Source organism: Streptomyces sp. NPDC046805 (genome assembly GCF_040645355.1).
Classification (GTDB): domain Bacteria; phylum Actinomycetota; class Actinomycetes; order Streptomycetales; family Streptomycetaceae; genus Streptomyces.
This window is the reverse complement of sequence record NZ_JBEYYC010000015.1, coordinates 110,558-166,133: the sequence shown is the minus strand read 5'-3', so window position 1 is coordinate 166,133 and position 55,576 is coordinate 110,558. Positions and strand designations below refer to the sequence as shown.

The following is a 55,576-nucleotide window of genomic DNA, read 5'->3' as shown; positions in this document are numbered from 1 at the left end:
CTCCGCGCCGAGCGCGTCGGCGACACCGGCGGGAATCTCCAGCGGGGTCAGCGGCGCCGTCGGGAAGTCCAGGGTGATCGAGCCGTCCTCGCCGGGAGTCGCGACGAGCACACCGCTGCGCGTGGCGAACCGCACCGGTCCCTCGTGGGTGCCGGTGGTGTGCAGGACGTGGGCCGTGGCCAGCGTGGCGTGCCCGCACATCGCGACCTCCGTGGCGGGCGTGAACCAGCGCAACGCCCAGTCGGCGCCGCCGTCCGGCAGCCGGTGCGCGAACGCGGTCTCGGCGTGGTTGACCTCCATGGCCACGTTCTGCAGCCAGTCGTCGTCCGGGAAGGCGTCGAGGAGCAAAACTCCGGCCGGGTTGCCGGAGAAGGGGCGGTCGGTGAAGGCGTCGACGATTCGCATGCGCATGCCGCTCACGCTAGGGGGCGACGGAAGCGGCCGACCAAGTCCAATTCACGACTCCTGGCCCGACTTCGGGAGCCGCCGGGGAGCTTCCCTCACCGGGCGCGGTGTGTGCCGGAGTCCGTCTGGTCCAGGTGGGAGGCGAGGACCGCGGCCTGGACCCGTCGCTGCACGCCCAGCTTGGCCAGCAGCCGCGAGATGTGGTTCTTGACGGTCTTCTCCGACAGGTACAGCTTCTTGCCGATCTCGCGATTGGTCAGCCCGTCCCCGATCAGGGCGAGGATGTCCCGCTCGCGGGGCGACAGGCTCGTCAGCTCGGGCGGCACGGCCGGGGACTCCGCCGGGTCGGCGCGCAGCGAGCGCATGAGGCGGGCCGTGGTGGCGGGGTCCAGCATCGACTGGCCCGAGGCGACGGTGCGCACCGCCGTGACCAGGTCGGAGCCCTTGATCTGCTTGAGGACGTAGCCGGCGGCCCCGGCCATGATCGCGTCGAGCAGGGCGTCCTCGTCGTCGAACGAGGTCAGCATCAGACAGGCCAGCTCCGGCATCCGGCTGCGCAGCTCCCGGCAGACGGTGATGCCGTCGCCGTCCGGCAGCCGTACGTCGAGCACGGCGACGTGGGGGCGCAGCGCCGGGCCGCGTGCGAGCGCGTGCTCGACCGTGTCCGCCTCGCCGACCACCGAGATGTCCGGTTCGGCGTCGAGCAGGTCCGCCAGGCCGCGCCGGACGACCTCGTGGTCGTCGAGGAGGAACACGCGGATGGGGCTGCGCTCGGTGAAGGTCTCCACCTCGGTCATGATGCCCTCTCGTATCAGGGTGCGCCCACGAGCGGCTCGACGTCGCGGGGTCGCCGTCGATGCCGCTCACGGAGGCGCCCGGACGGGAGTGGTCGCCCCGGCGCCGGGCTCCGTACACCCCGTCGGGAGACATGCCATGACCGCTTCCGCGCCCGGTCCGCTGATGTCAGCGTGATCGGGTTTCCCGTGGCGGCCCATGGGCCACTCGGCCCATGGGCGAGGCCACTCGGCACCGTCGCATCGAGCGGGTCGTTCGGTCCCCGCCAGGGACCACCGGCCTCTGCACGCGAGATGTCCGCAGCCCGACGCTGGAACCAGATCCGCCGCCCCAGAACGAGTCCAGGGTACCGGCGCCCTTGCTCGGCGCCCGTGACCTGTGCCGATGCCTTCCGGAGTCGCCGATGCCCACGGTCGAACACCAGGACACCACCGTGCTTTCCGACCAGGAGCTGCGCACCCTGGTCGCCCACTGGCGGGCCGCCAACTACCTGGCGGCCGGCCAGATCTACCTGCTCGCGAACCCGCTCCTGACCGAGCGCCTCAAGCCCGAGCACATCAAGCCGCGCCTGCTGGGCCACTGGGGCACCACCCCCGGGCTCAACCTCGTGTACACGCACCTCAACCGTGTGATCAAGGCACGCGGGCTGAACGCGCTGTGCGTGTGGGGCCCGGGGCACGGGGGACCGGCGGTACTCGCCAACTCCTGGCTGGAGGGCAGCTACAGCGAGACCTATCCGGACGTGCCGCGTGACGGGCGCGGGATGGAGCGGCTGTTTCGGCAGTTCTCGTTCCCGGGGGGCGTGCCCAGCCATGTGGCCCCCGAGACGCCCGGCTCGATCCACGAGGGCGGGGAACTCGGCTACTCGCTGGCCCATGCCTACGGAGCCGCCTTCGACAACCCGGACCTGCTGGTCGCCTGCGTGATCGGCGACGGCGAGGCGGAGACCGGCCCGCTGGCCGCCTCCTGGCACTCCACCAAGTTCCTCGACCCGGTGCGCGACGGGGCCGTCCTGCCGATCCTGCACCTCAACGGCTACAAGATCGCCAACCCGACGGTGCTCTCCCGGATCTCGGAGCAGGAGCTCGACGCGCTGCTGCGCGGATACGGCCACGCGCCCCTCCACGTGACCGGCGACGACCCGGCCGAGGTGCACCGCGCCATGGCCGCGGCCTTCGACGAGGCGCTGGACCGCATCGCCCTGATGCAGCGCACCGCACGCGACGAAAGCATCACCGAGCGGGTGCACTGGCCGGTCATCGTGCTGCGCACACCCAAGGGCTGGACCGGCCCGGCCGAGGTGGACGGCAAGCCCGTCGAGGGCACCTGGCGGGCCCACCAGGTCCCGCTCGCCGGTGTGCGGGAAAACCCGGCGCACCTAGAGCAGTTGGAGACCTGGCTCAAGTCGTACCGGCCCGAGGAGCTCTTCGACGCCGAGGGCCGGCCCGTCGCCGACGTCCTCGCCTGCGTCCCCGACGGCCCCAGGCGGCTCGGCGCCACTCCGCACGCCAACGGCGGCCTCCTCGTACGGGACCTGCCGATCCCGGCGCTCGACGACCTCGCGGTGCCCGTCGACAAGCCGGGCACGACGCTGCACGAACCCACCCGGGTCCTGGGCGGCCTCCTCGAACGGATCATGGCGGACACGGCCGCCCGGCGTGACTTCCGCCTGGTCGGCCCCGACGAGACGGCCTCCAACCGACTTGAGGCCGTCTACGGCGCCACCGGCAAGGCCTGGCAGGCCGAGACGCTCCAGGGGGACGAGTACCTCGACCGGCACGGCCGCGTGATGGAGATCCTCTCCGAACACCTCTGCCAGGGCTGGCTGGAGGGCTATCTCCTCACCGGACGCCACGGGCTGTTCTCCTGCTACGAGGCGTTCGTCCACATCGTCGACTCGATGGTCAACCAGCACATCAAATGGCTGAAGACATCCAGGCAGCTGCCCTGGCGCGCGCCGCTCGCCTCCCTCAACTACCTGCTGACCTCGCACGTGTGGCGGCAGGACCACAACGGCTTCTCGCACCAGGACCCCGGCTTCGTCGACCACGTCCTCAACAAGAGCCCGGAGGTCGTGCGGGTCTACCTGCCGCCGGACGCCAACACGCTGCTGTGCGTGGCCGACCACGTGTTGCGCAGCCGGGACTACGTCAACGTGGTCGTGGCGGGCAAGCAGCCCTGCTTCGACTGGCTGTCGATCGACCAGGCCCGTGTCCACTGCGCACGCGGCGCCGGGATCTGGGAGTGGGCCGGCACGGAGAACGGTGGCGAGCCGGACGTGGTGCTGGCCTGCGCCGGTGACGTCCCCACCCAAGAGGTGCTGGCCGCCGCGCAGTTGCTGCGCCGGCACCTGCCCGAGCTCGCCGTACGCGTCGTCAACGTCGTCGACATGACGAAGCTCCTGCCGCGCGACGAACACCCGCACGGCATGACCGACTTCGAGTACGACGGCCTCTTCACCGCCGACAAGCCGGTGATCTTCGCGTACCACGGCTACCCGTGGCTGGTTCACCGGCTCGCCTACCGCCGCGCCGGCCACGACAACCTGCACGTGCGCGGCTACCGGGAGTCCGGCACCACGACCACGCCGTTCGACATGGTCGTCCGCAACGGCCTCGACCGCTACCGGCTGGTCATGGACGTCATCGACCGCGTGCCCGGCCTGGCCGTGCGCGCCGCCGCCGTACGCCAGCAGATGGCGGACGTCCGGACCCGCCACCATGCCTGGATCCGCGAGCACGGCACCGACCTGCCCGAGGTCGCCGACTGGAGCTGGGACGCCTGAGGGCCGTGCGGCCCGTGCGAAGCCGCCGGCTGTCGGACAAGCTGGAGGGAGGAGGCAGTCCCAAAATCGCCCGGAGCGAACGACCGCCATCGCCCGGAGGGAACATCGCCATGAAGGGCTTCGTCTTCCACGGCCCCGGAGAATCCGCCTGGGAGGAGGTCCCGGACCCCGACATCAGGGAAGCCACCGACGCCATCGTGCGCGTCGACCTCACCACCATCTGCGGGACGGATCTGCACATCCTGGGCGGCGACGTGCCCGAGGTGCGCCCCGGCACCGTGCTCGGGCACGAGGCGGTCGGCGAGGTCGTCGAGACCGGCCGTGACGTGCTCACCGTGCAGCCCGGTGACCGCGTCCTGATCTCGTGCATCACCGCCTGCGGCCGGTGCGGCTACTGCCGGGAGCAGGCGTACGGCCAGTGCCGCGGCGGCGGGGGCTGGATCCTCGGCCACCTGATCGACGGCACGCAGGCCGAATACGTCCGGGTCCCCTTCGCCGACCTGTCCGTGCACGCGCTGCTCGGCGGGCTCGACAGCAGGGCCGCCGTGCTGCTCGCGGACATCTTCCCCACGGCCTACGAGGTCGGCGTGCTCAACGGGCACGTACGGCCCGGTGACACCGTGGCCGTCGTCGGCGCGGGCCCCATCGGGCTCGCCGCGATCGCCACGGCCCGGTTCTTCGCCCCCGAGCGCATCCTCGCCGTGGACCTGGCGCCGTCCCGGCTGGAAGCGGCCAAGCGGCTCGGCGCCGACGCCCTGGCCGACGCGCGCGAAGGCCCCGAACAACTGGTGGCCGACCTCACCGACGGGCTGGGCGCCGACGTGGTCGTCGAGGCGGTGGGCGTTCCGGAGAGCTTCGAGCTGTGCACCCGCATGGTGCGGCCGGGCGGGCACGTGGCCAACATCGGCGTGCACGGCAAGCCCGCGACGCTGCACCTCGAAGACCTGTGGATCAAGGACGTGACCATCACCACCGGCCTGGTCGACACCTACTCCACACCGACGCTGCTCAGGATGGCGGCCGCCGGTCAACTGCCCACGGCTGCGCTGGTCACGCACATCTTCCCGCTGGACCACATGGAGGAGGCGTACGACGTCTTCGGGCGGGCCGCCGACACCGGTGCCCTCAAGGTGGTGCTGGGCGGCGAGCAGCACGAGGTCGTCGCCGTCCGGGAGGCGTGACGAGCGGACGCGGACGGGCTGGGAGGGGCATTGTCATGGGGAGTTCTCCGATATATCGTCGAGGTATCGCGACAGATCGACGGTGGATCGGAGTGAGAGCGATGCACGGCCATGGATTCGAGCGTGGACATCGACAGGACGGACCCCACCGGCACGGCCGGCACGGGTTCGACGAGCGGCGGGCGGCGTTCGGGCCCTTCGGTCCGGGATTCGGTCCCGGTGGACCCGGTTTCGGGCCGGGACCCTGGGGGCCGCGCGGACGGGGTGGCCCGAGGGGGAGGGCCCGGCGCGGCGACGTGCGGGCCTCGATCCTGGCCCTGCTGAAGGACCGGCCGATGCACGGCTACGAGATGATCCAGGAGATCGCCGAGCGCAGCGGCGGGGCGTGGAAGCCCAGCCCCGGCTCGGTCTACCCGAACCTCCAACTGCTGGAGGACGAAGGGCTGATCATCAGTGAGAGCGAAGGCGGCAAGAAGCTGTTCTCGCTCACGGAGAGCGGTCGCGCCGCGGCCGACGCGGGGCCCGACGCCCCCTGGGAGGAGGCGTCCCGCGGGGTCGACTGGGAGGCCCTCAGTGAGATCCGCCAGGCGGGTTTCGGTCTGATGGAGGCCTTCGGCCAGGTCTGGAAGACGGGCAGTGAGGAGCAGCGCGCGAAGGCCATGACCGTCATCAACGACGCCCGCAAGAAGCTGTATCTGATCCTCGCCGACGAGGACTGACGACGGGCCGACGGGGAAACCGAGACGCGATCTTCCTCTGATCTCCTCCGTAAGGAGGAGATTCCCGTCGTCGATATCCACTCCCCGCGGCACGCGAAGATGCTTCCCTTCGGTGATGACACGCGCGGGAGGGACTGATGGGGTGGGGATGTGCACCCCCGTATCCCCCGCCAGCCCGCTCCTGACTTCGCTCTTGACCAGGACACGCGCCGCGCGGACGACGATGCCGGGCTCGGCGCCGAGCTCGCGGCGGTGGTCGCATGTGCCCGCCGGAGGGCCGTGCGGGACGCGGACCGGCAGGTCGACACCGCCCATCTGCTGCACTCGCTCCTGGAGTTCGACCCCGACGTGTGCGCCGTCGTCGGACCCGCCCCGCAGATCGCCCGCCTGCTCGGCTATCTCGTGCAGCGCAGCATCGGCTACGGACTGCGCTGGCAGCGCGCGGTGGAGGACTCGGCGGACGCCAAGTCCGTGGTGCGGGACGGCGAACCGAAGAGCGCGGACGGATGCTCGCCGCTGGTCGCGGCCGCCCTGGAGCACGCGCGCGAACGCGCCGGGCGACGCGGTGGCGACCGGGCCGACGGCATCGATCTGCTCGCGGCGATCGTCGCCGATCCCGAGGCCCGGGCCGTCGAGGTGCTCGGCCGCGCCGGGATCGAGGCGGCCGTCCTGCTCGCCCGGATCGAGAAACGCGACAGCGGCGCCCCTTGCTGAGGAACGCGGGTCGGCCGGGGCCGGTCCCGTCCAGCCGGTGAGACAGGTGTCAACGGAGGTGACGCTCATGTCATCCCCTGTCATCATGTGCCGGTGCATACGTCTGAGAGCAGTCAGGGCGGCCGCGGAAGGGGCGTCGGGCTCGGCCTCGCGCTCGTGTCGGCACTCGCCTTCGGGGGGTCCGGTGTCGCGGCGAAGCCACTGATCGAGGCGGGCCTCGCCCCGCTGCACGTGGTGTGGCTGAGGGCGGCCGGTGCCGCCGTGCTGATGCTGCCGCTCGCCGTGCGCCACCGCGCCCTGCTGCACCGGCGCCCCGCCCTGCTCGCCGGGTTCGGGCTGCTCGCCGTGGCCGGCGTCCAGGCCTGCTACTTCGCCGCGCTCTCGCGCATCCCCGTCGGCGTCGCCCTGCTCGTCGAGTACCTGGCCCCCGCGCTGGTGCTGGGCTGGGTGCGGTTCGTGCAGCGGCGGCCGGTGACACGGGCCGCCGCGCTCGGCGTGGTGCTCGCGGCCGGCGGCCTGGCCTGTGTGGTCGAGGTGTGGTCGGGCCTGCGCTTCGACGCGCTCGGGCTGCTGCTGGCGCTCGGCGCGGCCTGCTGCCAGGTCGGCTACTTCGTCCTGTCCGACCAGGGCAGCGAGTCGGGCACCGAGGCCCCGGACCCGCTCGGCGTCATCGCGTACGGCCTGCTCATCGGCGCCGTGGTGCTGACCGCCGTCGCCCGCCCCTGGACCATGGACTGGGGCGTGCTCTCCGGCACCGCGCACCTGAACGGCACTCCGGTCCCGGCCGCCCTGCTGCTGGCCTGGATCGTCCTGGTCGCCACGGTCGTCGCGTACGTCACCGGCGTGCTGTCGGTGCGGCGGCTCTCGCCGCAGGTCGCGGGAGTCGTGGCCTGCCTCGAGGCGGTCGTCGCGACCGTGCTCGCCTGGGTGCTCCTCGGCGAGCACCTCTCGCTGCCCCAGGTCGTGGGCGGCGCGGTCGTGCTGGTGGGCGCGTTCATCGCGCAGTCCTCCACGCCCGCCAAGGGCTCCGCCGAGCCGGTGTTGAGTGGCGGCGCCGAGCGGGAGTTGTCGGCTCCGAGAACCGCGGCTTAAAGTGGTGATCATGCCGACCGCACTCGTCCTTCCGCCCCCGGCCGCCTGACGCGGGCCTCCGGGAATCACGCCTGGCGCATTGCCGGGCGGGACGGTGCTGCCCGCAGATGAAGTCCGTGCGCCCCGCCGAACGGGGTCGCTTCCCGTACTTCTGCACATCTGCGGAGACAACTCGTGTCGAAAGCTGCTATGGGCCTGCCCCTTGGGCGTGGCCTTCTCTACCTGATCGTCGCCGGTGCCGCGTGGGGCACCGCGGGCGCCGCCGCGTCGCTGGTCTACCGGGCCAGTGACATGGGCGCCGTCACCCTCTCCTTCTGGCGCTGCGCGGTCGGGCTCGTCCTGCTGCTGGCCGGGCGGCTGCTGCGCCCGAGCACCTCTCGCTCCCCTCGACCGGCCCGCCGCGAACCGCTGCCCCGCCGGGCCGTGAAGGCCGTCGCCATCGGCCTCGGCCTGGCCGTCTTCCAGACCGGCTACTTCGCGGCCGTGTCGGCCACCGGCCTCGCCGTGGCGACCGTCGTCACCCTCGGCGCCGGCCCCGTCCTCATCGCCCTCGGCGCCCGCCTCACGCTGGGGGAGCGGCTCGGGCGCGGAGGAGTCGCCGCCGTCGCCGGGGCGCTCGCCGGGCTGGCCGTGCTGACACTGGGCGGTTCGAGTGCGACCGTACGTCCGTGGGGCGTGCTGCTCGCGCTGGTCTCGGCGGCCGGCTACTGCGCCATGACGCTGCTCACCCGGTGGTGGGGGCGCGACAGCGACACGGACGGTTCCGACACGACCGTGTGGGCGTTCGCGGTCACCAGCCTGTGCCTGCTGCCGTTCGCCCTCGCCGCCGGGCTGGTGCCGCACACCGCCGAGGCGGCCCGGGTGCTGTGGCTGCTGATCTACATCGCGGCCGTGCCGACCGCCCTCGCGTACGCCCTCTACTTCGCGGGCGCCGCCGTCGTACGGTCCGCCACCGTCTCCGTGATCATGCTCCTGGAGCCGGTGAGCGCGGCCGTGCTCGCCGTCGCCCTGCTCGGCGAGCACCTGACGGCGTCCACGGTGGCCGGCACCCTGCTGATGCTGGGCTCGGTCGGGGGGCTCGCGGTGGCGGAGGCACGCGGGGCACGTGAGGCACGGCGGACGGAGGAGCAGCCGGCCCTGGTGTGACACGGCCCGGGGGCGCCTCCTCACCGGGCGCCCCCTTCGGCCGACCGAGCCCATCCACAACTCCGGCCCCTCTCCGGCAACTCCGGCCTCCGTCGGCTGCTCAGGCCGCTCGTCGGCCGGTCACGTCCCCTGTCGCCGTACCAGATGGTCCCGGGCCGCCCGGTCACCCGGGCCGTCCCGCCGCGCCAGTTGCGCTCCGATCCGGTTCCGGATCTCCTCCGGCTTCTTTCCCGCGTACTTGAACTTGGCCCGCACCTCGGTCACTTCGAGGCGCAGCCCGCGGATGCCGGACAGCAGCCGCCCGTACGGCGCCTCGCCCGGCGCCGCCCGGGACGAGCCGCCGTCCGGCTGGAAATGGCCGAGTTGGCGGTTGAGGAGGTCGGCCTTCTCGGCCGGGTCGTCCACGACATGGGCCGTGCAGCGGAGTTGGACGGCCGCGTAGAAGCTGGTGGGGACGCCGTTCTCGGACGGGCAGGTCGGTGCGGCCTGCCAGGGGCCGGGGACGTACACGTAGTCGTCGACCACGCTCAGCAGGACCCGCGGGTCGGCTTCGAGGGCGGGCCAGAGCGGGTTGGGGCGGGCGAGATGGGTGACGGCCTCGCCGCGGTCGGCGTCATAGGCGAAGTGGAGGGGCTGGACGAAGGGCGGTTCGCCGGGCAGGCCGTTGACCGCGAGCTGGCCGAAGTCGTGGGCGGCCAGCCAGGTCTGCCACTCGGTGTCGTCGAGAGGTGCGTCCCAGGGGTGGATCAGCATCACAACGCCTTGAGGTAGTCGGGGAGTTCGACACCGGGGGACAGATCGGCGTCGGCGACCGGGCTGTCGTACCCCTTGCGCAGCGGGACGACGCCGGCCCAGTGGGGAAGGGCGAGGTCCTCCGGCTCGTCGTTCACGCCGCCCGTGCGCAGCTTGGCGGAGACCTCGTCCAGGTCGAGGCGGATCACCGTCGTGGCGGCCAGCTCCTTCTTGTTCGCGGGCCGGGAGTCGGCGGAGCGGCCGGGTACGACGTGGTCGACCAGGGCGTCAAGGGCCACCCGGCGCTCCTCGGGGTCGGTGACCTCGTGGGCGGTGCCGTGCACCACGACCGAGCGGTAGTTGATCGAGTGGTGGAAGGCGGACCGGGCCAGGACCAGGCCGTCGACATGCGTGACCGTCAGGCACACCGGCAGACCCGGATCGGCCTCGCCCGTCATCCGCAGCGGGCGCGACCCCGTGGACCCGTGGACGTACAGGCGCCGGCCGACCCGGCCGTACAGCGTCGGCAGCACCACCGGGGCGCCGTCGCGGACGAAGCCGAGGTGGCAGACGTAGCCCTCGTCGAGTATCGCGTGCACCAGGTCCTTGTCGTACGACGCCCGGTCCGCGGCGCGCGTGGGGACGGTGCGGTCCGTCGGCTCGTAGGCCGCGGGCGGTATCGACGGCGACGGCGACGATGGCGAGGACTGCTGAGCGCTGTGCATGGCGCCCTCCATTGCACTAGTGCATAATTTGTTTTGTGCTAGGAGAGTATCGGATCGAAGGCCGGGGCGCAGCAGAGATCGCGGCGAGCGTCGAACGCGCGGTGGGCGCCGGCGCGCTGGAACCAGGGCAGCTACTGCCGCCCATGCGGGAGTTGGCGACCCGCCTGGGCGTCAATCCCCATACGGTCGCGGCCGCGTACCGCACCCTGCGCGAGCGCGGGGTCATCGAGACCGCCGGCCGTCGCGGCAGCCGCATCCGGCCCAAACCGGCCACAACGGCCCGTGATCTGCTCGCCGTCGACGTGCCCGCCGGGGTGCGGGACCTGGCCGACGGCAACCCCGATCCCGCGCTGCTCCCGCTCCTCGCCCCGGCCCTCGCGGCGGTGGCGGCGGAGGCCGACCGGCAGCCGGTCCTGTACGGCGGCGACCCCGTGGAGCCGGAGCTCGCCCGGATCGCGCGGGCCGCACTAGACGCCGACGGTGTGCCCGCCGGGCCGCTCGCCGTGGTGTCCGGAGCCCTGGATGCCATCGAGCGTGTGCTCGCGGCGCACCTCAGACCGGGGGACGTCGTGGCCGTCGAGGACCCCGGCTGGGGCCGGATCTCCGACCTCGCACCGGCCTTGGGGCTGCGCACGGCCCCGGTGGGCGTCGACGACGAGGGGCCCCTCGCCGACGACCTGCGCAACGCCCTGGAGTCGGGGGCGCGCGCCGTCGTCGTCACCAGCCGCGCGCAGAACCCCACCGGAGCCGCGGTGAGCGCCCCGCGCGCGAGGGCCCTGAGCGACGTCCTGCGCGGGCATCCGCGAACCCTCCTGATCGAGGACGACCACGGCCACGGCATCGTCGACCTCCCGCTGCACCCCCTCGCGGGCGCCACGCACCATTGGGCCTTCGTCCGCTCGGTCGCCAAGGCCTACGGCCCCGACCTGCGGCTGGCCGTCCTCGCCGGTGACCCCGTCACCGTCGACCGGGTGCGGGGGCGGCAGCGACTCGGGCCGGGCTGGGTGAGCCTGCTGCTCCAGCGCACCGTGGTACGGCTGTGGGCCGACGGCGCGGTGGACGGCGCCGCGGTGGCGGCGGCGTACCGCTCCCGCCGTGAGCTCCTCGCCGCCGCCCTCGCCGAGCGCGGTGTCCCGTCCCATGGCCGCAGCGGCATGAACCTCTGGGTGCCCGTCCCCGACGAGACCGGCGCGGTCGCGCGCCTGCTGCACGCGGGCTGGGCGGTCGCACCCGGCGCCCGCTTCCGGCTGAGCGCCCCGCCCGGCATCCGGATCACGGTCTCGACGCTGACGCCGGAGGAGACCGCTCCGCTGGCGGACGCCGTGGCCGCGGCGCTCCTGCCGCGGCGACCCGGGAGTTACGTCTAGATCCTGCTCCGTCGGCCGCTCTCCACCTGCGTGAGCGCCGCTCCCGCCAGCACGATCAGCGCCCCGACGGGCGTCGTCCAGGCCAGCGACTCGTTCAGGATCGCGACGCCGGCGGCCGTGGCGATGACGGGGATGAAGTACGTGACCATCTGGGCGGTCGTCGGGCCGACCTCGGCGACCAGGCCGTACTGGATGAGGACGGCCAGGCCGGTGCCGAGGGCGCCCAGTGCGGCGACGGCGAGCAGCGGCAGGAGGGAGAAGTGCGTCGGGAACGACGTGAACAAGGGAGTGATGACGGCCAGTTGGAGCGTGGCCAGCAGAAGCTGGGCGCCCGTCATCGACAGGTGCGAGTGGCTCGACCCGGCCAGCGTGCGGCGGACGTAGATCCAGCCGATCGGGTAGCTGAGCGAGGCCAGCAGGGCCATCGCCGTGCCCGTCGCGTCGAGGCCGTGGAAGCCCTGCCAGGCGCCGAGGACCGTGAGGACACCGAGGAAGCCGAGGCCGAGCCCCGCGACCCGAAGCCGCGTCGGGCGGTCCTCGGAGAGGGCGACCAGGGACAGCGCCATGCCCCACAGCGGTGAGGTGGCGTTGCAGATGCCGGCCAGGGTGGACGGGATCGTGAGCTCAGCGTAGGCGAACAGGGAGAACGGCAGGGCGTTCAGCAGGAACGCGGCGACCGCCAGATGGCCCCACGTCCGCGCCCCGCGCGGGAGCCGCTCCCGCTTCACGGCCATCGCCGCCACGAGCACGGCCGTACCGAACGCCAGTCGTCCCAGGGTGACTTGGAAGGGCGCGTAGCCGTGCGTGCCCACCTTGATGAGGAGGAAGCTGAAGCCCCAGATCAGGGACAGCACGCCGAAGCGGAGGCGCCAGCCGAGGCGGGCGCGGGGGCGGCGAGGAGTGCGGACCCGGGTGCGGGTGGCGGCGGTCATGGTGCTCATGACGTCAACGATGCGGCCAGCAATCTCGTAGCACAATCGAGATTTCTCGCCTGGTACCTCTTAGAATCCCTTACATGTTGAACCTCGAGCGCCTGCGCACCCTCGATGCCCTCGCCCGGTACGGCTCGGTCAGCGGCGCGGCCGAGGCGCTGCACGTCACGACGTCCGCGGTCTCGCAGCAGATGGGCAAGCTGGAGCGGGAGGCGGGGCAGCGGCTCCTCGCCAAGAACGGGCGGGGCGTGCGGCTCACGGACGCCGGGCGCCTGCTGTCCGAGCACGCGGCGCGGATCCTCTCCCAGGTGGAGCTCGCCCAGTCCGACCTGGAGGCGCACCGGGGGCAGGTCGTGGGCGAGCTGCGGCTGTCCGCGTTCCCGACGGCCGCGCGCGGCCTGTTTCCCACCGCGCTCGCGACCCTGCGCGCCGAGCACCCGGCGCTGCGCCTGCGCTCCAGCGAGCTGGAGCCGGAGAGCGGCGTCGCCGGAGTCGTCCGCGGCGACCTCGATCTCGCCGTCGTCCTCGACTGGTACAACAAGCCGATGGCCGTCCCGGACGGCCTGGTGAAGGCGCCCCTGCTGGACGACCCCGCCGACGTCGCCCTGCCCGTCGGACACCGGCTCGCGGGCCGGGACGAGGTGGACCTCGGGGAGTTCGCCGAGGACGAGTGGATCACCTGGGGCGACGGCGAGTTCTGCCACGAGTGGCTGATCTTCACGTTGCGCTCGCGGGGCATCGAGCCGATCGTCGGCCATCGCGCCGCCGAGACCCACACCCAACTGGCCCTGGTCGCGGCGGGGTTGGGCGTGTGCATCGCACCACTGCTGGGCCGGCAGCCGGTGCCCCCGGGCGTCGTCACGGTCCCGTTCAAGCAGCGCGTACGCCGCCATGTCTACGCCGTCTGGCGGGCCGACGCCGACCGCCGCCCGTCGATCCGCGCGGCGGTGCAGGCGCTGCGGGCGGCGGCCGCGATCATCGGCTGAACCGCCGCACCCGCCCTCACGCGTCCCCTCGGCCCAACCGCCTTACAGCGGGCCCAGCTTGCGGAAGTCCCAGGAGACGATTTTCGCCGGCGTCAGCCGGATCCAGGCGTGGCGACCGTCGTACGGCATCTCCTCCAGACCGAAGTACTTGCGCGCGAACTGGGTCTCCGGAGCGTCGAGTTCCGCGCACAGCAGGCCGGTCCGCGGGATCTCGCCGACGAACTCCGCGGTGCCGGACAGCTCGACGCCGCGCAACTGGTCGTACTCCTCACCGGAGTCGACCACGATCGCCACGCGCGGATCCCTGCGCAGCTCCGCCCAGCGCCTGCTGCGCACCACCGAGTACAGCCACAGCGAGGTGCCGTCCCACGCGAACCACAGGGCGCTCACGTGCGGCCCGCCGTCCGCGGACACGGTGGCGACCCGGCAGGTGCGCTGGGCGGTGAGGAACGCGTCGAGCTCGCCGGGCGTCATCATGATCTTCCGGCCCCGCCGCTGCGGGACGGTGTCGCTCACGCGAGTTCGATCTTGTCCCCGGACACCTTGATCTTCTGGGTCGGCAGCGGCGAGGTCGCCGGACCCTTCTTCACGCTGCCGTCCGCGACGGAGAACGCGCTGTGGTGGCACGGGCAGGTGATCACGCCGTTGGAGATGCCGCTCACCTGGCACCCCTGGTGGGTGCACTTCGACGAGAAGGCCTTGTACGTGCCCGCCGTCGGCTGCGTGACCACCACCCCGTGGTCCGCGAGGATCTTGCCGCCGCCCTCCGGGATCTCGGAGGTCTTGGCGAGCGCGGTGCCGCTGGCGCCGGCGGCGCCGGACGACTTGTCGTCCGAGTTCGAACCGCAGGCGGTGAGCGCGGCGGCGATGCCCGCCGCTCCGGCCGCGGCCACGACGGTACGGCGGGCCGGTCCCGTTGCGGGGCTGGGCGATGCGCTGGTCATGAGGGGGTTCCCTTCCACGAGCCGTTCGTGCACGAGCTGTTCGTGATCCGTCCAGGGGTACGGCCCGCGGGCGAGACCTGTTCACACGGTGGCGAGATCTTGACGTCTTCGAGATCGAACGGCGACACACCTCAGGCCGTCGGCCGTCGCCCCGACGACGGCGCACCGCGCCACCCTCCCGCCGACTCCCCAGTAACCTGGGGCGATGCTCAAGGAAGTCATCGCGACCCGCTACATCACGCCCCTGCGCGAGGGCGGCTCGCTGCCGGGGCTCGTCGAGGCCGACGACTTCGGGACGTACGTCATGAAATTCACCGGCGCCGGACAGGGCCGCAAGACCCTGGTGGCCGAGGTCGTGTGCGGGGAACTGGCCCGGCGGCTCGGCTTCCGGGTGCCCCGGCTGGTGACGATCGAGCTCGACTCCGTGCTGGGGCTCGGCGAGCCCGACCGGGAGGTGCAGGAGCTGCTGCGGTCCAGCGGGGGCACCAACCTCGGCATGGACTTCCTCTCCGGCGCCCTCGGCTTCGACCCGCTCGCCTTCGCGGTGGACCCCGCGGAGGCCGGCCGGATCGTCTGGTTCGACGCGCTGGTGAACAACGTCGACCGCTCCTGGCGCAACCCCAACCTGCTGATGCACCGGGGCGCGCTGTGGCTCATCGACCACGGCGCGACCATGATCTGGCAGCACAACTGGCCCGGCGCCGAGGCCTCCGCGGGCCGCCCCTACGACGCCTCGGACCATGCCCTGAGCCGCTTCGCCCCCGATGTCGCCGCCGCTGCGGCCGAGTTGGCGCCCCTGGTCACCGCGGAACTCCTCACCGAGGTGACCGCCGAGATCCCCGACGCCTGGCTGACCGACGAGCCCGGCTTCGACACCCCGGACGACCTCCGGCGGGCCTACGCGCGGCCGCTGCTCGCGCGGGCCGCCGTCATCCACGAGCGCATCGACGGCGTCGAGAGCGCCAAGTGACCGAGATCAGCGGCATCGAGGAGGCCGAGTGACCGAGCGCCACATCATCAGGGCGGGCCAGGGGGGCGGCCGCGACATCTTCGAGTACGCCCTGCTGCGCGTCGTCCCCCGCGTCGAGCGCGGCGAGTGCATCAACGCGGGCGTGGTCGTCTACTGCCGCGGCCAGGCTTACATCGGTGCGCGCACCCACCTCGACGAGGCCAGGCTGCTGGCCCTCGACCCGGACGCGGACGTGGCCGGCGTGCGGGCCGCGCTCGGTGCGGTGGAGGGCGTGTGCGCGGGGGGACCGGCGGCCGGGCAGGCGGCCCACGACGACGCCGGGCGGCGCTTCCGCTGGCTGATCGCGCCCCGCTCGACGGTCGTGCAGCCCGGTCCCGTGCACACCGGGCTCACCACCGATCCGGCGGCCGAGACGGAGCGGTTGCTGGATCTCCTGGTGAGGTAATGGATCACACGCACCCGGTGGGCCGTTGACACCGGGTGCCAGGGCTTCTAGCGTCACGTCTGCTGAAGGTACTAAGCGGTCGCTCACCGCGGCCCGGGATTCTCAAGGGCGAGGAGAAGCAGCAATGTCCACCACTGATCAGCGGGTCGCCGTCGTCACCGGCGGAGCGCGCGGTATCGGCGCCGCCACCGCCGTACGACTGGCCGCCGAGGGACGCGCGGTCGCGGTCGTCGATCTCGACGAGGCCGCCTGCAAGGACACCGTGGAGAAGATCACCGCGGCCGGCGGCAAGGCCATCGCGGTCGGCGCCGACGTCTCCGACGAGGCGCAGGTCGAGGCGGCCGTCGCGCGCGTCGTCGAGGAGCTCGGCGCGCCGACCATCCTCGTCAACAACGCGGGTGTGCTGCGCGACAACCTGCTGTTCAAGATGTCGGCGTCCGACTGGGACACCGTCATGAACGTGCACCTGCGCGGCTCGTTCCTGATGACCAAGACCGTCCAGAAGCACATGGTGGACGCGGGCTTCGGGCGGATCGTCAACCTGTCCTCGTCCTCCGCGCTGGGCAACCGCGGCCAGGCCAACTACTCGGCCGCCAAGGCCGGTCTGCAGGGCCTCACCAAGACGCTGGCCATCGAGCTCGGCAAGTTCGGCATCACGGCGAACGCGGTCGCCCCCGGCTTCATCGCCACCGAGATGACCAAGGCCACCGCCGAGCGCGTCGGTATGGGCTTCGACGACTTCAAGGCCGCGGCCGCCACGCAGATCCCCGTGCAGCGGGTCGGCGAGCCCGAGGACATCGCGAACACCATCGCCTTCTTCACCGGCGAGGGCGCCGGCTTCGTCTCGGGTCAGGTGCTGTACGTCGCCGGCGGACCGCTCGACTAGCTGAAACACAGGGATCACGAACATGACTGAACTGCCCGCACTCTCCGGCAGGGCCGCCCTCGTCACGGGCGGCAGCCGCGGCATCGGATACGGCATCGCCGAGGCGCTCGTCGCGCGCGGCGACCGCGTCTGCATCACCGGCCGAGGCGAGGAGGCCCTCAAGGAGGCCGTCGAGAAGCTCGGCTCCGACCGGGTCATCGCCGTCGCCGGCAAGGCGCACGACCTGGACCACCAGGCCGAGGCCGTCGAGCGCACCATGGAGGCCTTCGGCCGCGTCGACTTCCTGGTCAACAACGCCGGTACGAACCCGGTGTTCGGGCCCATGGCCGACCTTGACCTGAGCGTCGCCCGCAAGGTGTTCGAGACCAACGTGATCTCGGCGCTCGGCTTCGCCCAGAAGACCTGGCACGCCTGGCAGAAGGACAACGGCGGCGCGATCGTCAACATCGCCTCGGTCGCGGGCCTCGCGCCCTCGCCCTTCATCGGCGCGTACGGCGTCAGCAAGGCCGCGATGATCAACCTGACCCAGCAGCTGGCGCACGAGTTCGCGCCCCGGGTGCGGGTCAACGCGATCGCCCCGGCCGTGGTGAAGACCAAGTTCGCGCAGGCGCTGTACGAGGGCAGGGAGGCGGAGGCCGCCGCTGCCTACCCGCTCGGCCGGCTCGGTGTGCCGTCCGACATCGGCGGCGCCGCCGCGTTCCTCACCTCGGAGCAGTCCGACTGGGTCACCGGGCAGACGCTCGTCGTCGACGGCGGCATCTTCCTGAACGCCGGCGTCGCCTGACCGCCCGGTGTGATCGCCTGGTCCGGCCGTCCGGCCCGACCGCCTCGGGCGCCGTTCCCCGCACGGGGGTCGGCGCCCGAGGCGTTGTCCGGGAAAAGTTCTGTCGGACAAGGGGTGCGCCGGACAAAACAGGAGCAGTTTCGCGACAGGCGATCCGAGCGGCGGGTGACAACGTCGTCATGCCGAAATTGATCAACAACCCCTGTTTCCGGGGAGGTTCAGCCGCCGGAGCCCTGCGGTATCGTCTGCCGACCCTTGGTATGGCAGATCGAGGAGCGTGCGCGTGTTCAACCGGAACCGAAGCCTCAAGCGACTGGCGGCGGTCGCCTCCATATCCCTGGTGGCCGGATGCGGCGTCTTTTCCGACGATGACCCGGACAGCAAGGTGCCCATCGTCGTCGGAACCACCAGCGCCCCCAGCACGCTGGACCCCGCCGCCTCCTGGGACGGCTCGTGGGAGCTGTTCCGGAACATCTACCAGACCCTCCTCGCCTACCCCAACGGCGCGACCTCACCCCAGCCCGACGCCGCCGCCAGCTGCGGCTTCATCGACAACGCGAACCGCACCTACCGGTGCGAGCTGCGCTCGGGCATGACGTTCGCCGACGGGCACGCGCTGAACGCGCAGGCCGTCAAGTACTCGATCGACCGCATCAGGAGCATCAACGCCCCCGGCGGCCCCGCCGGACTGCTCGGCAGCCTCGACCACGTGCAGGCGCGCGGCGACAGCGAGGTCGTCTTCCACCTCAACAAGCCCGACGCCACCTTCCCGTTCGTGCTCGCAACCCCTGCCATGTCCATCGTGGACCCCCGCGACTACCCCGCCAAGTCGCTGCGCAAGGACGGCAAGGTCTTCGGTTCCGGGCCCTACACGCTCGCGGCGTACCAGGACGGCAGGAAGGCCGAACTGGTGCGCAACGAGCACTACCAGGGCTTCGCCAAGCTGCAGAACGACGCGGTGACGATCCGCTACTTCCAGGACTCCACCACCATGGTCAAGGCGCTGCGCGCCAAGCAGATCGACGTGACCTACCGCGGTCTCGCCGCCGACGACATCCTCGCCCTGCAGGGGCACGACTCGTCGAACGTGCAGCTGGTGGACGGCGCCGGCATGGACATCAGCTACCTGGTGTTCAACCCCAAGGACCCGTGGGCCAGGAAGACCGCCGTCCGCAAGGCCGTGGCGCAGGTCGTCGACCGCGGCGCGATCGCGCACAAGGTCTACAAGGACACGGTCGACCCGCTGTACTCCATGGTCCCGAACGGCCTGACCGGCCACTCCACCGGCTTCTTCGACGACTTCGGCGAGCCCAGCGTCTCCAAGGCCCGTAAGATCCTCACCGGGGCGGGCATCACCCAGCGCGTCCCGCTGACCCTCTGGTACACGACCGACCGCTACGGCTCCGAGACCGCCCTGGAGTTCCAGGAGCTCAAGTCCCAGCTGGTGCGCTCCGGCCTGTTCACCGTCACCCTGAAGAGCCGCCCCTGGAAGACCTATGTGGTGGGCTACCAGAAGGGCGAGTACCCGGTGTTCGGGCGCGGCTGGTTTCCCGACTTCCCCGACGCGGACAACTTCATCGCCCCGTTCGTCGGTGAGCAGAACGCGCTCGGCACGCCGTACCCGGTGCCGAAGATCACCGACAAGCTGCTGCCCGAGTCGCGTCAGGTGAGCAACCGCGCCGACGTCGTGAAGCAGTTCAAGGAGGCCCAGCAGATCCTGGTGAACGACGCGCGGCTGTTGCCCCTGTGGCAGGGACGGCAGTACGTGGCCGCCAGCGACGACATCTCGGGCGGCGAGCGCGCGCTCGACCCGTCGACGATCATGATGATGTGGGAGCTGCACCGCAAGACCAGCTGGTGACACGGTCCGCGGGACCGATTGTCAGTGGTCGCCTGTAGTTTCGGAGATCTGCAAGTGACCGCACACCGTGAGGACGTTGACGTGACCGACATCGCCATGCTGCCCGAGTCCTGGCGCGGGGTTCTGGGCGACGAGCTGCAGCAGCCCTACTTCAAGGAGCTGACCGAGTTCGTCGAGGGGGAGCGGGCGGGCGGCCCCGTCTACCCGCCGCGCGAGGAGGTCTTCGCCGCGCTCGAGGCGACGCCGTACGACAAGGTCAAGGTCCTCGTCCTCGGCCAGGACCCGTATCACGGCGAGGGCCAGGGACACGGCCTGTGCTTCTCGGTGCGGCCCGGTGTGAAGACGCCGCCCTCCCTGCGGAACATCTACAAGGAGATGCAGGCGGAGCTGGACACGCCGATCCCGGACAACGGCTATCTGATGCCCTGGGCCGAGCAGGGCGTCCTGCTGCTCAACGCGGTGCTCACCGTGCGCGCCGGCGAGGCGAACTCGCACAAGGGCAAGGGCTGGGAGAAGTTCACCGACGCCGTGATCCGCGCGGTGGCCGGCCGGCCCGACCCGGCGGTCTTCGTCCTGTGGGGCAACTACGCGCAGAAGAAGCTCCCCCTGATCGACGAGACCCGGCACGTCGTGGTCAAGGGCGCCCACCCCTCGCCGCTGTCCGCGAAGAAGTTCTTCGGTTCACGCCCCTTCACCCAGATCAACGAGGCCGTCGCCCGTCAGGGCCACGAGCCGATCGACTGGACGATCCCGAACCTGGGCTGACCTCCGCTCCGCAAGGCCGGCCCCGTGTCGTACGGGGCCGCCTGACCGGGATTGCCGCGGCCGCCGGTTAGCGTCGGAAGGGACAGGCCCCCGGGCGGGCCCCCGAGTACGCGGAGGACGCGGTGGCGGAGCGACAGGAGCGGACGGCGCCGGAGTCCCTGCCGACGCGGATCGGGCAGGTCGTCATGCTCCACCACGGCGGCGACCGCGAGGAGGCCCGGCGCCGCCTGCTGGCCCTGTGGGCGGAGATCGGACAGGACGGCGACCCCCTGCACCGCTGCACGCTCGCGCACTACCTGGCGGACACGCAGGACGATCCCGAGGACGAACTGGCCTGGGATCTGAGGGCGCTGTCGGCCGCAGAGGAACTGGGCGACTCCGCGGCGGTGCACAGCCGCTGCCCCTCCCTGCATGTCGACCTTGCCGCCGACTACATCAAGCTGGGCCGCTCCGAGGCCGCCCGCGTCCACCTGAACCGGGCCCGCGGCGCGGCGGGAGCGCTGGGCGACGACAGCTACGCGGACGGGGTGCGAGCCGCGATCAGCCGGCTGGAGCTGCGGTTGCGCGAGGGGGGATCGCCGGGCGGAGAGCAGTGGGGACCGCCCCGTCAGCGGCCCACATAGCCGCCGACATGGCGTCGGTCCCCGCACGCGCGCGGATCAATGCCTGTATGCCCGCGCGCAGATCGCCGCCGCCGGGCTGTCCGGCCGCCAGCCACCGTACTTCTCGCCCAACGCGCACAAGTCCGGCTTCCCGGGCCCGGGCCGGCCCACGTCGGGTACGGCGACGTGCGGCCGGCCCGGGACCTCCCGGTCCGGCTGTGGAGCGGGACGCACCCGCGACGGCGCCGGGCGATGTGTGACCGGCGGGGCAGCCGGACGGCCCGACGCCCCGGCCCCGGCACCGTCCCCGGGCCGTTCGGCCCGTTCCCGCTCGGCCCGCCGGGACGGTCCCGCCATCTCCAGCGCCTCTCGCGCCGGCGCCCGCACCACCCGCGGCCGCGGACTCCCGTCCGGCCGGGGCGCCGACGACTGAGTCGGTGCCGTGTCCGGCGGAGCCCCCGGCGTCGCCGGACGCTGGACGGTCACACAGCCGGAGAGGGCCGAGACGGCCACGGTGACCAGGAGCGCTGCGGTGGTCGTCGATCGATGCACCCGCGCCACTCTGCTGGGTCGGTCCCCGCCAGGGAACGGAGCGGCGGCGGATGATGGCCCACACGGGTGAACTCCCACACCGTACGGGGGGCCGGGGCCCGTCCAGGCTGACGTCAGTCGCCGGTGACGCCGTCGAGCCGCTCGCGGATCAGGTCGGCATGGCCGTTGTGGCGGGCGTACTCCTCGATCATGTGCGTGTAGATCCAGCGCAGGCTGAACGGCTCCTCGGTGAACCGGCTCCGGCCCTTGGAGAGGTCGTCGAGGCCGAGGCCCGAGGCGTGCTGCCGGGCCACGGCGATCTCGGCCTGCCAGTCCGCGTACGCCTGAGGCCAGGTGTCCGCCTCGGTGAGGTGGAACTCGCCGTCCGGGTCCTCCTCGCTGCAGTAGAGCGGCCCGGGATCGTCGTCCGCGAGCACCTTGCGGAACCACCCCCGCTCCACCTCCGCCATGTGCCGCACCAGCCCCATGAGCGACAGCTCGGACGGCGGCACCGACGCGGTGCGCAGCTGCTCGTCGGTGAGGCCCTCGCACTTGAGGGCGAGCGTCTGGCGGTGGTAGTCCAGCCAGCCTTCCAGCATGGTGCGTTCGTCGGCGTTCTGGGCGGGTTCACGGCGCTGGGTCGTCATGCCCGCATCCTCACCCAACTCGCCCCGGCGGGCCAGGAGTTTTCCACCGCGCCCCACCAGGTGCTCCCCGGCCTGCACGGCTTCGACGACGTCGCGGGCCGCCGCCTGCGTATCCTTCCGGGAAGGAACAGGCGGAACAAGCGCTGGGCAAGGGCCAGGGGAGAGCACGTGAAGGTCGGCTGCATCGGACTCGGCGACATCGCGCGGAAGGCGTATCTGCCGGTGCTGGGCGTGCAGCCGGGCATCGACCTGCACCTGCACACCCGGACACCCGCGACCCTCACCCGGGTCGCCGACGAACTGCGCGTCCCGGCCGAGCGGCGGCACCCGAGCCTGGACGCCCTCCTCGCCCAGGACCTCGACGCCGCCTTCGTGCACGCCCCCACCGCCGTGCACCCCGAGATCGTCACCCGGCTGCTGGAGGCGGGCGTACCGACGTACGTCGACAAGCCGTTGGCGTACGAACTGGCCGACTCCCAGCGGCTGGTGGAGCTCGCCGAGGAGCGCGGTGTCTCCCTCGCCGTGGGCTTCAACCGGCGCTTCGCTCCGGCTTATGCGCAGTGTGCCGAGCATCCGCGTGAGCTGATCCTGATGCAGAAGAACCGCATAGGGCGCCCCGAGGAGGCGCGCACGCTGGTGCTTGACGACTTCATCCACGTCGTCGACACGCTGCGGTTTCTCGTTCCGGGGCCGGTCGATGACGTGAGCGTGCGGGCCCGGGTGGAGGGCGGGCTGGTGCACCACGTCGTGCTCCAGCTCGCCGGGGACGGATTCACCGCGCTCGGCACGATGAACCGGCTCAGCGGCTCGGCGGAGGAGATCCTCGAGGTCTCCGGGCAGGACACCAAGCGGCAGGTGATCAACCTCGCGGAGGTGGTCGACCACAAGGGGCAGCCGACGGTGCGGCGGCGCGGCGACTGGGTTCCGGTGGCCCGGCAGCGCGGCATCGAGCAGGCGGTGCTGTCGTTCCTCGACGCCGTGCGAGCCGGCAAGCCGCTCAGCGCCCGTGACGCGCTGGCGACTCACGATCTGTGTGAACGGGTGGTGCGTGAGGTTCAGGAGCGTTCCGCCGCCTCGTGAGCGTCCGTACGGCCTCGGTGGCGCACAGGCCGGCGAGCACGAGCAGCGCGACGTCCACCGGCCAGTCGCCGTAACGGACGAACGGCGTGACGCCGTGCGCCAGCGGCACCTCGTACACCCGGGCCGTGCTCGCGTCGGTGCCCAGCCACGGGCCCAGCCGCTGTCCGCCGGGGCCGTAGACGGCGGAGACTCCGGTCAGCGTCGCGTGCACCATCGGGCGGCCGGTCTCGGCGGCACGCAGCGCGGCCAGCGACGCATGCTGCTCGGGGGCCCAGCTGTCCTGGAACGTCGACGTCGAGGACTGACCGAGCAGCACGTCGGCGCCGTCCTGCGCCAGGTGCCGGCTCATGTCGGGGAAGGCGGTCTCGAAGCAGATCATCGGGCCGACGCGCAGCCCGTGCCCGACGTCCATCACCACCTGCTCGGTGCCCCGCCTGCGGTCCTCCCCGGCTGCCCTGCCGACCGAGGTCGCCCAGCCGAGCACGGAGCGGGCCGGGATGTACTCGCCGAAGGGGACGAGCCGCATCTTGTCGTAGCGGGCGCCGGTCGGGCCGCCCGGGCCGATGAGCACCGAGCTCTTGTAGATCCCGGGCCGGTCGGAGCGCCGCGCATCCACGTTGACGAGGATGTCCGCGCCGGTCTCCCGGGACAGCGCCGCGATCCGCCGCGCGAGGTCGGGCCGCTTCCCGAGGTCGTATCCGACGCTGCTCTCGCCCCAGACGACCAGGCCGACGTGCTGCCCGGCGAGGCCCCGGGTGAGCCGCTCCTCGCGGTCGAAGCGCCGGGAGGGGCTGGCCAGACCGTCGACGACGCCTGGCTGTACGACGGCGATGCGCGCGCGGCCGTCGACGTCGGGACGCGGTGACCAGACCCACGCCGCCGAGGTCGCGGCCGCCGTGGCGGCGAGCGACGCCACCGCCGGTATCCGGGACTCCCGCACGGCCACCAGCACGGCGACCGCGACGTTCACCGCCACCACCAGGAAGCTCAGCAGCCACACCCCGCCCACCGAGGCCAGCCGCAGCGCCGGCTCCACCTGCCACTGGCTCGCGCCGAGCATGCCCCAGGGCCCGCCGAGCCCCTGCCAGGACCGGACGAGCTCCACCACCAGCCAGACGGACGGCAGCACGAGCAGCGCGGCCGCGCACCGCCCCAAAGAGGGCGTCCCGCCGAGGAACCGGCGCACCAGCCATCCCCACGGCGCCCAGAGCGCGCCGAGCAGCGCGGCGATCACGAAGATGAAGACGTTCAGGTTCGGCAGCAGCCAGTGGTGCATCGCCAGCATGAAGCCCGCGCCGCCGAGCCAGCCGTCGTACGCCGCCCGCCGTCCGGTCGGGGCGGTGCGGGCGAGCAGGATCCACGGGACCAGCGCGACATAGGCGAACCACCACAGGGACGGCGCGGGAAACGAGAGCACCGGCAGGGCACCCGCGACGACGGCGACGACGGAGCGCCGCCACGGGGTGACGAGCCAGTGGTCCAGCACCCTCATACGTCGCCTCCTACCCAGCGGCTGCCTCCAGTGTGCGCGCCGGGACGCCCGCTCGACAGGGGGCGTGGGCTCAGTTGATCACGGGTGCGGGCGGCCCGCCCGCGAGGCGGCGCCACTTCTCCTGGACGACGACCCGGCGCAGCCGCCAGCCGTCGGCCGTCCGCACCAGCCCGAACGCGTACCGCCCGCCGCACACGACGTCGGGTGCCCCGGTACCGTCGCCGCTCCCGGCGGCCCGCAGCGGGCTGACGTAGTCGGCCTGCACCGTGGCGGTGTCACCGGCGTCCTGCTCCAGGGCCCCGAACCGCACCCGCCGGTTGACGACCAGATGCTGTCGCACGGCGAACGGCGCCAGGCTCTCGGCGAGCCAGTCCGCGACCTGCCGCGCGTCGCCCTCGATGCCGCCGGCGGACCGGTAGTCCGCCCGCCCGTCCACCGTGAACAGCCTCCGGTACGCCGCCCAGTCCCCGTCGTCCACCGCCACCGCGTACTCGGTGACCAGCCCGTCCACGGCCAGCCGGTCCATCACGATCGCGAGCTCCACACGCTGCGTCATCGGCACAGTGTTGGGCACGGGACGGACGGAGCCAAGAGGCCGGCGGGGAGATTCGGTGGCGACGGGGCTGGGCAGGGCCGTCCGGCCGGTTCAGGAGGCGGTGGACGTCAGGTACGTCAGGTACACGCCTCCCTTGCAGTCGGGCATCTTCCGCAGGGCCCAGCGGCCGTCGACGGCGGCGGAGGAGAAGTCGGACTCGGCGTCGTCCTCCTCCACCTCGCCGTCCTTCGGCGTGAATCCGGCCTTGGGGAGCCGGTGTTGCAGGAACGACAGGGCCGCCCGGAAGCCACCCCGTACGACGGTGCTCACCACGAGGCGGTCACCGCTGCGGTGCTCCACCGACGTCACGACCGCGCCGTCGGGCACCGGCAGGTCCGCCGGGAACTCCTTGGGCAGCGGCAGCGAGGCGGCGGTGGGACAGCCCCCGGACGCCGCCGGAGCGGCCTTCGCCCCGGCCGAGGCGCTCGGCGCCTGCCCGGCCGCGTACGGCGTCGCGCCCGAGGGCTCGGCGCCGGGCCGGGCCGCGGCCGAGCAGCCGGTGAGGGCTGCCAGGCCGAGGACGGCGCCGAGCAGGACGGCGGCCGGGGACGAGGGCTTCACTTACGGGCCTCCTTGGACGTGGGCTTCAGGTGCGTGTGGGCCGACTTCGCGTGCGAGCCGGCGACCACGGCGTCGAACGCGCCGTACAGCGTGTTGCCGGAGGACTGCCGGGCGATGGACGCCAGCGCGTCGAAGTTCTGCGCGCCGCCCGTGGCACAGGCACCGGTGCAGCCGTCGGCGTAGGCGGCGAGCACGCGGCCCTGGGCGTCGGTCGTGACGTCGTTGAAGTCCAGCAGGTTGCGGTCGTTGCCGCAGGTCGTGCCGCCCGTGCAGATCGACCCCTTCTGGACCGGGTCGTTGGGGGTGGCGTCGACGGTGACCCAGGACTGGCCGCCGTCGTAGGTGGTGGCTGTGTAGAGGTGCCAGACGCCCTTGAAGTTGTCGGCGTCCTGGTAGTTGCCGCCCGTGGTGGTGCCAAGGAAGGTGAAGGCGGCACGGTTGTCGTCGCCCGCGGTCACCGCCGGGAAGACGATGTTCTTGATGCCGAGCGAGGCCCCCACGTTCTGGTCGTACAGCCAGGTCCTGCCCTTGTCGTGGCTGACGCCGATGCGCGGGGTGCCGTCACCGTTCTGGTAGCCCATGTAGACGGTTCCGGCGGCCCCGATGCCCACGCTCGGGTCGGAGTCGGCGGGGGAGCTGGACGGGTTCTTGCGGACGGTCCACGACAGCCCGTTGTCCTCGGAGACGGCCATGCCCTGGTTGTCGCCGCAGCCCCTGTTCGGCACGTACACCGTGCCGTCGGGGGCGACCTTCACATGGCCGTGCAGTCCGCCGCAGTCCAGCAGCGAGTACATCGGCGCGGCGGGCCCGTACGACAGACCGCCGTCACGGCTCACCGCGCAGGAGGCGTCGGCGATGTCCTGGGAGCAGTAGTAGACGGCGTTGGGGTACGACGTGATCGGGCCAGGGCCGCCCGGGGCGAAGCGGCCGCCGCCGATGGTCTGGTGGTCCACCCCGGAGTTGATGCCCGAGCCGCCCGTCGGTGTCCACGTGTCGCCGTCGTTGTCGGTGAAACAGGTCAGCGCGGTCTTGCCGGCGAGCTGCGACTCGAAGGTGCGGTGGGTGTCCGGGTCGGTGAACAGGATCGGGTCGAGGCTGGTGGTGCTGCCCTGCGGGCAGCCGTTGGCCGCGCTCGCGCTCTTGTCCTGCCAGGTGGCGTTGCCCACGCTGTCGTAGGTCACCTTGAGCGTCGATGTGTACGCCTGGAACATCGCGGCGCCGCTCGCCCGGTTGACGCCGATCGAGGGTTCCCCGGCGTTGTGCGCGTCCGCGATGCTGTCGGGCGCCGAGGAGTTCGCGTACGTCGGCGGGGTGGCCGTACTCGGCGGGGGATTCACCGGGTTGGCGACCAGGGAGGCGGTGGCGTCGAAGCTCTCGCCGAGCGGGTTGAACGGCACCACGCGCACGGTGTACGACGCCGTGACGGCCGGCAGCACCACGGCCTCGGGGTCGGTTGAGCCGGCGGAGGCGGCCACCTCGTTCCCGGCACTGTCGAGGACGTACAGGTCGAAGTCCGCTGCGGAGTTGGCCCACTTGGCGGCGACGCGCAGGCTGTGACCGGCGTCGTATCCCGCGGGCACCGACACGTTCAGGGCGTAGTCGTCGCAGCTCTGCGGGCCCGAGCAGTTCACCGTTCCGGTGGTGCCGGTGGTGTTCGGGGTGGCGAAGGGGCCGGCGCTCCACGTGGTCGTGGGGTTGCTGTCGCTGACCGATCCGGAGGGCGGAGTGGCGGCATCGGCCGTCACACTCGGCAGGGTGCCGGCGAGGAGCGCCAGCAGACCGATGGCGAGACGCCCCCGCGACCGCGGATGGCGGTGAAGACGGAGTGCGGAGAGGAGAGTCACAACTACCTCGTGGGTTTGTGAGTAGGACGAAGCGTGTGCGGGTTGGTGCGCGGCGGTACGGATGGGGCCTACATCTGCTCTACGGGGAGTCAGGAGTCATCCGTCGCACGACTTTTCGGACACCGCTCGTCCGAGGCACTCAGTCCCGGGCGCGCAGCCGCTCGAACGCGGTCGGGGCCGGCCTGCCGGGAAGGAAGTCCCGGATCAGGTGGGCGCATTCGAGCGGATCGGAGCGGCTCGTGTCGCACTCGATGTCGTACACGCCGTGGGCGTGGACCTGCTTCCACTGCCGGGCCGCGAGCCCGCTCGGCCGGTCCCCGCGCTCGCGCTCGCGCCGCTCCAGCTCCGCGAGGGGACAGCGCACGCCGACGAACACGACGTCGCGCGGGTCCAGCACGGCGAGGCAGTCCGCCAACCGCCAGTCGGCGCTCAGGACATGGTCGACGACGACGTTGTTCCCGGCGCCGGCCATGCCGGCGATCGCGCGGTGGAAGCCCTGCCAGGTCCGGTGCAGGATCTCGTCGAGGCGGTCCGGCGGGAACTTCTTGCGGGTGCGCATCGCGTGGAACGCGTCGGCGGACATGTGGAAGTACGGCTCGTCGAGCACGTGCAGCAGTTCGGCCGCGATGCTCGACTTGCCCGAACTCGACGTGCCGCTCAGGAAGATGACGAGCCCGCGGCGGGGAGCCACGCCGCTGAGGTGCCGGAGGTCGTGGATGTCAGGCCGCCTCGGCGATCCGGCCGCGGATCGCGGCGGCCCACTCGATCACCAGCAGCTCGTACTCCGTCCGCTCCTGGGCCGACAGCGTTCCGCCCGCACGCAGCCACAACGCTCGGATCTGCTCGTTCAACTCTGCGGCAGACCGCGCGGAACCAGAGGGCCCAGAGGGCACGGAACCGGGGAACATGCGGACAAGCCTAGGGGCAAGCACTGACACTGCGCTACCACTTGGCTACACCTATGAGCGCGAGGGGGTCCGGTCGCGGGCCGGATCCCGTCCGGTCAGCCGGCCGATTCCGCCGTGTGCGGGCTCAGCACGCCCGCCGTCACCAGCGCGATGATGACGAAGCCGAGGGCGACGCGATACCACACGAACGGCATGAAGCTCTTGTTGGAGATCCACTTCATGAACCAGGCGATCACCGCGTACCCCGACGCGAAGGCGATCACCGTCGCGAAGAGCGTCGGTCCCCACGCGACATAGCCGCTTCCCACCGCGTCCTTCAACTCGAAGACCCCGGAGGCGAGTACGGCCGGAATCGCGAGCAGGAAGGAGTACCGGGCGGCTGCCTCGCGCTGGTAGCCCATGAACAGGCCGCCGCTGATCGTGGCGCCGGAGCGGGAGACTCCGGGGATGAGGGCGCAGGCCTGGCAGAGGCCGAAGACCAGACCGTCCTTCACGTTCAGGTTCCCGAGCGTCTTGCGCTGCTTGGGCGTCCGGTGCCGCCCACCCGTCTCGTCCCGGGCCGCCATGCGGTCGGCGATGCCGATGACCACGCCGACGATGATCAGCATGGTGGCGGTGACCCGCAGATCGCGGAACGGCCCCTCGATCTGGTCCTTGAGCGTCACGCCCAGGACGCCGATGGGTATGGAGCCGACGATGACCAGCCACCCCATCTGCGCGTCGTGGTCCCCGCGCATCGCCTTGTCGAACAGCGACCGGAACCAGGCCGAAACGATTCGCCCGATGTCCTTGCGGAAGTAGATCAGCACCGCGGCCTCGGTGCCGATCTGCGTGATCGCCGTGAAGGCCGCGCCCGGGTCCTGCCAACCGGAGAAGGCCGCGGTCAGCCGCAGATGCGCGCTGGAGGAGACGGGGAGGAACTCTGTCAGCCCCTGGACGAGTCCGAGGACGAGGGATTCAAACCAAGACATGGAGGTGCGGCGTCCAACTGCTGTGAGGGATGGCGTGATCACGCGACCCAGGCAGCGTATCGGGCGTGACGCACAGGAAACTCACAGGGGTTGGCCGCAATCCCGCTGTCCGAAGGGCTGTTGGCGGGCTCAGAAAAGGGCAGCGGTGCGCCGACCGGTCACCGTCGGCGCAGATGGTGCCGCTTGCGCCAGGCCACCACCGCGCTCACCAGGGCCGGTACGGCGATGCCCGCCATCGCGATCAGGAAGGCGGGCGACGTCGGTGCCGAGGCGCGGGCGCCCGCGACGGCGTACGCGGCGGTGTTCGGAACCGAGCCGAGCGCCGTCGCCAGCAGGAACGGCAGCCAGCCCATGCGGGAGACCGCGGCACAGTAGTTCGCGGCCCAGAACGGCACACCGGGAAACAGCCGCGCCAGCATCATCGAGCGGAAGCCGTGCCGGCTCAGCTGCAGGTCGGCCGCCTTCAGCCAGCGGCCGCGCAGCAGCGAGCGCAGCGCGTCCTGGCCGAGCACACGGCCGAGACCGAAGGAGATCCCCGCCCCGAGCACCGTGCCCGCCAGCGCCGTGCCGAGCCCGAGCTGGGAGCCGAACAGGGCGCCGGCCGCCACCGTCAGCAGCGGTCGCGGGACGAACGCCACCGTGCACAGCCCGTACGCCACCGCGAACACCACCGCCGCCGCGGTCCCGCCCAGGTGCGGCGGCCAGCCGTGCGTCAGGAACCGTTGCGGCTCGAACAACAGCACCGCCGCCGCGGCCGCCGCGAGCAGCGTCACGAGAAGGGACAGCCGAGACCAGGGCGACAGCAACGCGCGCGTGCAGCGCGTCGCGAGGCGCGGGGCGGCAGGGACAGGCGCCGTCGCGGGTGCGGCGACGGTGAGCTCCGTGGCGGCGGCCCGGGGAGAGGCCGTGGCGGTGCCCCCAGAGCGGGTGGTGGCATCGAGCATCCGGCGACCCTAACCGACGGAGGTGTCTGATCGCCGTACGCCCGTCTCGGGCACGGCGGAAAACCATTCGACGTGGGACATTGCGTCGGCGATGATCGGCGTCATGTTCCGGCACGCCTTCGTCCTCGCAGCATCCGCGGTAGCGGATGCTCCGAAGGCTGCCGTCACGATCGTTCCGATCGTCGTGGCCGTCGACGGCGCCCGAAGCTGACCCTCTCCGGATCGACCGGCGGGCCCCGCAGGGGGAGGGTCGGTTCAGTCCTCGGGGTCCCGCTTCCACTCGTTCCACCTGATACGAGGCTTCGAGGTACAGCCATGCCCAAGACGGCGTACGTGCGCACCAAGCCGCATCTGAACATCGGCACGATGGGCCACGTCGACCACGGCAAGACCACCCTGACCGCCGCCATCACCAAGGTGCTGGCCGAGCGCGGCTCCGGCACGTTCGTGCCCTTCGACCGCATCGACCGGGCCCCCGAGGAGGCGGCGCGCGGCATCACCATCAACATCGCGCACGTCGAGTACGAGACCGACACCCGGCACTACGCGCACGTGGACATGCCGGGCCACGCCGACTACGTCAAGAACATGGTCACCGGCGCGGCGCAGCTCGACGGGGCGATCCTCGTCGTCTCCGCGCTCGACGGGATCATGCCGCAGACGGCGGAGCACGTGCTGCTCGCCCGGCAGGTGGGCGTCGACCACATCGTCGTCGCCCTCAACAAGGCCGACGCGGGCGACGAGGAGCTGACCGACCTCGTGGAGCTGGAGGTCCGGGAGATGCTCTCCGCGCAGGGCTACGGGGGCGACGCCGTACCCGTCGTACGGGTCTCCGGGCTCAAGGCCCTTGAGGGGGACCCGCGTTGGACGGCCTCGATCGAGGCGCTGCTGGACGCGGTGGACACGTACGTGCCCATGCCGGAGCGGTACCTGGACGCGCCGTTCCTGCTGCCCGTGGAGAACGTGCTCACCATCACCGGCCGGGGCACGGTCGTCACCGGCGCGGTGGAGCGCGGCACGGTGCGGGTGGGTGACCGGATCGACGTGCTCGGCGCCGGCGTCGAGACCGTCGTCACCGGTCTGGAGACCTTCGGCAGGCCGATGGAGGAGGCGCAGGCCGGGGACAACGTGGCGCTGCTGCTGCGCGGGGTGCCGCGGGACGCGGTCCGGCGCGGGCACGTCGTCGCGGCGCCCGGCAGCATCGTGCCGAGCCGTCGCTTCTCCGCGCGCGTGTACGTCCTGTCGGCGCGCGAGGGCGGCCGTACGACCCCGGTGTCGACCGGCTACCGGCCGCAGTTCTACATCCGCACCGCGGACGTGGTCGGGAACGTCGACCTGGGCGAAACGGCGGTCGCGCGCCCCGGGGACACGGTCACGATCACGGTCGACCTGGGCCGCGAGGTCCCGCTCGAGCCCGGCCTCGGCTTCGCGATCCGTGAGGGCGGCCGGACGGTCGGCGCGGGCACGGTGACGTCGGTCGGCTGAGCGGCCGGGGTGTCCACCTCCGTGACGGGGGCGGACACCCCTGCCGCCGACGGCACAATGGACCTGTGAACGAGCCCATACCCGTGACCAGGACCGTCGATCACGGGACCGCCAAGCTGATGCCCGACGTCGACCGCGAGCGGGCGTGGCTGCTGACGGTCGACGGGGCGCCGCAGTCGTACGTCGATCTGGACGCGCCGGCGCATCTGGAATTCGAGTACGCCCGACGGCTCGGCCACGTCCTGGACACCGTGGGGGAGCCGGGCCGTCCGGTGTCCGTGGTGCACCTCGGCGGGGGCGCCCTCACCCTGCCCCGGTATGTGGCGGCGACCCGGCCGGGCTCACGGCAGGACGTCGTCGACGCCGACCGTGGGCTGCTCGCGCTGGTGACCGAGCACCTTCCGCTCCCGGACGGCGCCGACATCGCGCTGCACACCGCGGACGCCCGCGCCTGGCTGGAGGCCGCCCCGGACGCCGCCGCGGACGTGCTGATCGCCGACGTCTTCGGCGGCTCCCGGGTCCCGGCGCACCTCACCTCGCTCACCTACGCCCGCGAGGCCGAGCGCGTGCTGCGCGCCGACGGCGTCTACCTGGCCAACCTGCCCGACGCCGCGCCGTTCGCCTTCCTCCGCTCCCAACTCGCCACGCTCGCCGCCGTGTTCGAGGAGCTCGCGCTGATCGCCGAGCCGGGCGTGCTGCGCGGCCGCCGGTTCGGCAACGCGGTCCTCGTCGCCTCGCACCGCCCCCTCGACACGGCCGCGCTGTCCCGTCGCACCGCCTCCGACGCCTTCCCGGCCCGCGTCGAACACGCAGCGGCGCTACGGGACTTCATCGGCGACGCCCGCCCGGTAGGGGACGAGGACGCCCAGCCGTCACCCGAGCCCCCCGAGGGAGCCTTCGGCATCGGTTGAGGCGTCGGCGGTCGTCACAGTGCCCTCTGGCGGGGTGGCCAGCACGGCTACTCGTCGGTAACATCTCGCTCCATGACCGTTGAAAGCGCCTCGATGGGCGAAATGCTGGCCACCGCTGTCCCGATGGTGCGGACCCTGAACCTGGAGTTCGTCGAGGTCACCCCGGAGCGTGCCGTGCTCCGGCTGCCGGACCAGCCGGACTACCACAACCACATCGGTGGGCCCCACGCCGGTGCCATGTTCACGCTGGCCGAGTCCGCCAGCGGTGCCATCGTGCTCACGGCCTTCGGTGAGCAGCTCTCGCGCGCGGTGCCGCTCGCGGTGCGGGCCGAGATCGGCTACAAGAAGCTCGCCATGGGCCCGGTGACGGCCACGGCGACGCTGGGCCGCCCCGCGGCCGAGGTCGTCGCGGAACTCGACGCCGGCGGCCGACCGGAGTTTCCGGTGGCGATCGAGATCCGGCGCGAGGACGGAGCCGTGACGGGCGAGATGACGGTGGTGTGGACCCTACGGCCGAACGGCTGAGCAGGCGGGGCGGAGCGCCGTGGCAGGGCCCGCGGTCGCGACCGGGTTTGGGCGCGGGGACGATTGAGGGATGAAGATCGACATCTGGTCCGATGTGATCTGCCCCTTCTGCTACATCGGCAAGCGCAAGCTCGAACTGGCCCTGGAGAAGACCGGGATCGAAGTCGAGGTCAAGTGGCACAGCTTCGAGCTCAACCCCGACGCTCCCCGGTCCTACGGAGTGCCGCTGCCCGACATGCTCTCCCGCATGTACGGGCTCAGCCCCGCCCAGGCCCTGGCCGTGCTGGAGCAGGAGCAGCGCGAGGCGGCCCGGGTGGGTCTGGACTTCCGGTGGCGCATCGCCAAGCCGGGCAACACGTTCGACGCCCACCGCCTGTTGCACCTGGCCGACAGCAAGGGCCTGGGCGATCAGGCGGAGGAGCGCTTCTCCCGCGGCTACTTCACCGAAGGCCAGGACATCGGCGATCCGGAGGCCCTGCGCCGGATGGCCGTCGAGTCGGGCCTCGCGGCGGAGGACGTCGATGCCGTCCTCTCCGGCGACCGGTTCGCCGCCGAGGTCCGCGCCGACGAGCACGAAGCCCACGAGCTGGGCATCCGTGGCGTGCCCTACTTCGTGATCAACGGGCATACGACGATCTCGGGCGCCCGGGATGTCGAGGAGTTCGAGCGCGTCCTGCGCGAGCAGGCGGACTGGGAGAGCGACGAGGTGCTGGAGGGCGTCGGGATGTGCACCGACGGTTTCTGCGAGTTCACTCCCGAGCCGGGCGGAACGGGCGAAATGGCGAGGTGATCGCGCGGGTGCACGGGCCGGCTGCCCTTCGCCGGTGAGCAGGTAGCCTTCCTGTGGGCGCGCCGATCGGGCGACGTCCCGACTGGCTACGAAGCGACCAGGGAGGAACCGGCTTTGCACGTCCAGGAATGGCTCGACACGGTCCCCGCGGTCGCGGTCTACGCCGTGGTGGCCCTCGTCATCGGTGTGGAGAGCCTGGGCATCCCGCTGCCGGGCGAGATCGTCCTGGTCTCGGCGGCGCTGCTCTCCTCGCAGCACACGGGCGTCAACCCCGTGATCCTCGGCACATGCGCGACCGTCGGCGCCGTCGTCGGCGACTCCATCGGCTACGCCATCGGCCGCAAGGGCGGACGCCCGCTGCTGACCTGGCTCGGCGAGAAGTTCCCCCGGCACTTCGGCGAGGGGCACGTGGCCACGGCCGAGCGGTCCTTCGAGAAGTGGGGCATGTGGGCGGTGTTCTTCGGCCGCTTCGTCGCCCTGCTGCGCATCTTCGCCGGCCCGCTCGCGGGCGTGCTCCAGATGCCGTACTGGAAGTTCCTGATCGCCAACGTCCTCGGCGGCATCTGCTGGGCCGGGGGCACCACCGCGGTCGTCTACTACGTCGGCATCGTCGCCGAGGACTGGCTCAAGCGCTTCTCGTGGCTGGGCCTGGTGGTGGCGGTGCTCGTCGGCGCCACGTCCCTGCTGATGCTCAAGCGCAGGGCGAAGAAGGCCGAGGCACAGCGGCGGGAGCCGGAGCCGGAGCCCGTGGCCGCCGGGGAGTGAGCCGCACCCGCCCGACGGACCGACGGCTGTACGGGCCCCGTACCGCCTACTGATGCACCTCGCGGTGGGCCTTCGCCAGCTCCGCGTACATCGTGCCGTTCAGCGTGACGCCCTGCCGCTCCTCCTGCGACAGCTCCCGCTTCACCTTCGCCGGTACGCCCGCCACCAGTGACCCCGGCGGCACCACCATCCCCTGCGGCACCAGCGCGCTCGCGGCGACCAGTGATCCCGCCCCGATCACCGCCCCGTTGAGCACGGTCGCGCCCATGCCGATCAGGCAGTCGTCCTCGACGGTCGCCCCGTGCACGACGGCGTTGTGGCCGACGGACACCCGTTCCCCGACGGTGACGGGGAACCCGGGGTCGGCGTGGAGCGTGGCGTTGTCCTGGATGTTGGCGCATCCGCCGACGGTGATCCGCTCGACGTCACCGCGCACCACGGCGCCGTACCAGACGCTGGCGCCCGGCAGCAGCGTCACGTCGCCGATCACGGACGCGGTGGGCGCCACGAACGTCTCCTCGCCGATGCTCGGTTCCCTGCCGCCTATGCCCACGATCAGCGCCTGCCGCGTCATCACCGTCTCCTCCTGTCCGACGTAACCCCCGCACCGTACGCCACCCGGTGGGGCGAAGATCACAGCGGCCCGGCCGCATGGGGACGGCGCACGCTGAGTACGGTGAGCGGGTGCCCAAGCCCAAGAACACGTTCTCGTTCTCCACCTGGCGGCGCCGACTCGTCCAGCGCGCCGTGCACGCGGGCTGGGCCTGGGTGCAGCGCACGGCTTCCGTCACCGCCGAACACCCCGGACGGCTGCGCTTCGGTGCGATCGGGGCGGGCACCCGGCTGGCCTTCCCGCTCGGCACGGTCTTCGGCGAACCCTGGATCCACCTCGGCGCCTGCTGCATCATCGGCGAACAGGTCACGCTGACCGCGGGCCTGATGCCCGACCTCGACCTCGGCCCCGACCCGATCCTGCGCATCGGCGACGGAGTCGTCCTCGGCCGCGGCAGCCACGTCATCGCCGACACGACGGTCACCATCGGCCGCGACTGCTACTTCGGGCCGTACGTCTATGTCACGTCCACGAACCACTCGTACGACGATCCGCACGAGCCCATCGGCAGGCAGTGGCCGCGGATGGAGCCGGTGGAGATCGGGCCCGGGTGCTGGATCGGGACGGGAGCGGTGATCCTTCCGGGCGCGCGGATCGGCCGGAACGTGGTGGTGGCGGCCGGCGCGGTGGTCCGCGGGACGGTGCCCGACCATGCCGTGGTCGCGGGGGCGCCCGCACGGGTCGTACGGCGCTGGACGCCCGACGAGGGCTGGCAGCCCCCGCTGCGGACGCCCGCTCCGGTGCCGATTCCGGACGGGATCACCCCGGAGCAGTTGCGGGCGCTGGCGGCCCTGGAGCCGGTCACCGGGGAGGACGCTCCGCGCCTCGCCGAGCTCGAGGCCGAAGGCTGAGACCCCAGAGGGGGCAGGGCTGATGCCGCTTCAGCCGGTGGCCAGGAGCAGTGTGCCCAGCAGGGCGAGCCCGGCGCCGGCGGCCTGGACCGCCCGCAGCCGTTCCCTGAGGAAGCCGCGCGCCGCCAGGGCGGTCACCACCGGGTAGAGCGAGGCGAGCACCGCGGCCACGGTCACCGGACCGTGCTGGGCGGCGACCGAGTACGTGCCGTTGGCCGCGACGTCCGCGAGCCCGACGAAGGCGAGCGCCGGCAGCGAGGCCCACGGGAAGCCGCCCTCCGGGAGGGCGGCCCCGCCACGTTGCACCGACACGTACAGCGCCGCGCCGCCCACGGCGACATTGGTCAACCGCTGCACGAACAGCGCGAGGAACAGGCCGGTGACGGTGGTCGAGGCCTCGGTGATGAGGGCGAACACGGTGCCGAAGCCGAGGGCGGCGATCAGCGTGAGCAGGATCGTCTGCCGCTGCACCGGGGCGCCCCTGAGCTGCGGTCCGCCCGCGAGGACGACACCGGAGACGGCGACGGCGATGCCCGCGACCTGGAGCAGTCCCGGCCGCTCGCCGAGGACCAGGCCGACCCCGACCGGGACGGCGACACTCAGCGTGGCGAGCGGGGAGACGACCCCCATCGGGCCGCGGGCCAGCGCCTTGTAGAAGCAGAGCAGCGCGACGGGGCCCACCAGGCCCGCCGCGAACGCGAACCACAGCCGCGGACCGGCCTCGCTCCAGCCGCCCGTGGCCAGCACGATCGCGCCGAGCACGGCCGCCGCGGCGGCCTGCGAGACGACCACCACCGTGGGTGCCGGAGTGCGCCGGGTCAGCAGACCACCGCCGAAGTCGGCCAGGCCCCAGAGGAGACTGGTGGCCAGGGCGAAGAATGCTGTCACGGGTAGCCTCGCAGTACAGTGCGGTGAACGATCGGGTGCACCCCATAGTAGTGCATTCGAGTAAACTCCCCCATTCAGAATAATGGACTTAACGTGTCGGACCTCGACCTGCTGACCCAGTCCCTGGCGCGCAACGTCAAACGCTGGCGTACCGAGCGCGGCTTCACCCTGGACACGCTGGCCGCCCGCGCGGGCGTCAGCCGCGGCATGCTCATCCAGATCGAGCAGGCCCGGACCAACCCCAGCCTCGGCACGGTCGTCAAGATCGGCGACGCGCTCGGCATCAGCATCACCACCCTGCTCGACTACGAGCAGGGCCCGAAGGTCCGCATCGTCCCGGCCGAGCAGGCCGCACGGCTCTGGCACACCGAAGCGGGCAGCTACAACCGGCTCCTCGCGGGTACCGAGGCCCCCGGCCCGGTGGAGATGTGGGACTGGCGCCTCATGCCCGGTGAGTCCAGCTCCTCCGACCCGCACCCCACGGGCGCGGTCGAGCTGGTCCATGTCACGGCGGGGGAGCTGACGCTCACCGTCGACGACGTCGCGTACCGCGTCCCGGCCGGCGCCAGCGCGTCCTTCGAGGCCAACACCCCGCACACGTACGGCAATGACGGCGACGTTCCGATGGAGATGGTGATGGCGGTCTCGGTCCCGCCCGTGCGTTAGAGCCTCGGGGCCCGGGAGCCGCGAGGGCGCGGAGCCGTCTCTTGCTAGCGTGCGGCCATGCGTGCACCCATCGGAGACTTCGACACCGCCACTCCCGCCCCCGACTGCCTCGACGAGCTGGTCCGCCCGGTCGCCGACGCCGTACGGCAGTGGCGCGGCAGCGTCCCCGCCGAGCAGATCCTCTACGTCGACACCAACCCGGAGTGGGCCGACACGGCCGTCTTCGTGGAGCACTACGGCCGGGACCTGGTCGAGCGGTCCGCGAACTGTGTGGTCGTGGCGGGGAAGCGAGGCGGTGAGACCCAGATGGCCGCGTGCCTCGTGCTGTCCACCACCCGGGCCGACGTGAACGGCGTCGTGCGTCGCCAACTCGGCGCCCGCAAGGCCTCGTTCGCCGCGATGGACGCCGCGACGGGGGAGACCGGCATGGAGTACGGCGGCATCACCCCCGTCGGACTCCCCGCCGACTGGCCCGTGTTGGTCGACTCGGCCGTGGTCGACCTGCCGTATGTCCTGGTCGGCAGCGGACGCCGCCGCGGCAAACTCCTCGTACCGGGCAAGGCGTTCGCCGAACTGCCCGGCGCGGTGGTGCTGGAGGGGCTGGGCGTCGCCTGAGGGCCACTCTCCGAGGCGGGGTGCCGGAGCGTGCTGCATGCTCCGGCACCCCGCCCCCGCGGAGACCGGTCAGAAGGCCGGGGCCGACCCGAGGTACTGCTCGGCGAAGGCCACGGCGGCGGCGGGTGAGGTGAACAGGCGGCGCAGGCGGCCCAGGGTGGTGCCCGCGACGTAAGGGTCGCCTGACGCGGTCCCGTGGTAGATGTCGGACAGCCACTGCGAGAAGTCCTGGTAGTCCCACACCCGGCGCAGACACGCGTCCGAATAGTCGGCCAGCCCGTCGTGGTCGCCCTTCGTGAGGTACGCGACCAGCGCGTCGCCGAGCAGGAAGGCGTCGTGCAGGGCCAGGTTCATGCCCTTGGCGGCGATGGGCGCGGTGAGATGGGCGGCGTCGCCCGCCAGGAACAGCCGCCCGAACACCATGGGTTCGACGACGTGGTTGTGCATGTCCAGCACACGCTTCTCGATCAGCCGCCCCTCCGTCAACGGCGGCGCCCCGTCCGCCGCGAGCCGCTCCCGCAACTCGGCCCACACGCGCTCGTGCGACCAGTTCTCGGGGTCGTCGCCGGGCGGGACCTGGAGGTAGTAGCGGGTGACCTCGGCGCTGCGGGGCATGTGCCCGGCGAACCCGCGCGGGTGGATGCCGAACGCCACGTAGTCGCACGACGGCGGCGCGTCGACGAGCATCGTCAGCCAGCCGATGCCGTAGTCCTGCCGCGCGATCCGCGCCCGCTCCGTCGGCAGCGCGTTCCGGGTCACCCCGCGCGCCCCGTCGCATCCGGCGACGACGTCGCAGTGGATCATCCGGCGCTGCCCCGTCTCCGGGCACAGGTACGACACCGCGGGCCGCTCCGTGTCCAGATCGTGCAGCTGTACGTCCTTCACGCCGAAGCGGACATCGCCGCCGCGGACGTCGGCGTACTCACGCACCAGATCCCCCACCAGCAACGGCTGGGGATAGACGTAGTGGTGCTGGTCCGTCAGCTCGCCGAAGGCGAACAGGTGCCGCTTGCCGGCGAACCGGAATTCACACTCGGAGTGCACCAGCGCCCGTGCGAGCAGGTTCGTCGCCAGACCGCGCCGTTCCAGCGCGCGCACGGCCCACTCCTCGATGACGCCGGCTCGCTGCCGTGTCTCGATGAACCGTCTGCTCTCGGTCTCCAGGACCACACAGTCGACGGCGGCGGCCCGCAGGATGTTGCCGATGGTCAGCCCGGCGGGACCGGCGCCGATGATGACGACCGGACGTCGTTCCGCGGGCGCGGAGTTGGGGTTGAGGGCAGTGAACGTCATCCGCACAGTATGACGCGGCCTCGTCAAACATGATCCACTTGGTGGGCAGAGACCTGGCGCAGGGCTTCTCCAGGGCTACCGCAGCGCATTGATCTCGATGGCTGGGCACCGGTCCATGACCATGGCGAGGCCGGCCGCCCGAGTCCGCTCGTACGCGGCCGTGTCGATGACGCCGAGCTGGAACCACACGGCCTGCGCGCCCTTCGCCACCGCCTCGTCCGCGACCGCCCCGGCGAGCTCGCTGTTGACGAAGACGTCCACGACGTCCACCTCGAAGGGGATGTCCGCGAGCGAGGCGTAGCCGCGCTCGCCGTGGACCGTCTCCGCCTTGGGGTGGACGGGCACGATCCGCTTGCCGAAGCGCTGGAGCACCCCGGCCACGCCGTGCGCCGCGCGCCGGGGGTTCGAGGACAGCCCGACGACGGCCCAGGTGTCACCGAGCTCGGTCAGAATCCTGCGGATCGTCGCTTCGTCGCCGTACACGGTCGGCCTCCTGGAGTCAGTGGGGATCACAGGGATCAGAGGTGATCAGAGGGGAACTGCCCTCGGGGCAACAGTGCCGGTCCGCCCGTGATTCCGGCCCGCCACGGTGTCCGGATTCGGCACCGGGTGCCTGCGTTCGGCCGTCCGCCCGCCTACGCTCACCCCGTGCTGCGCATCATCGACGCCCGAACCGGCGAGCCCGTCCCCGTCCCGCCCGCCCGCCGGGGCCTGACCCGGGTGGAGGCGCACGTGTCGGGACCCGACACCTCGTCCCTGCGCGTGCTCCTGGTCGCCGACCTCCTGGTCCGCGCCCTGGAACTCGGCGGCACCCCCGTCTGGTCGACGCTCACCGGCGACCGGGAGCCGGCCGAACTCCGCGCTGCCGCCCTGGCCTTGGGCATCCGCCCGTTCGAGGACGCCCGTGACCTCGCCGGAGGGCCGGGCGAGGCGCAGACCGTACGGGTGATGGGGGAGGGCGACGACAGTGTGCCGCCCGGGACGGTGATGCGGGTCGCGCCCGTGGCCGGGGAAGCCGGGGCAGGGGTGTCTCCGGCTTCCGTCGGGGGATCGCTGCCCGACCCCGCCGCCCTGCGGCTGGCCCTGCTGTCCGCCCCTCGGACCTCGCCGGTACGGATCGACGCGGCCGCGCTCGACGACGCCGCGAGCACGCTCGCGCAGTGGCGGCGGGCCGTCGCCGCATGGGCCCGGCAGCCGTCGCGGCCGGTTCCCGACGATGTGCGCCGGCGGCTGCACGGCGCCTGGGAGGACGACCTGGACGTGCCTGCGGTCCTGGGCGTCCTGCGGTGGGTGGAGAACTCCGCCGACCTGCCCGACGGCGCCCGCTTCGAGACCTACGCCTACGCCGACCGGTTGCTCGGCCTCGAACTGACCCGTGATCTCGGGAGCCCGGCGTGAGCGCCCGCGCGGGGGTCGGCCCGCTGCGCCGCCTGGTGATCCTGCGGCACGCCAAGTCCGCCTGGCCCGAAGGCGCGGCCGACCACCGGCGGCCCCTCGCGCAGCGCGGCCGCCGGGACGCCCCCGCCGCCGGTCGTGCCCTCGCCGAGGCCGACTGCCTGCCCGACCTGGCGCTGTGCTCCACGGCCCTGCGCGCCCGCCAGACCTGGGAACTGGCCTCGGCGCAGTGGGGCACCCCGCCGCCGGTGCGCTTCGACTCCCGGTTGTACGCGGCCGGCGTACGCGACCTGCTGGACGTCGTACACGAGGTGTCCCCCGAGGTGGAGACGCTGCTCCTCGTCGGGCACAACCCCGGCCTGGAGGAGCTGGTCCAGGAGCTGGCCGGGGACAGCCTGGACGACGCGCTCGCGCAGGTGCGCACGAAGTTCCCGACGTCCGCGATCGCCGTCCTGGCGTGGCACGGCACCGGCTGGGACGCACTCGCCCCCGGCGGGGCGCTGCTGACGTCCGTCACCGTGCCCCGAGGAAAGAAGGCATAGGGCTCCCGCGGCTTCCGGGCTCACCCCACGTGCACCCACGGCCGCCGTTCCTGGTCCGGCTCCGCCCGCCGCAGTACCTCGCGGGTGACCGGCGCGGCCTCGCCCTCGCCGAAGATCAGGAAGCGGATCAGATGGCTGACGGGGTTGCCCTCCGTCCAGTTGAAGTAGACGTGCGGCGTCTCACCGGTGCGGTCGCGGATCGCCAGCAGCACCGCCGCGATCGTGTTGGGCACCGTCGGCCCCGTCGCGCGCAGGCGCCGTACCTCGTGCTTCTGGTCGCCGTGCACGGTGATCTCGGTGGTGAAGTCCGAGGAGTCCCGTACGAAGACCTCCAGGAAGATCAGCGGCGCGCCCTCCGGGATGAGGGTGTGCCGGAGCTGGTCGCGCACCTTGGCCTGGTACTCCCGTTTGCTGTGTTCCTCCGGCTCGTTGGCGATCAGCCGGAGCGGGCCGTACTGCGCGGCCTCGTCGATGATCCGCAGCGCGGCCTCGTCGAAGACGACGTCGGTGGCGCGCAGCTCGAACGCCCGGTGCACGCGCGAGCACAGCGACGTCAGCAGGATCGTCACGATGAAGATCGACGCGATCTTGATGCCGTCGGGCCGCTCGACGACGTTCGTGACGAGCGTGTACGCGAACACGGTGGTGATCACGCCGAAGCCGCCCGTGGCCCAGCGGTTGCCCCGCCGGTGCGCGGCCACCGTGCAGGCGAACGACGCCGACAGCATCAGCACCAGCACACCGGTCGCGTACGCGCCGCTCTGCGCGTCGACGCTCGCGTGGAACCACAGCGTGATGAGCACGGCGGCCGTCAGGAAGACCAGGACCAGCGGACGCACCGCCCGGGTCCACTCCGGTGCCATGCCGTAGCCGGGGAGGTAGCGCGGTACGAGATTCAGCAGCCCGGCGAGCGCGGACGCTCCCGCGAACCACAGGATCGTGATCGTCGAGACGTCGTACACCGTGCCGAAGGCCTCGCCGAGGAGGGCGTGCGCCAGATAGGCGAGCGCGCGTCCGTTGGCCGGGCCGCCGCTCTTGAAGTCCTGCTGCGGGATGAGCAGCGTCGTCGCCAGGCTGGACAGCAGGAGCAGACAGCTCATGATCAGGGCGGCCGTGGTGAGCAGCCTGCGGGTGTCTTTGATGCGGCTCGCCGGATTCTCGTAGGTGTCGGTCGGGGCGCCCTTGATCTGGGGCATCACGGCCACGCCCGTCTCGAAGCCGGACATGCCGAGGGCCAGCTTCGGGAACACGAGCAGCGCCACGCCGACCATCGCCAGCGGCGAGGAGTAGTCGACCGTGAGCGCGTGCGTCCAGTCGTCGATGTGCAGGGGGTGGGTGAACACCGCCACGGCGCAGACGGCGAGCACGACGACGTTCAGGGTGAGGTACACGGCCACCAGCACCACGGCGATGCCGATGGCCTCCTTGAAGCCCTTCAGGAAGATGGCGCCGAGCAGGCCCAGCAGCACCAGGGTGATCCACTCGTTCCCGCCGTGCGTCCAGTGCGGGGCGAACGGATTCTCCACGACGTGGGCCGCGGCGTCCGCGGACGACAGGGTGATCGTGATGATGAAGTCGGTCGCCGCGAAGCCCAGCAGCACCAGGACGAGAAACTTGGCCGACCACCACGGCAGCAGCCGTTCCAGCATGGCGATCGAGCCCTCGCCGTGCGGGCTCTCGCGCGCCACCCGGCGGTACACCGGCAGCGCGCCCAGCAGCGTCAGCGCGATCAGCACGAGCGTGGCCAGCGGCGAGAGCAGACCGGCGGCGAGGGCCGCGATGCCCGGCTGGTAGCCCAGCGTCGAGAAGTAGTCCACGCCCGTCAGGCACATCACCCGCCACCACCGGTGGCCCTCCTGCTCGGGGCGCGGCGTGCGGTGCGGCCCCGGATGGCTGCCCGTCTGCTCGCTCAGGCCCTCCAGCAGCCATGCCCGCCAGCGTGAGCGGTGTGCGGTGCGCGCGTGTTCACCGACGGCCATGCCTGCTCTCCGCCTGGACGCCGGTCATACGGTCCTGCCTCCTCGGGAACGACGGCGGGCGTGTCACACGACGGTCCCGCCGGGATGCCCCGCGGGCACGGTGAGCGAGCGTCCCCCACATCGTGACCCGTACCTCGACGGCGGGCGACCGCTGACGTCCGCATAGGCTGGCCGGATGCAGGACGAGTACCGCACCGTAGCCCACGCGGGCGTGCACGAGACCGAGGTCAACCGCTCCCGCTTCCTGTGCGCGCTCGCCCCCGCGGCCACCGAGCAGGAGGCCCAGGACTTCATCGCGCGCGTTCGCAAGGAGCACGCCGACGCCACGCACAACTGCTGGGCGTACGTCATCGGAGCCGACGCTGCCGTCCAGAAGGCCAGCGACGACGGCGAACCGGGCGGCACCGCCGGCGTCCCGATGCTCCAGATGCTGCTGCGCCGCGACATGCGGTACGTCGTCGCCGTCGTCACCCGCTACTACGGCGGGGTCAAGCTAGGCGCGGGCGGCCTCATCCGGGCCTACGGCGGAGCGGTCGGCGAGGCCCTGGACGCGCTCGGCACCCTCACCCGGCGCCGCTTCCGGCTGGCCACGGTGACCGTCGACCACCAGCGCGCCGGAAAGGTGCAGAACGACCTGCGCTCGACCGGACGCGACGTGCGGGACGTCCGCTACGGGGAGGCGGTCACCATCGAGATCGGTCTGCCGGACGCCGACGTGGACGCCTTCCGCGCATGGCTGGCCGACGCCACCGCCGGGACGGCGGATTTCGAGCTGGGAGGAGAGGCGTACGGGGACGCCTGACAGGCCGCATAGGGTGGGTTTGACCGTCCAAGACGGTATCCATCACCGACCGCCCACCGAATGACCCCGTCATGAACATCATCGAAGAGGTCCGCGAGGCCGTCGCCGCCATCCCGCCCGGCCGCGTCGCCTCCTACGGCGACATCGGCAGGCGGATCGGTGCCGGCCCCCGGCAGGTGGGGCGGGCGATGAGCCTGCTCGACGACGAGAGCGTGCGCCGACGGAACACCCTCCTCGTGCCATGGCGGACGGGCACCGGACCTCCTCGGCGAGGAGGGGACACCCATGCTCGGCGCGCGCGTGGACATGAAGCGCGCACGGCAGCAGTGACCGCCCCGACGACGGACGAGACGACGCGAGATGCTCAGGGGACGTGCTGCTCACGCCGGTCGCACAGGCCCGGGACGAGTCGCCCGGCTCCGGAGCGCGTCATAGCCTGAGGGCACAGTTCCAGATCCTGGCCGCGACAGCAGGCCGCCTCCCGGCAGGTGGCGTCCGCCCCGGATCCGCCTCGACCTCGCTCACCGCGGAGAGCCTCCCTTCGCCAGGTCGTTCCGCGCCTGTCCGGCCGCTACCGGGCGTCGGCCGCCTCGCCGCGATGCCGTCGAGTGACCTGCCGCTCAGAACCCGCGGCCGGGAGATCCCACACGTCCTCGCTGGAGGGAGCTGTCAGCCAACGCCCTGATCAGCGGGGAACGCGGCCTGTACAGCGCACGTGGGGCGAGGCCGGAGACGGTGTGGCGGGAGTGGGAGGTCGCGAAGAAGATCCGGGAGACGGACGACGTGGTGACCTTCGTGGTCAAGCGGATCGACGACCGCCTGGTGAAGTCCTCGCTCCCCGGCCAGTACGTGACCGTCCGGATGATGATGCCGGACGGGGTGCCGCAGCCCCGCCAGTACAGCCTGACCCGGGCCGACGACGGCGAGAGCCGCCAGTTCTCGGTCAAGCGGGTCCGCGGGTTCGGCATCGAGCCGGCCGGGGAGATGTCGACGCTCCTGCACGAGTCGGTGGACGTGGGCGACATCGTGACGACGTCGCTGCCGTACGGCGACGTCGTCCTGGACGACGCGGGCCGGCCGGTGGTGTTCGCGACCGCGGGCATCGGGATCGCCCCGGCCGCCGGGATGCTCTCGCACCTCGTCAAGGCCGGGTCCGGGCTGCACATCACCCTCCTCCACGGCGACCTCGACGAGGCCTCGTTCCCGCTGCGCCGCCAGGTGGTGACCGACGTCCTGGAGTCGCGCCACGCGGAGGTGTACGCCTGGTACGAGAAGGGCGCGGAGACCATGGAGCCGCTGAACGGGGTCTTCCAGGGACGGATGGACCTCGAAGACGTCGATCTTCCCGACGACGCCCTGTACTACATGTGCGGTCCGCTGCCGTTCATGCAGGGTGTGCGCACCAAGCTGCTCGAACGGGGCGTCGCACCCGAGGACATCCAGTACGAGGTGTTCGGCCCCGACCTCTGGCAGGCCGACCTGGATTAGAGCTTCATCACAGCGCGATGGCGAGCCGCAGATCGAGGTCTGTGAGAGATCAGGTGCCGACAGGCGTTAGCGTGGTCGGTGCCGAAAGCCGAGGCCGTGCCGGTCGGGGGCTGGATCCAGGGGTGCCATAAGGAGAAACATGCAGGTCGGAGCGGTGTCTTGAGAATTCTGCACACTTCCGACTGGCATCTCGGCCGGGCGTTTCACCGGGTGAACATGCTCGATGCCCAGACCGAGTTCATCGGGCACCTCGTCGCGACCGTGCGTGAGCGCGAGGTGGACGCGGTGGTCGTGTCGGGAGACGTGTACGACCGGGCGGTGCCCTCGCTCGCCGCCGTCGAGCTGTTCGACGCCGCCCTGCACCGGCTCGCGGAGCTGGGCGTGCCCACGGTGATGATCTCCGGCAACCACGACTCGGCCCGCCGGCTCGGCGTCGGCGCGGGCCTCATCGGGCGGGCCGGCATCCATCTGCGCACCGAACCGTCGGCCTGCGGCAGGCCCGTCGTGCTGACGGACGCCTTCGGCGACGTGGCCTTCTACGGGCTGCCGTACCTCGAACCGGCCCTGGTGAAGGACGAGTTCGGCGTCGGCAAGGCGGGGCACGAGACCGTGCTCGCCGCCGCCATGGACCGGGTGCGTGCCGATCTGGCCACGCGCGCGCAGGGCACCCGCTCCGTCGTCCTCGCCCATGCCTTCGTCACCGGCGGCCAGGCCAGCGACAGTGAGCGGGACATCACCGTCGGCGGGGTGGCCGCGGTCCCGGCCGGGGTCTTCGACGGCGTGGACTACGTGGCGCTGGGGCATCTGCACGGCTGCCAGACCATCACCGCGCGCGTGCGCTACTCGGGCTCCCCGCTCGCCTACTCCTTCTCCGAGGCCGACCACCGCAAGAGCATGTGGCTCGTCGACCTCGACGCCGACGGCGCCGTGGCCGCCGAGCGGCTCGACTGCCCGGTGCCGCGCCCGCTGGCCCGGATCCGGGGCACCCTGGAGGACCTCCTCGCCGACCCGGCCCTGGCCCCTCACGAGGAGGCGTGGGTCGAGGCGACGCTCACCGACCCGGTCCGCCCCGCCGACCCGATGGCCCGGCTCGCCGAGCGCTTCCCGCACGCACTCAGCCTGGCCTTCGCCCCCGAGCGCGCCCCCGACGACCCCGACGTGTCGTACGCCGAGCGCCTCGCGGGCCGCAGCGACCAGCAGATCGCCCAGGACTTCGTGGCCCACGTGCGGGGAGCGTGGCCCGACGAGCACGAACAGGCCGTGCTGCGGGAGGCGTTCGACGCGGTGCGCGCGGACGACGCCGAACGGGAGGTCGCGCGGTGACCACGCGCGTACGGGATGGTGCGGGGGTATCACGATGAGGCTCCACCGGCTCGACATCACCGCCTTCGGCCCCTTCGGCGGCTCCCAGTCGGTCGACTTCGACGCGCTGTCCGCCGCCGGGCTCTTCCTGCTGCACGGGCCGACGGGCGCCGGCAAGACCTCCGTCCTGGACGCCGTGTGCTACGCGCTCTACGGCACCGTGCCCGGCGCCCGGCAGTCCGGCCAGGGCCTCTCCCTGCGCAGCGACCACGCCGACCCGGGCATCCGCACCGAGGTCCGCCTCGAACTGACCGTCGCCGGACGGCGGTTGGAGGTGACCCGGCAGCCGCCCTGGCAGCGGCCCAAGAAGCGCGGGACCGGTACGACCACGGACAAGGCCCAGAGCTGGCTGCGCGAGTACGACGCGGTGGCCGGCGCCTGGAAGGACCTCAGCCGCTCGCACCAGGAGATCGGCGAGGAGTTCACCCAGCTGCTCGGCATGAGCCGCGAGCAGTTCTGCCAGGTCGTCCTGCTGCCCCAGGGCGACTTCGCGCGCTTCCTGCGGGCCGACGCCGAGGCGCGCGGCAGGCTGCTGGGCCGCCTCTTCGACACCCGGCGCTTCGCCGACGTCGAGAAGCGCCTCGCCGAACGCCGGCGCGCGACCGAGGCCCGCGTACGGGAGGGCGACGCCACGCTGCTGGCCGACGCGCACCGCATGCAGCAGGAAGCCGGCGACGCCATGGAGCTGCCGGAAATCGCCCCGGGCGAACCCGGCCTGGCCGAGGCCGTCCTGAGCGCCGCGGCCGTCGCCCGCAGCACCGCCCGCGAACGGCTCACCGTCGCCCACTGCCGCCTCACCGCCGCCGAGTCCGCCCACTTGGCCGCCGACCACGCCCTGGCCGACGTACGCGAAGTCGCCCGACTGCAGGGCAGGTTCGCCGAGGCGCGCAGGCGCGCCGCGCTGCTGGCGGAGAGGGCCGACGCGCACCGGGAAGCGCAGACGCGCATGGAGCGGGGCCGCAAGGCGGAGACGGTCGCACCAGCGCTGGAGCTGCGGGACGCGGCCGAGGCCGAAAACCGGCGCGCGGCCGGCGCCGAGGCACGCGCGCGCGGGCTGCTGCCGGACGGGTTCGCGGACGCCGGCGCCGCCGGTCTCGCGGCTGCCGCACGCCGGGCCGCGGAGGAACTGGGCGGCCTGGAGTCCGCCCGCCGCGCCGAGCAGCGGCTCTCCGGCCTCCAGGACGAGCGCACCGAACTGGACCGGCAGGAGCGCGCCGACGAGGACGTGCTGCGGGAGGCCGAGGCCTGGCTCGCCGACTGGGACACCACGCGCGCGGGACTCCAGGCCCGTATCGAGTCCGCGCAGGAGGCGGCCACCCGGGCCGAACAGCTCGCCGTCCAGCGCGAACCGGCACGGCGGCGGCTCGACGCGGCACGCGTGCGCGACCGCCTGACCGGTGACGCGGAGCGCGCCCGGACGCGGGCGTTCGACTCCGCCGAGCAGGCCGTGGCCGCCCGCACGCACTGGCTCGACCTCAAGGAACAGCGCCTGAACGGCATCGCCGCCGAACTCGCCGCGACCCTCGCCGACGGCGAACCCTGCGCCGTCTGCGGAGCCACCGAACACCCCGAGCCCGCCCGGAAGATCGCCGGACACGTCGACCGCGACGCCGAGGAACGGGCCCTCGCGGCCTCCCGGAGCGCCGAGGAGCGGAAGGCCGCAGACGAACGGCACCTCGCCGCCGTACGCGAGGAACTGGCCGCCGCCACAGCGGAGGCGGGCGACGCGCCGACCGAGCAACTCCTCTCCGAAGCGGATGAGTTGGAGCGGCAGTACGCGCAAGCCCGCCGGGACGCCTCCGGGCTGCACCCCGCCCACGAGGAGCTGCGGCGGGCCGAGCACGAGCGCGAACGGCGCCTGGCCGACCGCCAGCAGGCCGCGGTCAGGGCGGCCTCGCGGCTCACCCGCCGGGAGAGCATCGAGCAGGAAAGGGCAGCCCTGGAAGAGGAGTTGGCGCAGGCGCGCGGAACCGCCGCCAGCGTGGCCGCGCGATCCGCGCAGCTGGAGCGACGGGCGGCGCTGCTCACCGACGCCGCCGACACCGCGCGCGTCGCCGAGGACACCGCGCAGCGGCTCAAGGACGCCGACGCCCGCCTCGCCGACGCCGCCTACCGCGCCGGCTTCGACACCCCGCGGGCCGCGGCCGACGCACTGCTCGACGACTCGGCCCACCGCGAGCTGCAACACCGCCTGGACGCCTGGCAGTCCGAGGAGGCCGCCGTCCGCGCCGCCCTCGCCGAGGCCGACACCGCGGCCGCCGCCCAGCGCCCGCCCGCCGACCTCGAAGCGGCGCAACGCGACGCGGCCGAGGCCGCCCGGAGCCTGCGCGAGGCCGCGTCCCAGCGCGACGCGGCCGCCCACTGCTGCGCCGAGCTCGACCGGCTCTCCGCCCGGGCGGCCGACGGCGTGCGACGGCTCGGCCCGCTGCGCGCCGCATACGACCGCGTGGCCCGCCTCGCCGCGCTCACCGCGGGCACCTCGGCCGACAACGACCGCAAGATGCGCCTGGAGTCCTACGTGCTGGCGGCCCGCCTGGAGCAGGTCGCCGCCGCCGCGACGCTACGCCTGCAGCGCATGTCCTCCGGCCGCTACACCCTCGTCCACTCCGACGACCGGACCGGGCGCGGCCGCAGCGGACTCGGGCTGCACGTGGTCGACGCCTGGACCGGCCGGGAGCGGGACACGGCGACGCTGTCGGGCGGTGAGACGTTCTTCGCCTCCCTCGCGCTCGCCCTCGGCCTCGCGGACGTGGTGACGGACGAAGCGGGCGGGGTCCGCCTCGACACGCTCTTCATCGACGAGGGCTTCGGCAGCCTCGACGAGCAGACCCTGGACGAGGTCCTCGACGTGCTCGACTCGCTGCGCGAGCGGGACCGGGCCGTCGGCATCGTCAGCCACGTCGCCGATCTGCGGCGGCGCGTCCACGCGCAGCTGGAGATCGTGAAGGGGCGGTCGGGGTCCGCGGTGAGGCAGCGGACCGCGGGATGAATCAGTGGCCCAGCGGTCGCCCGGCCAGCGGTGACGAGTAGACCACGCTCGTGGTCACCGGGCCCAGGGCGCCGATACGGCCCGACAGCTCCTCCAGGTGGCGCATCGTGCGCGCCGCGACCTTGATGACGAAGCAGTCGTCCCCCGTGACGTGGTGCGCCTCCAGGATCTCGGGGGTCGCGGCGACGAGTTCGTGGAAGGGCGTGTAGTCACCGGTCGCGTAGCGCAGGCGGACGAAGGCCAGCACCGGCAGGCCGAGGCGCTCGGCGTCCACGACCGCGGCGTACCCCTTGATGACCCCCGCCTCCTCCAGGCGCCGCACCCGCTCGGTGACGGCGCTCGCGGACATCGAGACGGCACGGGCGAGCTCGGCGAAGCTGGCCCGGCCCTCACGCTGGAGGACATCGAGGATGCGCCAGTCGGTGGCGTCCGGGGAATATGCGGCCATGATGGAGGAATAGCAGGGGAATCCACGGCGGGACAAGGCTCGTGCGGGAATATCCACGCCGCCCGCGCCACCGGTCCGCCGATGGCCCTGGTGAACGCCAAATGCCGCCGCTGACTTGGTGATTCAGGGCGTACCGGGCAGGAAGACGGACCGTTGGCGAACGCGGGCCGCCGTGCGTGTAGGTTCTCTGCCCATGGCGCGATACGCGGATCCAGGCGCGATGGAATGGGTGGAGTCGGGCGGCGGCCCGCTGATAGCGGTTCCCGAGACGGTGCTGGCCTTCTGGGCCGGGGCCGACGGTGAGGACCTGGCCACGGACTACGACCGGGCGTGCGAGGTCGACAGATATGTCGGCCTGCTTCCCGTCGGGGACAGCGCGGCCCTGGTGCTGGGCGACGAACCGGCGTCCACCGCCTTCCTGCCCGACCACGGCACGTTCGTACGGTGGTGTGCCGCCAACTCCGAGGACGAGCTGCTGGCCGGCGTCCCCGACGCCCTCGGCACGGCGGTGTGGGAGGACGAGGTGAGCTGGGACGTGCCCGGCCCGGTCGTCCTCTTCGACTCGGCATGGCCCGGCGACAAGACCGACCGCACCGAACGCCTCCACGTCCCCCTGGAGCCCGGCCGGTACGCGGTGCGTGCCGGCCGCGCCCAGCCGGGACCGGAGACCTGGCTCGGCCTCGTCCAACTGCGCCGGCTCCCGAACTGAACCGGTGACCGGTGGTGGCGTCCGGGACCGAGTCCCGTGGACGCCACCGAGAGCCGTAACGGACCGTAACGGTTCGTCCCGGTGCTGTTCCGGTCAGAGCGCCGACAACTCGTCCACCAGGTCGTCGAGGCCCAGCGAACCCTGGGACAGCGCGGCCATGTGCCAGGCCTTCAGGTCGAAGGCGTCGCCGTGCCGCTCGCGCGCGTTCTCCCGGCCCAGCAGCCAGGCGCGCTCCCCCAGCTTGTAGCCGATCGCCTGGCCCGGGATGGTCAGATACCGGGTCAGCTCGCTCTCCACGAAGTCCGCCGGCCGGCTGCTGTGCGCGGCGAAGAACTCCTGCGCCAGTTCCGGAGTCCAGCGCTCACCGGGGTGGAACGGCGAGTCCGCCGGGATCTCCAGCTCCAGATGCATGCCGATGTCGACGATCACCCGGGCCGCGCGCATCATCTGCGCGTCGAGGTAGCCGAGCCGGTGCTCCGGGTCGGTGAGGTAGCCGAGCTCGTCCATGAGCCGCTCCGCGTACAGCGCCCAGCCCTCGCAGTTGGCGCTGACCCCGCCGAGCGTGGCCTGGTAGCGGGAGAGGTTCTCGGCGACGTGCGCCCACTGCGCCAGCTGGAGGTGGTGGCCGGGCACGCCCTCGTGGTACCAGGTCGACACCAGGTCGTACACGGGGAACCGGGTCTGGCCCATCGTCGGCAGCCAGGTGCGGCCCGGGCGCGAGAAGTCCTCCGACGGGGGCGTGTAGTAGGGGGCCGCGGCGCCGCCGGGCGGGGCGATGCGCGACTCCACCTTCCGTACCCGCTCGGCGAGTTCGAAGTGCGTGCCGTCCAGCTCCCCGATCGCCTGGTCCATCAGGCCCTGCAGCCACGTGCGGACCTCGTCCACGCCCTCGATGTGCGTCCCGTGCTCGTCGAGATGCGCGAGCGCCACCCACGGCGTCTCGGCACCGGGCAGGATCTTCTCGGCCTCCTGGCGCATCTCGCCGAGGATGCGGTGGTACTCGGACCAGCCGTACGCGTACGCCTCGTCCAGGTCCAGGTCGGTGCCGTTGAAGTAGCGCGACCAGCGGGCGTACCGCTCGCGGCCGACCGTGTTCGGGGCGCCCTCGACGGCCGGGACGTACACGTCCCGCATCCAGTCGCGCAGTTCCACGACGGCCCCGGTCGCCGCGGCGGCCGCCTCGTCCAGCTCGGCGCGCAGCGCCTCGGGGCCGGCCGAGGCGAAGTCCTCGAACCAGCCGCGGCCCGAGCCGTCCGTGTCCGACCATTCGGTGAGCTGCTCGACGAAGGTGGCGGTCGGCCGCGGGGCCGCGTACAGCTTGCGCTCCAGGCCGAGTTCCAGGGACGCGCGGTAGCCCGCCAGCGCGGCCGGGACCGCGCGCAGCCGCTCGGCCACGGCCGCCCAGTCCTCGTCCGTCTGCGTCGGCGTCACCGTGAACACGTCGCGCACGGCGTGCCCGGGCGTGTGCAGATTACCGACCGCCCGCAGGCCCTCGTCGGCCTCGTGCACGGCCAGTTCGGCGGTGAGCCGCTCGCGCAGCAGCCGGGCGCAACGACGCTCCGCGTCACTGTCACCGCCGGGTTGCCGCTCGGCCTCCGCCAGCTTCGCGAGCGTGGTCCGCGCCAGCTCCGCCCGGGCCTCCTGGCCGGCGGGCGAGTAGTCGGGCAGCCTGCTCGAACTCTCCTTCACGCCGAGATACGTACCGGTGACCGGATCGAGGGCGATGTACGCGTCGACGTAGGCGTCGGCGACCTCACGGGGCAGCGGGCTCTTGGTCTCAGACATGCCGCCATCCTCATACGGCGACAAGGCCGACGTCATCCCAGTATTCCAACTATTGGCGAATCAGCCGCGGGTGCGGGCGCGGGCGTCGGCCCGGCCGTTGGCAGCAGCGGACCGCAGTCCCACTGCTGGAAGATCAACCGGGTCTCCACGCGGGCCACTTCGCGCCGGGCCGTGAACTCGTCGAGGACCAGCCGTTGCAGATCCGCCATGTCCGCCACCGCCACATGCACGAGGTAGTCGTCCGGCCCGGTGAGGTGGAACACCGTCCGCGACTCCGGAAGCGCACGGATCCGCTCCACGAACGGCCCCACCAACTCCCGCCGGTGCGGCCTGACCTGCACCGACAGCAACGCCTCCAGTCCGCGCCCCAGTTTGGCCGGATCGAGGCGCAGCTGATGGCCGAGGATCACGCCCGAGCGGCGCAGCCGGTTCACCCGGTCCAGACAGGTCGACGGCGCGACGCCCACCTGGGCGGCGAGGTCGCGATAGGTGGTCCGGGCGTCGTTCTGCAGCAGCTGCAGCAGACGCAGGTCCACCGGATCCAGTACGACGGATTCGGCCATGGGCCGAACGTAACACGGTGTTCCAACCCCGTGACCCGCTCGGTGTTCACCCTTCGGCCCATGGACACAGCGAGCATCCGCGCACACGATTCCGGCGGGCAGGACTCCTGGGCGGCCATGTCGGCCGACGCAGCAATGCCGGGTGAGGCAGCCCGGTCGGATGAAGCAGCCCCGTCGGGTGAGGCGGGCGATCCCCGCGCATGCCGCGTCGCCCGCACCGCGCCGCGCGCCTTCGCCACCGAGGCCGTGCACGCCGGCCGTGACGACCTCGCCCGACAGGGGCTGCACGCACCGCCGATCGACCTGTCCACCACCTACCCGTCGTACGACAGCCGTGGCGAGGCCGCACGCATCGACGCCTTCGCCGCCACCGGCGCCGAGCCGGACGGGCCGCCGGTCTACGGGCGCCTCGGCAACCCCACCGTGGCCCGATTCGAAACCGCCCTGGCCCGGCTCGAAGGCACCGAGGCGGCGGTCGCGTTCGCCAGCGGCATGGCGGCGCTGAGCGCGGTCCTCCTCACCCGGTCCGCGATGGGCCTGCGCCATGTCGTGGCCGTACGCCCCCTGTACGGCTGCAGCGACCATCTGTTGGCCGCGGGACTGCTGGGCACGGAGGTGACGTGGACCGACCCGGCCGGCATCGCGGACGCGCTACGTCCGGACACCGGGCTGGTGATGGTCGAGTCCCCGGCGAACCCGACGCTGGCCGAACTCGATCTCCGGGCGATCGCCCACGCCTGCGGCTCCGTGCCGCTGCTGGCCGACAACACCTTCGCCACGCCGGTGCTGCAGCGCCCGGCCGAGCAGGGTGCGGGACTCGTGCTGCACAGCGCGACGAAGTACCTCGGCGGTCATGGCGATGTGATGGCGGGTGCGGTGGCCTGCGACGAGGAGTTCGCGCGGGGGCTGCGGCAGGTCCGGTTCGCCACGGGCGGGGTGCTGCACCCGTTGGCGGGTTATCTGCTGCTGCGGGGGCTGTCCACGCTGCCGGTCCGGGTGCGGGCCGCCTCCGCGGGCGCTGCCGAGCTGGTGCGTCGCCTCGCCGCCGACCCGCGCGTGGCCCGCGTCCGCTATCCGCGTCTCGGCGGCGCGATGGTCGCCTTCGAGGTGCACGGGGACCCGCACGAGGTCATCGCGGGCGTGCGCCTCATCACCCCCGCCGTGAGCCTCGGCAGCGTCGACACCCTGATCCAGCATCCGGCCTCCATCAGCCACCGCATCGTCGACGCCGACGACCGGCGGGGCGCCGGCGTGAGCGACCGGCTGCTGCGCCTCTCGGTGGGCCTCGAGGACGTCGAGGACCTGTGGGCGGACCTGGACGCGGCGTTGGGGCAGGGCGCGGCGTTGAGGAAGGGCGCGCAGACCCCGTCGGAGGCGGCGGTGCGGGAGGCCGTGGGCTGAGACACGGGGCGCGAACGCCGAACCGGCCCGGCGAAGTTCTGCCGGGCCGGTTCAGCGGAGTCCTGCCGGGCGGGCTTGGTGGAGTGCCGCCAGGCCGGCTCGGTGGGGCCCCGCCGGGCCGATTCGGCGAGTGCCGTGCTCGATCCGGTGCTCGCGCCGGTGCTCGGTTCCGTGCCTGCGCTCTGCGTGCTCAGTCGCGTCCGAGCGGTACGCCGAATCGCTCCTGACCGCCGTCGTACGGCAGGCGGGAGACGACCGGGGTGGCGTCCAGGCGGGCCGTGACGACCAGGGTGCCTCCCTCG

General features: G+C 72.4%; 58 protein-coding genes (2 of these 58 cut by a window edge). 33 read left to right on the top strand and 25 right to left on the bottom strand.

Annotated features, from left to right (window positions below; translation table 11 throughout):
- Positions 1–411, bottom strand: the 5' portion of a protein-coding gene (locus ABZ910_RS18515; RefSeq protein ID WP_361365786.1) for a PhzF family phenazine biosynthesis protein. The gene continues 396 nt to the left of window position 1, outside the view; 411 of the gene's 807 nt are visible here — the first part of the coding sequence; its start codon is at positions 409–411; the stop codon falls past the left edge of the window.
- Between the two features lie 89 nt (positions 412–500).
- Positions 501–1,202: a response regulator transcription factor gene (locus ABZ910_RS18510; RefSeq protein ID WP_361365784.1), complete on the bottom strand. Its 702-nt coding sequence runs from the start codon at positions 1,200–1,202 to the stop codon at positions 501–503.
- A 401-nt stretch (positions 1,203–1,603) separates the two neighbouring features.
- Here ABZ910_RS18510 and ABZ910_RS18505 point away from each other — a divergent pair, with 401 nt between their 5' ends.
- The 6 genes from ABZ910_RS18505 to ABZ910_RS18480 all read left to right on the top strand — a co-directional run bounded on the left by ABZ910_RS18505 (position 1,604) and on the right by ABZ910_RS18480 (position 8,837).
- Positions 1,604–3,985 (top strand): phosphoketolase family protein, encoded by a 2,382-nt coding sequence (locus ABZ910_RS18505; RefSeq protein WP_361365781.1) that lies wholly within the window; start codon positions 1,604–1,606, stop codon positions 3,983–3,985.
- A 110-nt stretch (positions 3,986–4,095) separates the two neighbouring features.
- Positions 4,096–5,166 carry a zinc-dependent alcohol dehydrogenase family protein gene (locus tag ABZ910_RS18500; RefSeq protein ID WP_361365779.1) on the top strand — a complete coding sequence of 357 codons (1,071 nt, stop codon included), beginning with the start codon at positions 4,096–4,098 and terminating at the stop codon, positions 5,164–5,166.
- Positions 5,167–5,267: 101 nt separating this feature from the next.
- On the top strand, positions 5,268–5,885 hold the full coding sequence (locus tag ABZ910_RS18495) for a PadR family transcriptional regulator (RefSeq protein ID WP_361365864.1): 618 nt from the start codon (positions 5,268–5,270) through the stop codon (positions 5,883–5,885).
- 150 nt (positions 5,886–6,035) lie between these two features.
- The gene (locus ABZ910_RS18490) at positions 6,036–6,599 is read left to right on the top strand and encodes a Clp protease N-terminal domain-containing protein (RefSeq protein ID WP_361365776.1); all 564 of its coding nucleotides are present in this window, start codon (positions 6,036–6,038) and stop codon (positions 6,597–6,599) included.
- Positions 6,600–6,686: 87 nt separating this feature from the next.
- The gene (locus ABZ910_RS18485; protein WP_361365773.1) at positions 6,687–7,691 is read left to right on the top strand and encodes an EamA family transporter; all 1,005 of its coding nucleotides are present in this window, start codon (positions 6,687–6,689) and stop codon (positions 7,689–7,691) included.
- 174 nt (positions 7,692–7,865) lie between these two features.
- The gene (locus ABZ910_RS18480; protein ID WP_361365771.1) at positions 7,866–8,837 is read left to right on the top strand and encodes an EamA family transporter; all 972 of its coding nucleotides are present in this window, start codon (positions 7,866–7,868) and stop codon (positions 8,835–8,837) included.
- 120 nt (positions 8,838–8,957) lie between these two features.
- On the opposite strand, the gene ABZ910_RS18475 is transcribed toward ABZ910_RS18480, so the two are convergent.
- Both ABZ910_RS18475 and ABZ910_RS18470 read right to left on the bottom strand, forming a co-directional pair.
- The gene (locus ABZ910_RS18475; RefSeq protein WP_361365768.1) at positions 8,958–9,590 is read right to left on the bottom strand and encodes an FMN-binding negative transcriptional regulator; all 633 of its coding nucleotides are present in this window, start codon (positions 9,588–9,590) and stop codon (positions 8,958–8,960) included.
- Complete coding sequence (locus tag ABZ910_RS18470; protein ID WP_361365765.1) at positions 9,590–10,294, bottom strand: pyridoxamine 5'-phosphate oxidase family protein; 705 nt, start codon at positions 10,292–10,294, stop codon at positions 9,590–9,592. The genes ABZ910_RS18475 and ABZ910_RS18470 overlap by 1 nt, the downstream gene beginning before the upstream one ends.
- A gap of 35 nt (positions 10,295–10,329) precedes the next feature.
- Between ABZ910_RS18470 and ABZ910_RS18465 the strand changes: the two genes are divergently transcribed.
- On the top strand, positions 10,330–11,661 hold the full coding sequence (locus tag ABZ910_RS18465) for an aminotransferase class I/II-fold pyridoxal phosphate-dependent enzyme (RefSeq protein ID WP_361365763.1): 1,332 nt from the start codon (positions 10,330–10,332) through the stop codon (positions 11,659–11,661).
- Here ABZ910_RS18465 and ABZ910_RS18460 read toward each other — a convergent pair.
- Positions 11,658–12,638 (bottom strand): DMT family transporter, encoded by a 981-nt coding sequence (locus ABZ910_RS18460; protein ID WP_361365761.1) that lies wholly within the window; start codon positions 12,636–12,638, stop codon positions 11,658–11,660. The genes ABZ910_RS18465 and ABZ910_RS18460 overlap by 4 nt on opposite strands.
- 38 nt (positions 12,639–12,676) lie before the next feature.
- On the opposite strand from ABZ910_RS18460, the gene ABZ910_RS18455 reads away from it, so the two are divergent.
- A complete protein-coding gene (locus tag ABZ910_RS18455) occupies positions 12,677–13,579 on the top strand; it encodes a LysR family transcriptional regulator (protein ID WP_361365758.1) in 903 nt (300 codons plus the stop codon).
- 42 nt (positions 13,580–13,621) lie between these two features.
- Here ABZ910_RS18455 and ABZ910_RS18450 read toward each other — a convergent pair whose 3' ends face one another.
- Complete coding sequence (locus ABZ910_RS18450; protein WP_361365861.1) at positions 13,622–14,056, bottom strand: pyridoxamine 5'-phosphate oxidase family protein; 435 nt, start codon at positions 14,054–14,056, stop codon at positions 13,622–13,624.
- 35 nt (positions 14,057–14,091) lie between these two features.
- Positions 14,092–14,523 carry a Rieske (2Fe-2S) protein gene (locus ABZ910_RS18445; RefSeq protein WP_361365755.1) on the bottom strand — a complete coding sequence of 144 codons (432 nt, stop codon included), beginning with the start codon at positions 14,521–14,523 and terminating at the stop codon, positions 14,092–14,094.
- Positions 14,524–14,728: 205 nt separating this feature from the next.
- Between ABZ910_RS18445 and ABZ910_RS18440 the strand changes: the two genes are divergently transcribed.
- The 7 genes from ABZ910_RS18440 to ABZ910_RS18410 all read left to right on the top strand — a co-directional run bounded on the left by ABZ910_RS18440 (position 14,729) and on the right by ABZ910_RS18410 (position 20,857).
- Complete coding sequence (locus ABZ910_RS18440; RefSeq protein ID WP_361365752.1) at positions 14,729–15,493, top strand: HipA family kinase; 765 nt, start codon at positions 14,729–14,731, stop codon at positions 15,491–15,493.
- 28 nt (positions 15,494–15,521) lie between these two features.
- The gene (locus ABZ910_RS18435; RefSeq protein WP_361365749.1) at positions 15,522–15,938 is read left to right on the top strand and encodes a DUF3037 domain-containing protein; all 417 of its coding nucleotides are present in this window, start codon (positions 15,522–15,524) and stop codon (positions 15,936–15,938) included.
- Positions 15,939–16,062: 124 nt separating this feature from the next.
- A complete protein-coding gene (gene fabG, locus ABZ910_RS18430) occupies positions 16,063–16,824 on the top strand; it encodes a 3-oxoacyl-ACP reductase FabG (RefSeq protein WP_361365747.1) in 762 nt (253 codons plus the stop codon).
- 22 nt (positions 16,825–16,846) lie between these two features.
- A complete protein-coding gene (locus ABZ910_RS18425; protein WP_361365744.1) occupies positions 16,847–17,608 on the top strand; it encodes an SDR family oxidoreductase in 762 nt (253 codons plus the stop codon).
- A gap of 283 nt (positions 17,609–17,891) precedes the next feature.
- On the top strand, positions 17,892–19,469 hold the full coding sequence (locus ABZ910_RS18420) for an ABC transporter substrate-binding protein (protein ID WP_361365741.1): 1,578 nt from the start codon (positions 17,892–17,894) through the stop codon (positions 19,467–19,469).
- A gap of 81 nt (positions 19,470–19,550) precedes the next feature.
- Entirely contained in the window at positions 19,551–20,234 is a 684-nt protein-coding gene (ung, locus tag ABZ910_RS18415; RefSeq protein ID WP_361365738.1) for a uracil-DNA glycosylase, read from the top strand.
- A gap of 122 nt (positions 20,235–20,356) precedes the next feature.
- Complete coding sequence (locus ABZ910_RS18410; protein WP_361365735.1) at positions 20,357–20,857, top strand: hypothetical protein; 501 nt, start codon at positions 20,357–20,359, stop codon at positions 20,855–20,857.
- 644 nt (positions 20,858–21,501) lie between these two features.
- On the opposite strand, the gene ABZ910_RS18405 is transcribed toward ABZ910_RS18410, so the two are convergent.
- Positions 21,502–22,014 (bottom strand): DinB family protein, encoded by a 513-nt coding sequence (locus tag ABZ910_RS18405; protein ID WP_361365732.1) that lies wholly within the window; start codon positions 22,012–22,014, stop codon positions 21,502–21,504.
- A 168-nt stretch (positions 22,015–22,182) separates the two neighbouring features.
- Between ABZ910_RS18405 and ABZ910_RS18400 the strand changes: the two genes are divergently transcribed.
- Positions 22,183–23,094 (top strand): Gfo/Idh/MocA family oxidoreductase, encoded by a 912-nt coding sequence (locus ABZ910_RS18400; RefSeq protein WP_361365729.1) that lies wholly within the window; start codon positions 22,183–22,185, stop codon positions 23,092–23,094.
- Here ABZ910_RS18400 and lnt read toward each other — a convergent pair.
- The 8 genes from lnt to ABZ910_RS18360 all read right to left on the bottom strand — a co-directional run bounded on the left by lnt (position 23,012) and on the right by ABZ910_RS18360 (position 30,409).
- On the bottom strand, positions 23,012–24,586 hold the full coding sequence (lnt, locus tag ABZ910_RS18395; protein ID WP_361365726.1) for an apolipoprotein N-acyltransferase: 1,575 nt from the start codon (positions 24,584–24,586) through the stop codon (positions 23,012–23,014). The genes ABZ910_RS18400 and lnt overlap by 83 nt on opposite strands.
- 70 nt (positions 24,587–24,656) lie before the next feature.
- Positions 24,657–25,142 (bottom strand): nuclear transport factor 2 family protein, encoded by a 486-nt coding sequence (locus ABZ910_RS18390; protein ID WP_361365723.1) that lies wholly within the window; start codon positions 25,140–25,142, stop codon positions 24,657–24,659.
- Positions 25,143–25,232: 90 nt separating this feature from the next.
- A complete protein-coding gene (locus ABZ910_RS18385) occupies positions 25,233–25,742 on the bottom strand; it encodes a hypothetical protein (protein ID WP_361365720.1) in 510 nt (169 codons plus the stop codon).
- A complete protein-coding gene (locus ABZ910_RS18380) occupies positions 25,739–27,487 on the bottom strand; it encodes a sialidase family protein (RefSeq protein ID WP_361365717.1) in 1,749 nt (582 codons plus the stop codon). The genes ABZ910_RS18385 and ABZ910_RS18380 overlap by 4 nt, the downstream gene beginning before the upstream one ends.
- Before the next feature lie 238 nt (positions 27,488–27,725).
- Positions 27,726–28,277 carry an AAA family ATPase gene (locus tag ABZ910_RS18375; protein ID WP_361365714.1) on the bottom strand — a complete coding sequence of 184 codons (552 nt, stop codon included), beginning with the start codon at positions 28,275–28,277 and terminating at the stop codon, positions 27,726–27,728.
- A 28-nt stretch (positions 28,278–28,305) separates the two neighbouring features.
- Positions 28,306–28,494 carry a hypothetical protein gene (locus ABZ910_RS18370; protein ID WP_361365712.1) on the bottom strand — a complete coding sequence of 63 codons (189 nt, stop codon included), beginning with the start codon at positions 28,492–28,494 and terminating at the stop codon, positions 28,306–28,308.
- Between the two features lie 95 nt (positions 28,495–28,589).
- Positions 28,590–29,465, bottom strand: coding sequence for an undecaprenyl-diphosphate phosphatase (locus ABZ910_RS18365; RefSeq protein ID WP_361365709.1), 876 nt, complete (start codon positions 29,463–29,465; stop codon positions 28,590–28,592).
- Between the two features lie 158 nt (positions 29,466–29,623).
- On the bottom strand, positions 29,624–30,409 hold the full coding sequence (locus ABZ910_RS18360) for a VTT domain-containing protein (protein ID WP_361365706.1): 786 nt from the start codon (positions 30,407–30,409) through the stop codon (positions 29,624–29,626).
- Positions 30,410–30,724: 315 nt separating this feature from the next.
- Between ABZ910_RS18360 and tuf the strand changes: the two genes are divergently transcribed.
- The 5 genes from tuf to ABZ910_RS18335 all read left to right on the top strand — a co-directional run bounded on the left by tuf (position 30,725) and on the right by ABZ910_RS18335 (position 34,885).
- The gene (gene tuf / locus ABZ910_RS18355) at positions 30,725–31,894 is read left to right on the top strand and encodes an elongation factor Tu (RefSeq protein ID WP_361365704.1); all 1,170 of its coding nucleotides are present in this window, start codon (positions 30,725–30,727) and stop codon (positions 31,892–31,894) included.
- A 65-nt stretch (positions 31,895–31,959) separates the two neighbouring features.
- Positions 31,960–32,805: a fused MFS/spermidine synthase gene (locus ABZ910_RS18350; RefSeq protein ID WP_361365701.1), complete on the top strand. Its 846-nt coding sequence runs from the start codon at positions 31,960–31,962 to the stop codon at positions 32,803–32,805.
- Positions 32,806–32,877: 72 nt separating this feature from the next.
- Positions 32,878–33,330, top strand: a complete 453-nt coding sequence (locus ABZ910_RS18345) for a DUF4442 domain-containing protein (RefSeq protein WP_361365698.1) — start codon at positions 32,878–32,880, stop codon at positions 33,328–33,330.
- 70 nt (positions 33,331–33,400) lie between these two features.
- Positions 33,401–34,120 (top strand): DsbA family oxidoreductase, encoded by a 720-nt coding sequence (locus tag ABZ910_RS18340; RefSeq protein ID WP_361365695.1) that lies wholly within the window; start codon positions 33,401–33,403, stop codon positions 34,118–34,120.
- Positions 34,121–34,234: 114 nt separating this feature from the next.
- Positions 34,235–34,885, top strand: a complete 651-nt coding sequence (locus tag ABZ910_RS18335) for a DedA family protein (RefSeq protein ID WP_361365692.1) — start codon at positions 34,235–34,237, stop codon at positions 34,883–34,885.
- A 46-nt stretch (positions 34,886–34,931) separates the two neighbouring features.
- Here ABZ910_RS18335 and ABZ910_RS18330 read toward each other — a convergent pair whose 3' ends face one another.
- Complete coding sequence (locus ABZ910_RS18330; RefSeq protein ID WP_361365689.1) at positions 34,932–35,459, bottom strand: gamma carbonic anhydrase family protein; 528 nt, start codon at positions 35,457–35,459, stop codon at positions 34,932–34,934.
- 77 nt (positions 35,460–35,536) lie between these two features.
- On the opposite strand from ABZ910_RS18330, the gene ABZ910_RS18325 reads away from it, so the two are divergent.
- Complete coding sequence (locus ABZ910_RS18325) at positions 35,537–36,349, top strand: acyltransferase (RefSeq protein WP_361365686.1); 813 nt, start codon at positions 35,537–35,539, stop codon at positions 36,347–36,349.
- Positions 36,350–36,379: 30 nt separating this feature from the next.
- Here ABZ910_RS18325 and ABZ910_RS18320 read toward each other — a convergent pair whose 3' ends face one another.
- On the bottom strand, positions 36,380–37,237 hold the full coding sequence (locus ABZ910_RS18320) for an EamA family transporter (RefSeq protein ID WP_361365684.1): 858 nt from the start codon (positions 37,235–37,237) through the stop codon (positions 36,380–36,382).
- Positions 37,238–37,330: 93 nt separating this feature from the next.
- Between ABZ910_RS18320 and ABZ910_RS18315 the strand changes: the two genes are divergently transcribed.
- Both ABZ910_RS18315 and ABZ910_RS18310 read left to right on the top strand, forming a co-directional pair.
- Positions 37,331–37,903 carry an XRE family transcriptional regulator gene (locus ABZ910_RS18315; RefSeq protein ID WP_361365681.1) on the top strand — a complete coding sequence of 191 codons (573 nt, stop codon included), beginning with the start codon at positions 37,331–37,333 and terminating at the stop codon, positions 37,901–37,903.
- A gap of 57 nt (positions 37,904–37,960) precedes the next feature.
- Positions 37,961–38,518, top strand: a complete 558-nt coding sequence (locus ABZ910_RS18310) for a YbaK/EbsC family protein (protein ID WP_361365679.1) — start codon at positions 37,961–37,963, stop codon at positions 38,516–38,518.
- Between the two features lie 69 nt (positions 38,519–38,587).
- Here ABZ910_RS18310 and ABZ910_RS18305 read toward each other — a convergent pair whose 3' ends face one another.
- Together ABZ910_RS18305 and ABZ910_RS18300 are read right to left on the bottom strand one after the other, a co-directional pair.
- Positions 38,588–39,811 carry a 4-hydroxybenzoate 3-monooxygenase gene (locus tag ABZ910_RS18305; RefSeq protein ID WP_361365676.1) on the bottom strand — a complete coding sequence of 408 codons (1,224 nt, stop codon included), beginning with the start codon at positions 39,809–39,811 and terminating at the stop codon, positions 38,588–38,590.
- Positions 39,812–39,886: 75 nt separating this feature from the next.
- The gene (locus tag ABZ910_RS18300) at positions 39,887–40,294 is read right to left on the bottom strand and encodes a CoA-binding protein (protein ID WP_361365673.1); all 408 of its coding nucleotides are present in this window, start codon (positions 40,292–40,294) and stop codon (positions 39,887–39,889) included.
- A 165-nt stretch (positions 40,295–40,459) separates the two neighbouring features.
- Here ABZ910_RS18300 and ABZ910_RS18295 point away from each other — a divergent pair, with 165 nt between their 5' ends.
- Positions 40,460–41,209 (top strand): hypothetical protein, encoded by a 750-nt coding sequence (locus ABZ910_RS18295; protein WP_361365670.1) that lies wholly within the window; start codon positions 40,460–40,462, stop codon positions 41,207–41,209.
- Complete coding sequence (locus ABZ910_RS18290; protein WP_361365668.1) at positions 41,206–41,748, top strand: histidine phosphatase family protein; 543 nt, start codon at positions 41,206–41,208, stop codon at positions 41,746–41,748. The genes ABZ910_RS18295 and ABZ910_RS18290 overlap by 4 nt, the downstream gene beginning before the upstream one ends.
- A 20-nt stretch (positions 41,749–41,768) precedes the next feature.
- On the opposite strand, the gene ABZ910_RS18285 is transcribed toward ABZ910_RS18290, so the two are convergent.
- Positions 41,769–43,727 (bottom strand): amino acid transporter, encoded by a 1,959-nt coding sequence (locus ABZ910_RS18285; RefSeq protein ID WP_361365665.1) that lies wholly within the window; start codon positions 43,725–43,727, stop codon positions 41,769–41,771.
- Positions 43,728–43,902: 175 nt separating this feature from the next.
- On the opposite strand from ABZ910_RS18285, the gene ABZ910_RS18280 reads away from it, so the two are divergent.
- From ABZ910_RS18280 to ABZ910_RS18260, 5 genes are all read left to right on the top strand, one after another.
- Entirely contained in the window at positions 43,903–44,529 is a 627-nt protein-coding gene (locus tag ABZ910_RS18280; RefSeq protein ID WP_361365662.1) for a YigZ family protein, read from the top strand.
- A 71-nt stretch (positions 44,530–44,600) separates the two neighbouring features.
- Positions 44,601–44,969, top strand: a complete 369-nt coding sequence (locus ABZ910_RS18275; protein ID WP_361365659.1) for an MGMT family protein — start codon at positions 44,601–44,603, stop codon at positions 44,967–44,969.
- Between the two features lie 295 nt (positions 44,970–45,264).
- Positions 45,265–46,017: an FAD-binding oxidoreductase gene (locus tag ABZ910_RS18270; protein WP_361365656.1), complete on the top strand. Its 753-nt coding sequence runs from the start codon at positions 45,265–45,267 to the stop codon at positions 46,015–46,017.
- A gap of 159 nt (positions 46,018–46,176) precedes the next feature.
- Complete coding sequence (locus ABZ910_RS18265) at positions 46,177–47,340, top strand: exonuclease SbcCD subunit D (RefSeq protein ID WP_361365654.1); 1,164 nt, start codon at positions 46,177–46,179, stop codon at positions 47,338–47,340.
- 34 nt (positions 47,341–47,374) lie between these two features.
- Positions 47,375–50,368: an SMC family ATPase gene (locus tag ABZ910_RS18260; protein WP_361365651.1), complete on the top strand. Its 2,994-nt coding sequence runs from the start codon at positions 47,375–47,377 to the stop codon at positions 50,366–50,368.
- 1 nt (position 50,369) lies between these two features.
- On the opposite strand, the gene ABZ910_RS18255 is transcribed toward ABZ910_RS18260, so the two are convergent.
- The gene (locus ABZ910_RS18255) at positions 50,370–50,816 is read right to left on the bottom strand and encodes an Lrp/AsnC family transcriptional regulator (RefSeq protein ID WP_361365648.1); all 447 of its coding nucleotides are present in this window, start codon (positions 50,814–50,816) and stop codon (positions 50,370–50,372) included.
- 193 nt (positions 50,817–51,009) lie between these two features.
- Between ABZ910_RS18255 and ABZ910_RS18250 the strand changes: the two genes are divergently transcribed.
- Positions 51,010–51,525: an immunity 21 family protein gene (locus ABZ910_RS18250; RefSeq protein ID WP_361365645.1), complete on the top strand. Its 516-nt coding sequence runs from the start codon at positions 51,010–51,012 to the stop codon at positions 51,523–51,525.
- A 93-nt stretch (positions 51,526–51,618) separates the two neighbouring features.
- Here ABZ910_RS18250 and ABZ910_RS18245 read toward each other — a convergent pair whose 3' ends face one another.
- Together ABZ910_RS18245 and ABZ910_RS18240 are read right to left on the bottom strand one after the other, a co-directional pair.
- Positions 51,619–53,310, bottom strand: coding sequence for a DUF885 domain-containing protein (locus ABZ910_RS18245; RefSeq protein ID WP_361365642.1), 1,692 nt, complete (start codon positions 53,308–53,310; stop codon positions 51,619–51,621).
- A gap of 32 nt (positions 53,311–53,342) precedes the next feature.
- Positions 53,343–53,873: an Lrp/AsnC family transcriptional regulator gene (locus ABZ910_RS18240; protein ID WP_361365639.1), complete on the bottom strand. Its 531-nt coding sequence runs from the start codon at positions 53,871–53,873 to the stop codon at positions 53,343–53,345.
- 60 nt (positions 53,874–53,933) lie between these two features.
- On the opposite strand from ABZ910_RS18240, the gene ABZ910_RS18235 reads away from it, so the two are divergent.
- Positions 53,934–55,274: a PLP-dependent transferase gene (locus tag ABZ910_RS18235; RefSeq protein ID WP_361365636.1), complete on the top strand. Its 1,341-nt coding sequence runs from the start codon at positions 53,934–53,936 to the stop codon at positions 55,272–55,274.
- 190 nt (positions 55,275–55,464) lie between these two features.
- Here ABZ910_RS18235 and ABZ910_RS18230 read toward each other — a convergent pair whose 3' ends face one another.
- On the bottom strand, positions 55,465–55,576 hold the 3' end of the coding sequence (locus ABZ910_RS18230; protein WP_361365858.1) for a GNAT family N-acetyltransferase. 1,298 nt of this gene lie beyond the right edge of the window; only the last 112 of its 1,410 coding nucleotides appear in the window; its start codon lies off the right edge, out of view; it ends in the stop codon at positions 55,465–55,467.

Coding starts and splice junctions, on each gene's coding strand:
- ABZ910_RS18510 (WP_361365784.1), bottom strand. CDS start 1,202: ATGACCGAGGTGGAGACCTTCACCGAGCGCAGCCCCATCCGCGTGTTC.
- ABZ910_RS18505 (WP_361365781.1), top strand. CDS start 1,604: ATGCCCACGGTCGAACACCAGGACACCACCGTGCTTTCCGACCAGGAG.
- ABZ910_RS18500 (WP_361365779.1), top strand. CDS start 4,096: ATGAAGGGCTTCGTCTTCCACGGCCCCGGAGAATCCGCCTGGGAGGAG.
- ABZ910_RS18495 (WP_361365864.1), top strand. CDS start 5,268: ATGCACGGCCATGGATTCGAGCGTGGACATCGACAGGACGGACCCCAC.
- ABZ910_RS18475 (WP_361365768.1), bottom strand. CDS start 9,590: ATGCTGATCCACCCCTGGGACGCACCTCTCGACGACACCGAGTGGCAG.
- ABZ910_RS18470 (WP_361365765.1), bottom strand. CDS start 10,294: ATGCACAGCGCTCAGCAGTCCTCGCCATCGTCGCCGTCGCCGTCGATA.
- ABZ910_RS18455 (WP_361365758.1), top strand. CDS start 12,677: ATGTTGAACCTCGAGCGCCTGCGCACCCTCGATGCCCTCGCCCGGTAC.
- ABZ910_RS18450 (WP_361365861.1), bottom strand. CDS start 14,056: ATGATGACGCCCGGCGAGCTCGACGCGTTCCTCACCGCCCAGCGCACC.
- ABZ910_RS18445 (WP_361365755.1), bottom strand. CDS start 14,523: ATGACCAGCGCATCGCCCAGCCCCGCAACGGGACCGGCCCGCCGTACC.
- ABZ910_RS18440 (WP_361365752.1), top strand. CDS start 14,729: ATGCTCAAGGAAGTCATCGCGACCCGCTACATCACGCCCCTGCGCGAG.
- fabG (WP_361365747.1), top strand. CDS start 16,063: ATGTCCACCACTGATCAGCGGGTCGCCGTCGTCACCGGCGGAGCGCGC.
- ABZ910_RS18425 (WP_361365744.1), top strand. CDS start 16,847: ATGACTGAACTGCCCGCACTCTCCGGCAGGGCCGCCCTCGTCACGGGC.
- ABZ910_RS18405 (WP_361365732.1), bottom strand. CDS start 22,014: ATGACGACCCAGCGCCGTGAACCCGCCCAGAACGCCGACGAACGCACC.
- lnt (WP_361365726.1), bottom strand. CDS start 24,586: ATGAGGGTGCTGGACCACTGGCTCGTCACCCCGTGGCGGCGCTCCGTC.
- ABZ910_RS18390 (WP_361365723.1), bottom strand. CDS start 25,142: ATGACGCAGCGTGTGGAGCTCGCGATCGTGATGGACCGGCTGGCCGTG.
- ABZ910_RS18370 (WP_361365712.1), bottom strand. CDS start 28,494: ATGTTCCCCGGTTCCGTGCCCTCTGGGCCCTCTGGTTCCGCGCGGTCT.
- ABZ910_RS18365 (WP_361365709.1), bottom strand. CDS start 29,465: ATGTCTTGGTTTGAATCCCTCGTCCTCGGACTCGTCCAGGGGCTGACA.
- ABZ910_RS18360 (WP_361365706.1), bottom strand. CDS start 30,409: ATGCTCGATGCCACCACCCGCTCTGGGGGCACCGCCACGGCCTCTCCC.
- tuf (WP_361365704.1), top strand. CDS start 30,725: ATGCCCAAGACGGCGTACGTGCGCACCAAGCCGCATCTGAACATCGGC.
- ABZ910_RS18345 (WP_361365698.1), top strand. CDS start 32,878: ATGACCGTTGAAAGCGCCTCGATGGGCGAAATGCTGGCCACCGCTGTC.
- ABZ910_RS18340 (WP_361365695.1), top strand. CDS start 33,401: ATGAAGATCGACATCTGGTCCGATGTGATCTGCCCCTTCTGCTACATC.
- ABZ910_RS18330 (WP_361365689.1), bottom strand. CDS start 35,459: ATGACGCGGCAGGCGCTGATCGTGGGCATAGGCGGCAGGGAACCGAGC.
- ABZ910_RS18325 (WP_361365686.1), top strand. CDS start 35,537: ATGGGGACGGCGCACGCTGAGTACGGTGAGCGGGTGCCCAAGCCCAAG.
- ABZ910_RS18310 (WP_361365679.1), top strand. CDS start 37,961: ATGCGTGCACCCATCGGAGACTTCGACACCGCCACTCCCGCCCCCGAC.
- ABZ910_RS18305 (WP_361365676.1), bottom strand. CDS start 39,811: ATGACGTTCACTGCCCTCAACCCCAACTCCGCGCCCGCGGAACGACGT.
- ABZ910_RS18285 (WP_361365665.1), bottom strand. CDS start 43,727: ATGGCCGTCGGTGAACACGCGCGCACCGCACACCGCTCACGCTGGCGG.
- ABZ910_RS18280 (WP_361365662.1), top strand. CDS start 43,903: ATGCAGGACGAGTACCGCACCGTAGCCCACGCGGGCGTGCACGAGACC.
- ABZ910_RS18275 (WP_361365659.1), top strand. CDS start 44,601: ATGAACATCATCGAAGAGGTCCGCGAGGCCGTCGCCGCCATCCCGCCC.
- ABZ910_RS18260 (WP_361365651.1), top strand. CDS start 47,375: ATGAGGCTCCACCGGCTCGACATCACCGCCTTCGGCCCCTTCGGCGGC.
- ABZ910_RS18255 (WP_361365648.1), bottom strand. CDS start 50,816: ATGGCCGCATATTCCCCGGACGCCACCGACTGGCGCATCCTCGATGTC.
- ABZ910_RS18250 (WP_361365645.1), top strand. CDS start 51,010: ATGGCGCGATACGCGGATCCAGGCGCGATGGAATGGGTGGAGTCGGGC.
- ABZ910_RS18245 (WP_361365642.1), bottom strand. CDS start 53,310: ATGTCTGAGACCAAGAGCCCGCTGCCCCGTGAGGTCGCCGACGCCTAC.
- ABZ910_RS18240 (WP_361365639.1), bottom strand. CDS start 53,873: ATGGCCGAATCCGTCGTACTGGATCCGGTGGACCTGCGTCTGCTGCAG.
- ABZ910_RS18235 (WP_361365636.1), top strand. CDS start 53,934: ATGGACACAGCGAGCATCCGCGCACACGATTCCGGCGGGCAGGACTCC.